Source organism: Luteimonas viscosa (assembly GCF_008244685.1).
Taxonomy (GTDB): domain Bacteria; phylum Pseudomonadota; class Gammaproteobacteria; order Xanthomonadales; family Xanthomonadaceae; genus Luteimonas; species Luteimonas viscosa.
The window spans coordinates 284,428-340,787 of sequence record NZ_VTFT01000002.1 but is presented as its reverse complement, the minus strand read 5'-3'; the positions used below and the strand labels follow the sequence as shown (position 1 = coordinate 340,787).

General features: G+C 69.4%; 52 protein-coding genes and 1 pseudogene (2 of these 53 only partly in view). 27 read left to right on the top strand and 26 right to left on the bottom strand.

The window, feature by feature from the left end:
- The 4 genes from FZO89_RS16150 to FZO89_RS16135 all read right to left on the bottom strand — a co-directional run.
- A protein-coding gene (locus FZO89_RS16150; RefSeq protein ID WP_149104450.1) for an APC family permease crosses the window boundary here: on the bottom strand, nt 1-40 show its beginning. It extends 1,322 nt beyond the left edge of the window; only the first 40 of its 1,362 coding nucleotides appear in the window; it begins with the start codon at nt 38-40; its stop codon lies beyond the left edge, outside the window.
- Nucleotides 41-281: 241 nt separating this feature from the next.
- Nucleotides 282-959 carry a YiaD family glycine zipper/OmpA-like lipoprotein gene (locus FZO89_RS16145; RefSeq protein WP_149104449.1) on the bottom strand — a complete coding sequence of 226 codons (678 nt, stop codon included), beginning with the start codon at nt 957-959 and terminating at the stop codon, nt 282-284.
- A 122-nt stretch (nt 960-1,081) separates the two neighbouring features.
- Nucleotides 1,082-2,581: a WS/DGAT/MGAT family O-acyltransferase gene (locus tag FZO89_RS16140; protein WP_149104448.1), complete on the bottom strand. Its 1,500-nt coding sequence runs from the start codon at nt 2,579-2,581 to the stop codon at nt 1,082-1,084.
- Nucleotides 2,582-2,629: 48 nt separating this feature from the next.
- Nucleotides 2,630-4,060 (bottom strand): cryptochrome/photolyase family protein, encoded by a 1,431-nt coding sequence (locus FZO89_RS16135; protein WP_149104447.1) that lies wholly within the window; start codon nt 4,058-4,060, stop codon nt 2,630-2,632.
- A 219-nt stretch (nt 4,061-4,279) separates the two neighbouring features.
- On the opposite strand from FZO89_RS16135, the gene FZO89_RS16130 reads away from it, so the two are divergent.
- Nucleotides 4,280-4,978, top strand: coding sequence for a hypothetical protein (locus tag FZO89_RS16130; protein ID WP_149104446.1), 699 nt, complete (start codon nt 4,280-4,282; stop codon nt 4,976-4,978).
- A 105-nt stretch (nt 4,979-5,083) separates the two neighbouring features.
- Here FZO89_RS16130 and alr read toward each other — a convergent pair whose 3' ends face one another.
- The gene (gene alr / locus FZO89_RS16125) at nt 5,084-6,319 is read right to left on the bottom strand and encodes an alanine racemase (protein ID WP_187471227.1); all 1,236 of its coding nucleotides are present in this window, start codon (nt 6,317-6,319) and stop codon (nt 5,084-5,086) included.
- 97 nt (nt 6,320-6,416) lie between these two features.
- Here alr and FZO89_RS16120 point away from each other — a divergent pair, with 97 nt between their 5' ends.
- Nucleotides 6,417-7,262, top strand: a complete 846-nt coding sequence (locus FZO89_RS16120; protein ID WP_149104444.1) for a hypothetical protein — start codon at nt 6,417-6,419, stop codon at nt 7,260-7,262.
- A 72-nt stretch (nt 7,263-7,334) separates the two neighbouring features.
- On the opposite strand, the gene FZO89_RS16115 is transcribed toward FZO89_RS16120, so the two are convergent.
- From FZO89_RS16115 to FZO89_RS16090, 6 genes are all read right to left on the bottom strand, one after another.
- A complete protein-coding gene (locus tag FZO89_RS16115; protein WP_149104443.1) occupies nt 7,335-8,735 on the bottom strand; it encodes a replicative DNA helicase in 1,401 nt (466 codons plus the stop codon).
- Between the two features lie 777 nt (nt 8,736-9,512).
- On the bottom strand, nt 9,513-9,965 hold the full coding sequence (gene rplI, locus FZO89_RS16110) for a 50S ribosomal protein L9 (protein WP_149104442.1): 453 nt from the start codon (nt 9,963-9,965) through the stop codon (nt 9,513-9,515).
- A 110-nt stretch (nt 9,966-10,075) separates the two neighbouring features.
- Entirely contained in the window at nt 10,076-10,306 is a 231-nt protein-coding gene (gene rpsR, locus FZO89_RS16105) for a 30S ribosomal protein S18 (RefSeq protein WP_149104441.1), read from the bottom strand.
- Nucleotides 10,307-10,317: 11 nt separating this feature from the next.
- Nucleotides 10,318-10,758 carry a 30S ribosomal protein S6 gene (rpsF, locus tag FZO89_RS16100; protein ID WP_149104440.1) on the bottom strand — a complete coding sequence of 147 codons (441 nt, stop codon included), beginning with the start codon at nt 10,756-10,758 and terminating at the stop codon, nt 10,318-10,320.
- 312 nt (nt 10,759-11,070) lie between these two features.
- On the bottom strand, nt 11,071-12,861 hold the full coding sequence (locus FZO89_RS16095) for a DUF885 domain-containing protein (protein ID WP_149104439.1): 1,791 nt from the start codon (nt 12,859-12,861) through the stop codon (nt 11,071-11,073).
- A 41-nt stretch (nt 12,862-12,902) separates the two neighbouring features.
- Nucleotides 12,903-13,244 (bottom strand): HesB/IscA family protein, encoded by a 342-nt coding sequence (locus FZO89_RS16090; RefSeq protein ID WP_149104438.1) that lies wholly within the window; start codon nt 13,242-13,244, stop codon nt 12,903-12,905.
- Between the two features lie 104 nt (nt 13,245-13,348).
- Here FZO89_RS16090 and asnS point away from each other — a divergent pair, with 104 nt between their 5' ends.
- From asnS to FZO89_RS16065, 5 genes are all read left to right on the top strand, one after another.
- The gene (gene asnS, locus FZO89_RS16085; protein ID WP_149104437.1) at nt 13,349-14,749 is read left to right on the top strand and encodes an asparagine--tRNA ligase; all 1,401 of its coding nucleotides are present in this window, start codon (nt 13,349-13,351) and stop codon (nt 14,747-14,749) included.
- Nucleotides 14,750-14,968: 219 nt separating this feature from the next.
- Complete coding sequence (locus FZO89_RS16080; protein WP_149104436.1) at nt 14,969-15,274, top strand: hypothetical protein; 306 nt, start codon at nt 14,969-14,971, stop codon at nt 15,272-15,274.
- Nucleotides 15,271-15,588 carry a hypothetical protein gene (locus FZO89_RS16075; protein ID WP_149104435.1) on the top strand — a complete coding sequence of 106 codons (318 nt, stop codon included), beginning with the start codon at nt 15,271-15,273 and terminating at the stop codon, nt 15,586-15,588. Before FZO89_RS16080 ends, FZO89_RS16075 begins: the two co-directional genes overlap by 4 nt.
- Before the next feature lie 414 nt (nt 15,589-16,002).
- A complete protein-coding gene (locus tag FZO89_RS16070; RefSeq protein ID WP_149104434.1) occupies nt 16,003-16,623 on the top strand; it encodes an FMN-binding negative transcriptional regulator in 621 nt (206 codons plus the stop codon).
- Between the two features lie 13 nt (nt 16,624-16,636).
- Nucleotides 16,637-17,422: an SDR family oxidoreductase gene (locus FZO89_RS16065; protein ID WP_149104433.1), complete on the top strand. Its 786-nt coding sequence runs from the start codon at nt 16,637-16,639 to the stop codon at nt 17,420-17,422.
- 4 nt (nt 17,423-17,426) lie between these two features.
- Here FZO89_RS16065 and FZO89_RS16060 read toward each other — a convergent pair whose 3' ends face one another.
- Entirely contained in the window at nt 17,427-17,867 is a 441-nt protein-coding gene (locus tag FZO89_RS16060) for a hypothetical protein (RefSeq protein ID WP_149104432.1), read from the bottom strand.
- A 99-nt stretch (nt 17,868-17,966) separates the two neighbouring features.
- Here FZO89_RS16060 and FZO89_RS16055 point away from each other — a divergent pair, with 99 nt between their 5' ends.
- Genes FZO89_RS16055 through FZO89_RS16045 form a run of 3 tightly spaced genes read left to right on the top strand, consistent with a single transcriptional unit; the run spans nt 17,967 to nt 20,516 of the window.
- Complete coding sequence (locus FZO89_RS16055; RefSeq protein ID WP_149104431.1) at nt 17,967-19,394, top strand: aldehyde dehydrogenase; 1,428 nt, start codon at nt 17,967-17,969, stop codon at nt 19,392-19,394.
- A 31-nt stretch (nt 19,395-19,425) separates the two neighbouring features.
- Nucleotides 19,426-20,088, top strand: a complete 663-nt coding sequence (gene can, locus FZO89_RS16050) for a carbonate dehydratase (RefSeq protein ID WP_149104430.1) — start codon at nt 19,426-19,428, stop codon at nt 20,086-20,088.
- Entirely contained in the window at nt 20,088-20,516 is a 429-nt protein-coding gene (locus FZO89_RS16045) for a RidA family protein (protein ID WP_149104429.1), read from the top strand. The genes can and FZO89_RS16045 overlap by 1 nt, the downstream gene beginning before the upstream one ends.
- On the opposite strand, the gene FZO89_RS16040 is transcribed toward FZO89_RS16045, so the two are convergent.
- On the bottom strand, nt 20,488-22,134 hold the full coding sequence (locus tag FZO89_RS16040) for a cation:proton antiporter (protein ID WP_149104428.1): 1,647 nt from the start codon (nt 22,132-22,134) through the stop codon (nt 20,488-20,490). The two genes, FZO89_RS16045 and FZO89_RS16040, sit on opposite strands and share 29 nt — an antisense overlap.
- A 133-nt stretch (nt 22,135-22,267) precedes the next feature.
- Here FZO89_RS16040 and FZO89_RS16035 point away from each other — a divergent pair, with 133 nt between their 5' ends.
- The 7 genes from FZO89_RS16035 (at nt 22,268) to FZO89_RS16005 (ending at nt 29,546) form a co-directional block, all read left to right on the top strand.
- Entirely contained in the window at nt 22,268-22,819 is a 552-nt protein-coding gene (locus FZO89_RS16035; RefSeq protein WP_149104427.1) for a 3-hydroxyanthranilate 3,4-dioxygenase, read from the top strand.
- A gap of 8 nt (nt 22,820-22,827) precedes the next feature.
- Nucleotides 22,828-23,853 carry an amidohydrolase family protein gene (locus FZO89_RS16030; RefSeq protein ID WP_149104426.1) on the top strand — a complete coding sequence of 342 codons (1,026 nt, stop codon included), beginning with the start codon at nt 22,828-22,830 and terminating at the stop codon, nt 23,851-23,853.
- 153 nt (nt 23,854-24,006) lie between these two features.
- The gene (kynU, locus tag FZO89_RS16025; protein ID WP_149104425.1) at nt 24,007-25,302 is read left to right on the top strand and encodes a kynureninase; all 1,296 of its coding nucleotides are present in this window, start codon (nt 24,007-24,009) and stop codon (nt 25,300-25,302) included.
- Nucleotides 25,299-26,657 (top strand): FAD-dependent oxidoreductase, encoded by a 1,359-nt coding sequence (locus FZO89_RS16020; protein WP_149104424.1) that lies wholly within the window; start codon nt 25,299-25,301, stop codon nt 26,655-26,657. The genes kynU and FZO89_RS16020 overlap by 4 nt, the downstream gene beginning before the upstream one ends.
- A 125-nt stretch (nt 26,658-26,782) precedes the next feature.
- On the top strand, nt 26,783-28,273 hold the full coding sequence (gene sbcB, locus FZO89_RS16015) for an exodeoxyribonuclease I (RefSeq protein WP_149104423.1): 1,491 nt from the start codon (nt 26,783-26,785) through the stop codon (nt 28,271-28,273).
- A gap of 43 nt (nt 28,274-28,316) precedes the next feature.
- Nucleotides 28,317-29,003, top strand: a complete 687-nt coding sequence (locus FZO89_RS16010; protein WP_149104422.1) for a DUF2461 domain-containing protein — start codon at nt 28,317-28,319, stop codon at nt 29,001-29,003.
- A gap of 3 nt (nt 29,004-29,006) precedes the next feature.
- Nucleotides 29,007-29,546 carry a DUF2939 domain-containing protein gene (locus FZO89_RS16005; protein ID WP_149104421.1) on the top strand — a complete coding sequence of 180 codons (540 nt, stop codon included), beginning with the start codon at nt 29,007-29,009 and terminating at the stop codon, nt 29,544-29,546.
- 241 nt (nt 29,547-29,787) lie between these two features.
- On the opposite strand, the gene FZO89_RS16000 is transcribed toward FZO89_RS16005, so the two are convergent.
- Entirely contained in the window at nt 29,788-30,693 is a 906-nt protein-coding gene (locus FZO89_RS16000) for a S41 family peptidase (protein ID WP_149104420.1), read from the bottom strand.
- Between the two features lie 49 nt (nt 30,694-30,742).
- Here FZO89_RS16000 and FZO89_RS15995 point away from each other — a divergent pair, with 49 nt between their 5' ends.
- Complete coding sequence (locus FZO89_RS15995) at nt 30,743-31,225, top strand: MarR family winged helix-turn-helix transcriptional regulator (protein WP_149104663.1); 483 nt, start codon at nt 30,743-30,745, stop codon at nt 31,223-31,225.
- A 111-nt stretch (nt 31,226-31,336) separates the two neighbouring features.
- Here FZO89_RS15995 and FZO89_RS15990 read toward each other — a convergent pair whose 3' ends face one another.
- The 5 genes from FZO89_RS15990 to FZO89_RS15970 all read right to left on the bottom strand — a co-directional run bounded on the left by FZO89_RS15990 (nt 31,337) and on the right by FZO89_RS15970 (nt 41,083).
- Complete coding sequence (locus tag FZO89_RS15990) at nt 31,337-32,110, bottom strand: glutathione S-transferase family protein (RefSeq protein ID WP_187471226.1); 774 nt, start codon at nt 32,108-32,110, stop codon at nt 31,337-31,339.
- Nucleotides 32,111-32,530: 420 nt separating this feature from the next.
- On the bottom strand, nt 32,531-33,445 hold the full coding sequence (locus tag FZO89_RS15985) for a 5'-nucleotidase (protein WP_149104418.1): 915 nt from the start codon (nt 33,443-33,445) through the stop codon (nt 32,531-32,533).
- Nucleotides 33,446-33,631: 186 nt separating this feature from the next.
- The gene (locus FZO89_RS15980; protein ID WP_149104417.1) at nt 33,632-34,402 is read right to left on the bottom strand and encodes an NAD kinase; all 771 of its coding nucleotides are present in this window, start codon (nt 34,400-34,402) and stop codon (nt 33,632-33,634) included.
- A 368-nt stretch (nt 34,403-34,770) separates the two neighbouring features.
- Nucleotides 34,771-39,771 (bottom strand): NAD-glutamate dehydrogenase, encoded by a 5,001-nt coding sequence (locus FZO89_RS15975; protein ID WP_149104416.1) that lies wholly within the window; start codon nt 39,769-39,771, stop codon nt 34,771-34,773.
- Nucleotides 39,772-39,934: 163 nt separating this feature from the next.
- The gene (locus tag FZO89_RS15970) at nt 39,935-41,083 is read right to left on the bottom strand and encodes an acyl-CoA dehydrogenase family protein (RefSeq protein ID WP_149104415.1); all 1,149 of its coding nucleotides are present in this window, start codon (nt 41,081-41,083) and stop codon (nt 39,935-39,937) included.
- Between the two features lie 169 nt (nt 41,084-41,252).
- Here FZO89_RS15970 and FZO89_RS15965 point away from each other — a divergent pair.
- From FZO89_RS15965 to metH, 3 genes and pseudogenes are all read left to right on the top strand, one after another.
- Nucleotides 41,253-42,179, top strand: a pseudogene (locus tag FZO89_RS15965) (ArsR/SmtB family transcription factor); the annotation flags it as partial.
- Between the two features lie 70 nt (nt 42,180-42,249).
- Complete coding sequence (locus FZO89_RS15960; protein WP_149104413.1) at nt 42,250-43,344, top strand: homocysteine S-methyltransferase family protein; 1,095 nt, start codon at nt 42,250-42,252, stop codon at nt 43,342-43,344.
- 97 nt (nt 43,345-43,441) lie between these two features.
- The gene (metH, locus tag FZO89_RS15955) at nt 43,442-46,177 is read left to right on the top strand and encodes a methionine synthase (protein WP_149104412.1); all 2,736 of its coding nucleotides are present in this window, start codon (nt 43,442-43,444) and stop codon (nt 46,175-46,177) included.
- Between the two features lie 81 nt (nt 46,178-46,258).
- Here the strand turns inward: metH and FZO89_RS15950 are convergent, their stop codons facing one another.
- The 6 genes from FZO89_RS15950 to FZO89_RS15925 form a co-directional block, all read right to left on the bottom strand.
- Nucleotides 46,259-46,867, bottom strand: a complete 609-nt coding sequence (locus FZO89_RS15950) for a DUF2058 domain-containing protein (RefSeq protein ID WP_149104411.1) — start codon at nt 46,865-46,867, stop codon at nt 46,259-46,261.
- Between the two features lie 13 nt (nt 46,868-46,880).
- On the bottom strand, nt 46,881-47,096 hold the full coding sequence (locus FZO89_RS15945) for a SlyX family protein (RefSeq protein ID WP_149104410.1): 216 nt from the start codon (nt 47,094-47,096) through the stop codon (nt 46,881-46,883).
- Nucleotides 47,096-48,448, bottom strand: a complete 1,353-nt coding sequence (locus FZO89_RS15940) for a UDP-glucose dehydrogenase family protein (RefSeq protein ID WP_149104409.1) — start codon at nt 48,446-48,448, stop codon at nt 47,096-47,098. The genes FZO89_RS15945 and FZO89_RS15940 overlap by 1 nt, the downstream gene beginning before the upstream one ends.
- A 21-nt stretch (nt 48,449-48,469) precedes the next feature.
- Nucleotides 48,470-49,237, bottom strand: coding sequence for a BamJ family beta-barrel-assembly machinery protein (gene bamJ / locus FZO89_RS15935; protein WP_149104408.1), 768 nt, complete (start codon nt 49,235-49,237; stop codon nt 48,470-48,472).
- Between the two features lie 82 nt (nt 49,238-49,319).
- Nucleotides 49,320-50,255, bottom strand: a complete 936-nt coding sequence (locus FZO89_RS15930) for an FKBP-type peptidyl-prolyl cis-trans isomerase (protein WP_149104407.1) — start codon at nt 50,253-50,255, stop codon at nt 49,320-49,322.
- A gap of 114 nt (nt 50,256-50,369) precedes the next feature.
- Nucleotides 50,370-50,927 carry a glutathione peroxidase gene (locus FZO89_RS15925; RefSeq protein WP_149104406.1) on the bottom strand — a complete coding sequence of 186 codons (558 nt, stop codon included), beginning with the start codon at nt 50,925-50,927 and terminating at the stop codon, nt 50,370-50,372.
- Between the two features lie 141 nt (nt 50,928-51,068).
- On the opposite strand from FZO89_RS15925, the gene FZO89_RS15920 reads away from it, so the two are divergent.
- The 6 genes from FZO89_RS15920 (at nt 51,069) to FZO89_RS15895 (ending at nt 55,875) form a co-directional block, all read left to right on the top strand.
- A complete protein-coding gene (locus tag FZO89_RS15920) occupies nt 51,069-51,539 on the top strand; it encodes a hypothetical protein (protein WP_149104405.1) in 471 nt (156 codons plus the stop codon).
- Nucleotides 51,540-51,543: 4 nt separating this feature from the next.
- A complete protein-coding gene (locus FZO89_RS15915) occupies nt 51,544-51,915 on the top strand; it encodes a GntR family transcriptional regulator (RefSeq protein ID WP_149104404.1) in 372 nt (123 codons plus the stop codon).
- Nucleotides 51,916-51,920: 5 nt separating this feature from the next.
- The gene (locus FZO89_RS15910; RefSeq protein ID WP_425480488.1) at nt 51,921-52,790 is read left to right on the top strand and encodes an ABC transporter ATP-binding protein; all 870 of its coding nucleotides are present in this window, start codon (nt 51,921-51,923) and stop codon (nt 52,788-52,790) included.
- On the top strand, nt 52,787-53,854 hold the full coding sequence (locus FZO89_RS15905) for a hypothetical protein (protein WP_262378743.1): 1,068 nt from the start codon (nt 52,787-52,789) through the stop codon (nt 53,852-53,854). Before FZO89_RS15910 ends, FZO89_RS15905 begins: the two co-directional genes overlap by 4 nt.
- Before the next feature lie 316 nt (nt 53,855-54,170).
- On the top strand, nt 54,171-54,956 hold the full coding sequence (locus FZO89_RS18595) for a DUF2884 family protein (protein WP_187471225.1): 786 nt from the start codon (nt 54,171-54,173) through the stop codon (nt 54,954-54,956).
- An 85-nt stretch (nt 54,957-55,041) separates the two neighbouring features.
- Complete coding sequence (locus tag FZO89_RS15895) at nt 55,042-55,875, top strand: DUF4097 family beta strand repeat-containing protein (protein WP_149104402.1); 834 nt, start codon at nt 55,042-55,044, stop codon at nt 55,873-55,875.
- Between the two features lie 64 nt (nt 55,876-55,939).
- On the opposite strand, the gene FZO89_RS15890 is transcribed toward FZO89_RS15895, so the two are convergent.
- Nucleotides 55,940-56,360 carry the 3' portion of a class II fumarate hydratase gene (locus FZO89_RS15890; protein WP_149104401.1) on the bottom strand. It continues 1,004 nt past the right edge of the window, so 421 of the gene's 1,425 nt are visible here — the last part of the coding sequence; the start codon falls outside the window, past its right edge; it ends in the stop codon at nt 55,940-55,942.

Sequence of the window (56,360 nt, the reverse complement as noted above, 5' to 3'; positions counted from 1 at the left end):
CCGGGTCGCTGCTGGGCGTGGTCTGGGGTGCGGGATCCATGCGGTGCGTGGCGTCACGCGGGCGGGCGACGCATCGTGTTCGCCCGGATTGGAACAACCGCGACATTCGCATCGCGTGAACGGACGCCGCGGCGGGTATCGACGCGGACGGCCGCGCGCACACCCGGCGGCACCATTGCCGCCTGCCAGCCGCATCGCGAAAAAAGGGCCGCTTGCGCGGCCCTTCGTTGTTTCCCTCAGGACGCCAGCGATCGCGCGCCCGTACTCGTACCCTTCTTCGCTCAGGTCTGCAGCGGCACGATCCGGACCTCGACGCGACGGTTCAGTGCGCGGCCCTGCTCGGTGCTGTTGTCGGCCACCGGGTAGCGGTAGCCGAAGCCGGCGACCTCGAAGCGCTCGCGCTGCAGGCCCTGGCCGATCAGGTAGGTGGCCACGTTCTGGGCGCGCTGCTCGGAGATGCGCTGGTTGACCGCCTCGCCGCCGACGTTGTCGGTGTGGCCGCTGACCTCGACGATGGTCTGGTTGTACTCGCGCAGGGTGGCGGCCACGTTGTTGAGCGCCGGGTAGAACTGCGGCTTGAGCTCGGTACGGTTGAAGTCGAAGGTCACGCCGTCGGGCAGGTTGAGCTTGATGGTGTCGCCGTCGCGGACCACGTCGATGCCGGTGCCGGCGGTCTGGCGACGCAGCTCGGCTTCCTGGCGATCCTGGTAGGCGCCGACCGCGCCACCGGCCAGGCCGCCGACGCCGGCGCCGACGAGGGCGCGCTGGCGACGCTCGGTCGCGTCGCTGCCGCTGAGCAGGCCCGCGACCGCGCCGATGCCGGCGCCGATCAGGGCGTTGTTGCGGGTACGGTTGGGGTCGTCCGGAGCATTGGTCTGGCCGGTGTAGCTGGCACAGCTGGTGAGCAGCATCGAGCCGGCGAGGACAGCCGAGACGGCGATCGCGTTCTTGTGGCGCATGGTGCGGTCTCCTGGGCGCGGGACAGGTCACCCGCGCGGATGAATGGGCCGACAGCTAACCACGCGTTGCGCCAACGGCGGGTGACGGATCGGCGCGAGCGCCACCGGGCGTCCGGCTTCGTTCAGGATCCCGCCACACCAGCTTCCAGCAGGCCGTCAGCATCGACCGACACCAGCGCCCGCTCCCAGTCCCCCATCATCGCCAGATACAACAGCTTCTCGAATTCGGGCCGGAAACGGCGGATCACCGCGTCCGGGTCCGGCACCAGCCGGCCATCGGCGATCAGCCCGAAGTGGACGCGGCCGTCGTAGCTGAAGATCGAGATGCCGAGCCCGATCGAGCCCGTCTGCGGCACCCAGAACATCAGCTCGGCCACGCGGCTGCCGGCCATGTACAGCGGCTGCTGCGGGCCGGGAACGTTGGTCGCCACCGCGGTGGCCTTGCGGCTGAGCAGGTCCAGCGCCGGCCCCTGCAGCGCCTGCGGCGCCATGCCCAGCGCCGCCAGCAATCCGTAGGCCACCACCGCCTGGCGAGAGCCCTTCAGCCGGTCCATGCATTCGGCCACGCATTCCAGGCGGCGCACCGGGTTGTCCTCGCCGACGGGCAGGTCGAGGAACACCAGGCCGAAATGGTTGCCCAGCTTCTTCGCGTGCTCGAGCGGACGCAGGTTGACCGGTACGGTCGCGCGCAGGCGCATGCCATCCACCGCCTCGCCGCGCGCGAGCATGTAGCTGCGCAGCGCGCCGGCCGCGGCGGCCATCAGCACGTCGTTGACGGTGCAGTCGCAGGCGCGGCCGACCGCCTTGACCTCGTCGAGATCCAGCGGTTCGGCCCAGGCCACGCGCTTGCTCACGCCGAGCGAGCCACGCAGGATCGACGGCGGGTCGTCAGGCAGCGCCAGCGCCTGCAGCAGCTCGCGCGCGATCTCGCCGCCCTCGCGTGCGAGCATCGCGGCAAGGCCCGGGTCCTGCACCATCTCCATGCCCTTGCCGAGCATCCTGCCGCCAAGCCGGCGATATCGCTCGACCGCGCCGACGCGCCGTTCGACCCGCGCGCCGTCCTGCCGCAGCCAGGCGCGGGCAAGCGCCTTGTCCGGGGCCGGATCGCGTGCGGTGTCGGTCAGCGACAGCAGCACCTGCACCAGTGCGATGCCGTCGGCATAACTGTGGTGGATGCGCGCGACCAGGGCCGAGCCGCCGCGGTAGCGCTCCACCAGGTGGAACTGCCACAGCGGGCGCGACGCATCGAGCGGCGTCGACGCCAGCTGGCTGACGAAGCGCTCGAGCGCGCGCTTCTCGGCCGCCTCGCCGCGCGCGCCGTGCCGCTTCTCGCGACCCGGCAGCGCCGACAGCCGCACGTGCCAGTCGAGGTCGAAGTGTTCGTCGTCCTGCCAGGCCGCCCCCGCCGCGCCATCGACGGCCTTCTGCCGGAAGCGCGCGTAAGCCAGGAAACGGGTCCGGATCACCTTGCGCAACTGCGCGACCGACAGCGGCTCGGCCAGCATCAGCACGCCGGTGATCATCATCGGGTTGGTGGGACGCTCCATGCGCAGCCACGCCGTGTCGACCTTCGACATCGGCTCGCGGGGCGCCACGCGGCGCCGTGGGTGTGTTGCGGCCATGCGCCCTCCCGTGCGTCGGGCGAGTGAATCACGGCGCCGTCGGAAGCGTCAATTCGCCGCGGATTCGCGCAGCGCGCGGTAGGCCGCCAGCGCCGCATCGCGGCCGGCGGCAAGGTCCGCGATGGGCCTTGCCGGATAACCAGGCGCGCGCCGTCGCGCGCCGGCCGGATCGGTCCAGGGCGCATGCCGCAGCGGAACCGGCAGGTCCGCCAGCTCCGGCACCCAGCGCGCCACGTAGCGTCCGTCTGGATCGAACCTGGTGGCCTGGGTCACCGGATTGAACACGCGGAAGTACGGCGCGGCATCCGCGCCTGTCCCCGCCACCCATTGCCAGCCCAGGGTGTTGCTGGCGAGGTCGGCATCGACAAGCGTGTCCCAGAACCAGCGCGCGCCCTCGCGCCAGTGCTGGCGCATGTGCTTGCACAGGTAGCTGGCGACGATCATGCGCACGCGGTTGTGCATCCAGCCGGTGTGCCACAACTCGCGCAGGCCGGCATCGACGATCGGCACCCCGGTGCGGCCGGTGCGCCAGGCCTCGAGTGCGCGGCGATCCGCTTTCGCCCAGGCGAACCCGTCGAAGCGCGGGTTGAAGTTGGCGTCGGTGCTGGCGGGAAAATGGTGCAGCAGGTGGTGGGCGAACTCGCGCCAGCCGAGCTCGCGCACGAAGGCATCGATGTCGGCGCCGGTTTCGGCGCGACGCTCCGCTTCAAGCGCCGCTACGATCCGCCAGGGCGCGATCTCGCCGAAGTGCAGGTGCGGCGACAGCCGCGAGGTGCCGACGCGATCCGGACGGTCGCGCCCGTCGCGGTAGCCGCGCAGTGCGCCATCGACGAACACCTCCAGCGCCTCCTGCGCACCAGCTTCGCCGGGCGTCCAGTGCTGCCAGAACGGCGCATCCCAGCCGCGCGCGGGCAGCAACTTGAGGGTGCCGAGCGGGATGCCGTGCGGATCGCCTTCCAGATCCGGCAGCGCGGCGGGCGCATCCGACGGCGGATGCGTGCGCCAGTCGGCCAGTGCCGTGCGCCAGAACGGCGTGAACACGCGGTACGGGCCGTCCTGCTTCGTCGACAGCTGCCACGGCTCGAACAGCAACGCGCCGTTGAAGCTTTCCGCGTGCAGCCCCTGCTCGCGCAGCGCGCGCTTGATCGCGGTGTCGCGGCGCTCGATCTCCGGCTCGTAGCGGCGCGTCCAGTACACCGCTTCCGCGTCGAGGGTGGCGGCCAGCGCCTGCAGCACCGGCAGGGTGGGGCCACGGAAGATCCGCAGGCGCGAACCGCGCGCGCGCAGGTCCGCGTCCAGCGCTTCGAGCGAACGCTGCCGCCAGGCGTTCGAAGCGGCGCCCGGCGCCCAGCCGCCCTCCTCCTCCGGCGCATGGATGTAGACGCAGACGGGCAACTGCCGCGCCGACAACGCCGCCTGCAGCGCCGGCTGGTCGGCCAGGCGGAGATCGTTGCGGAACCAGACGAGGGCATTGGCCATGGCGCAGTATCAGGCGCCCGGGTCGAGCCGGCGTCAATCGGACGCAGGCGCGCCCTGCCGGTCCGGACCAATCATTCCGGCGCCATGGGCGGGAAGGAGCGCTCGCGCCGGTCGAGGAATGGCGAACCCGCCCGGGAAAAACGGGCGGCGCGTCTGGCCAAGGCGGCCCGGGAGGCGCTACGCTGGACGCTCGACTGATCTCAGGAGGAGATCGAAGCCATGAACGGACTCTGGACCGCGCGGATCGCCGCGTCCTGCATCGCCACCCTGCTTTCGGCCCCGCTGGGCGCGCAGGATTCGCCCGGGACCGCGTTCGCCGACGGTGCGGCGGTGGATCTCGCGGCGGGCTCCTGGGACGGCCGCTACCATTTTCCCGGGGTGTACTGCGCCACGTTCCCGATTGCCGAGCGCGCCACCCGCCGCATCAGTGCGCTGTTCAGTGGCAGCGCGGTTTCCCTGGTCCGGGTGGAGTACGGGGCGCCGATCGAGGTCTACCTCGTGTCGTCGACCATGCCCGCCTCGCTGACGGCGGGAGATGAGCACGCGGCACAGCTGGCCAGCGCGCGCGCGTTCGCCGCTTCGTTGCCGCACCTGTACCGGGTCGAAGAGTCGGCGTCGCCGATGGGACCCATGCTGCGCAAGTCGATGACCAACGTCACCCACCCGGCCTCCGACCAGGACCCGTTCCCCCTCGCGATGCGGTTCGTCGATGCGCCGGGCGAAGTCCGGACGGTGGCCGAGTCGCGGCTATTCGCCCGCAGTCCCGATCGATTCGAGGTGGTCGCGGTCGCGGGCCTGCGCGCGGGCGCTACGCCGCGGGAGATCGAACTTGTGCGCGAACTCGTGTCCACCTTCGCCGACGACCTCACCGCATCGCTCCAGGACTGCACCGCGACGATGCCGCGCCGGACCCGATAACCAGGCCCGGCGCGTCCGGGCAGCAAGCGCGCGGGCAGGTTGGCGCGATTGCTCGGGGAGGATTGACGCCGGCCCCGGTCGTCCCGGTCGCTCCGCTTGCGGCTGTCAGCCGATTCCGGTCGGCCGGCCCGCGCGCTCGCCCCCGCGGTACTGGCGCGGGATGCGTTCGTTGAGCTGCACCAGGATCTCGTAGGGGATGGTGCCGGCGGTGCGCGCCACCTCCTCGATCGTGATCGACTCTCCATCCTGCCTGCCGACCAGCACCACCTCGTCCTCGTTGAACGCGCTGTTGTCGCCGATGTCGACCATGAACTGGTCCATGCACACCCGCCCGACCAGCGGATGGCGGCGCCCGCGGATCAGCACCTGCCCGCGCGACGACACGGCGCGCGGCCAGCCGTCGCCGTAGCCGATCGGCACCGTGACCACGCGCGTGTCGTGCAGCGCCGTCCAGGTCGCCCCATAGCCGACCGTGGCGCCTGCGCGCACAACCTTGAAGTACACCACCTGCGACAGCAGCGACAACGCCGACCGCACCGGGATCGCCGGCCGCGACGCCGGATCCGGCAGCACGCCGTAGAGCAGGATGCCCGGACGCACCATGTCCAGATGCGTGTCCGGGAAATGCAGCACGCCGCCGGAATTGGCAAGGTGACGCACGGGCATCGGCGTGCCGAGACGGTCGAAATGCGCGCAGGCCTCGAGGAAGCGCTCGAGCTGCAGCGCGGTCATCGGCGATTCCGGATCGTCGGCACAGGCCAGGTGCGAATACACGCCGCGGATCTCGCACCAGCGCGAGCGCACCGCCGCTTCGACGAAGGGGCCGGCCGAATAGCCGTGCACGCCGATGCGCTCCATGCCGGTGTCGACCTTCAGGTGGATCGCGGCCTTGCGCCCGGCGGCCTCCGCGGCTGCCTCGACCTGGCGCAGCTTGGACAGCGACGACACGGTGATGTCGAGGTCGTGGGAAAGGAACTGGCCGACCTGGTGGCCGAAGATCCCGCCCATCACCAGGATCGGCACTGTCACGCCCGCCCGACGCAGCGCCACGCCCTCCTCCACGAAGGCCACGCCCATCCGCCCGGCGCCGACGGCCTGCAGGTGGCGCGCCACCGGCACCAGCCCGTGGCCGTAGGCATTGGCCTTGACGATCGGCATCACCGCCACGCCGACGTGGGCCTGGATGTTGCGCAGGTTGCCTGCGATCGCGTCGAGGTCGACCACGATGCGGGTGGGGCGCTCGCTCGCCGCGGGAGATGACCTTCCCATCCCCGCCCCGGCAAGAGGTTCGCCGCCGCGATGCGAAGGATCGTCCCCGGGCGTGGCGGAAGCTGTCGACATGCGTGCATGATAGCCGCCGCCACATGCGCGACGGGCCGCGCAAGGCACCTTTTCGCGTTTGCCGATGCCAGGCAGACGACGCATCCGGGAAGACAGCATGAAGCAGAGCAGCATCCGCATCGAAGCCTCCGCGGCCAGGGTCCTGCTGTTCGAGGAGGTCTACCCCGCCCGCGCCGCGCAGGAGCAGGCGGAGAAGAGCAAGCTCAATGCCTTCGGGGCGCTGGCGCGGCTCAACCCGCTGAACCGGCCGAAGCCCGACACCGTGCTGCTGTCGAAATGGGAACTGCGCTACGAGCCTTTCTGGCATGTCGTGGCGCGACGCGATGTCGACTTCACCCACGATGCGACCTACGTGTTGCCGGTTGCCAACCCGCACGCCCAGCGCCTGGACATCGGCGGACAGGTCTATCCGGTGCTCTCGCGCGAGAAGAAGCCGCACATCGAACTGCCCGCGCGCGAACGCTGCCTTCGGCGCGTCGACACTGCCGTCTTCCAGGACGGCATGAAGCGGGAAGTCAAATCCACCGTCCTGCAGCGCTACGTCGACAAGTACCAGGCGACCGAACAGGAACAGCTCGATCGCGACGGCCTGCTGCAGCCGCTGCTCTCGTCCTCGGCGGCGGCGCAGATCGCCCTGTCCCGGCTCGGTTCGGAGGCGATCGACGCCTCGGAGATGCACGACGACACCGTCACCATCGAGAAGCTGCACCTGTACTACCGCCCGGTGTTCGCCTTCGAATACACCTGGGGTGGCGCCGGCAAGGTCGGTGTGGTCGAGGTGGACGGCCTGACCGGCGACGTGGTCGAACTCGGGCAGTGGTTCCGCGAGAAGCTCGGCGGCATGGTGACGCGCGACCTGCTGGTCGACATCGGCGCCGACGCCATCTCGATGGCGATCCCCGGCGGCTCGATCGCGGTCAAGGTGATCAACAGACTGGTATGAGCCGCCCGCCGGGGACGCGGCGGCGAGGTCCGCCACAAGCGGTCGACCGCCGCGCCGGCCTGGGCCGGCGGCCTATTCGAAGCTGCCGATCGAGTCGTGCGCGAGGTTGTCGAAGCGGGTGTATTCGCCGAAGAACTTGAGCTTGAGCGAACCGGTGGGGCCGTTACGCTGCTTGCCGATGATCACCTCGGCCAGGCCCTTGTCGGGCGAGTTTTCCTTGTTGTAGTACTCGTCGCGGTAGATGAAGATGATCACGTCCGCGTCCTGCTCGATCGCGCCCGACTCGCGCAGGTCGGCCATCACCGGACGCTTGTCGGTACGCGTTTCCAGCGAGCGGTTGAGCTGCGAGAGCGCGATCACCGGCACGTTGAGTTCCTTCGCCAGGCCCTTGAGCGAGCGCGAGATCTCGGAGATCTCGGTGGCGCGGTTCTCGCTGTTGCCCGGCACCGCCATCAGCTGCAGGTAGTCGATCACGATCAGGCCCAGGTCGTGCTCGCGCTTGAGCCGGCGCGCCTTGGCGCGCAGCACGTCGGGCGACAGCGCCGGGGTGTCGTCGATGAAGATCTTGGCGTCCTTGATCAGGCGGATCGCGCTGGTCACGCGGCTCCAGTCCTCGTCCTCGAGCTGCCCGGTGCGCAGGCGCGTGGCGTTGACCCGGCCGACCGAGGAGATCAGGCGCAGCGCGAGCTGGCTGGCCGACATTTCCATCGAGAACACCGCGACCGCCTTCTTGGTCTTCATCGCCGCGTATTCGGCCATGTTCAGCGCCAGCGTGGTCTTGCCCATCGACGGACGCGCGGCGAGGATCAGCAGGTCGGTGGGCTGCAGCCCCGCCGTCATCTCGTCGAACTCCTTGTAGCCGGTGGGCATGCCGGTGATGCCGCCACCATTGGCGAAACGTGTCTGCAGGACGTCGAACGCCTCCTGCATCGCCTTGTTGACCGGGGTGAAGTCCTGCCGCCCGCGCGCACCGGCCTCCGCGATCGCGAACACCTCCTGCTCGGCCTTCGCCAGCAGTTCGCTGCTGTCGCGGCCCTCGGGCTGGAAGCCATCGTTGACGATGCCGGTGCCGACCTCGATCAGCTGGCGCAGGATCGCCTTGTCGCGCACGATCTCGGCATAGGCCTTGATGTTCGCGGCCGAGGGCGTGGTACTGACCAGCTCCACCAGGTAGGCGCCGCCGGCGACCTGTTCGGCCAGCCCCTGCGACTCGAACCATTCGCCCAGCGTCACCGCGTCGAACGGCTTGTTCTTCTCGGCCAGTTCGCGGATCGCGCGGTAGATCAGCTGGTGGTCGCGACGGTAGAAGTCGTTGTCGGCGATCAGGTCGGCGATGCGGTCGTAGGCATCCGGCGCCAACATCAACCCGCCCAGCACCGCCTGTTCCGCCTCGACCGACTGCGGCGGCAGGCGCAACTGCTCGATCCTGGGTTCGTTGCGGGCTTCCGGACGGAAACCGGGTCTTGCGGACATCAGGGGGGTCACTCCCGGGGCCGGACCGTCTTGGCGGTCCTGTTGTTGTTCTCGAACGACCATCGTAACGGGGGCGGCTGTGGGTTCGCGATGGAACAAGCTGTGGATAAGGCAGCTTCTACCGCAGGCGCGTCGCAGCAGAGGAGATCGCGGGATGCAGACGTTCGGAGAGTACGACCGCCCATGGGGGACCAAGCTTGGCCGGGTCTGGGTGCAGGCTGGCCGCACGACCTTCAATTACCCGCCCCGATGGCGCCTCTTCCTAAGCGCGGCCTTTGCAAATGGGGCGTTGCGCACGCGCCCGACGGGTCTGGACAGTGTCTCCCAAGAGCGGCGTCTGTCACCGATCGTGGCGTCGAATGCGGGTGCCCTTGGGTACGAATGTCCCCCGGCGACGGCCTCCGGCCCTCGCCTCCTCCTTGATTTCGTACCCAAGGGCACCCGCATCCGCCGTATCGGGATGGTTGGCGGTTCACGGACAGCAGCACAAAAACGCGTGGCGCCAGCCGCGCGCAACCGGAAGGCCGAGCCCCGGCGTGGCCGGCAGGCCTTCGCGGCGAAATCAAGGAGGAGGCATCCGCTGCAAGCGGATGCCGGGGGACATTCGCCGCGAAGGCCTGCCGGTCGCGGCGGGGCCCGTCAGTTCCCCACGAAGTGGGAGATGCAGTTGTGCAAACCCGCCCCTTCCCACTCTGGGAGTGCTTGACACGCCCAAGTGCAATGCAACAAAAAACAGGCGCCTTGCGGCGCCTGTCGGTTTTGCGTGCAACGCAGCGATCAGGCCGCTTCGGGCTCGACCACCACCTTGACCGTGGCTTCGGCGTCGGCGTGCAGGTGCACGACGACCTCGAATTCGCCGGTGTTGCGCAGCGGGCCTTCGCCCATCACCACTTCCGACTTGTTGACCGGCATGCCGGCCTTGGTCAGCGCTTCGGCGATGTCGCGCGGCCCGACCGAGCCGTACAGCTTGCCTTCGGTGGAAGCGTTGGCGTACAGGGTCACGCTGGCGCCTTCCAGCTTCGCCAGGCGCGACTGCGCCTCGTCTGCGACGGCCTGGGCCTTGGCCTCGTAGTCGGCGCGCTTGGCCTCGAACTCGGCGAGGTTGGCGGCGGTGGCCGGCACGGCCTTGCCCTGGGGCACCAGGAAGTTGCGGCCGTAGCCGGGCTTGACGCTGACCTTGTCGCCGAGGGCGCCGAGGTTGGTGACGCGTTGCAGCAGGATCAGTTCCATGGGGTTTCTCCGTATTCGTTAGCGACGATCGTCCGCCGCAACGCTTGCTGTCCGAATCGGACGGATCGGGAGCCCGGCGGGAGCGCGTTGCCGCGCCCCTGCGCGGTGGCTCAGATGTTGTGGTTGTCGGTGTACGGGATCAGCGCGAGGAAACGCGCGCGCTTGACCGCGAGCGCCAGCTGGCGCTGGTAGCGCGACTTGGTGCCGGTGATGCGGCTCGGCACGATCTTGCCGTTCTCGGTGAGGTTCTGGCGCAGGGTGTTGAGATCCTTGTAGTCGATCTCCTTGACACCCTCGGCGGTGAACTTGCAGAACTTGCGGCGGCGGAAGAACTTGGACATGTGCGTGCTCCTCAGGCGGCTTGGGCGGGCGCGGCCTTGTCGCCGTCGCTGTCGCTGTCTGTGTCGGTGGACGGGGACTCGTCGTCATCGCGGCGGCGGCGGTCGCCGCGCTCGGGCTTGTCGCCCTTCTCGTCCTTGTTCTTCATGATCAGCGACTGCTCGGTGTCGGCCTCGTCGCGGCGCATGACCAGGTGGCGCAGCACGGCGTCGTTGAAGCGGAAGCCCTCGACGAGCTCATTGAGCACGTTCTGGCCGGCCTCGATGTTGAACAGCACGTAGTGGGCCTTGACCAGGTTGTTGATCGGATAGGCCAGCTGGCGGCGGCCCCAGTCCTCGAGGCGGTGGATCTTGCCCTCGCCGGCCTCGATCAGCGACTTGTAGCGCTCGATCATCGCCGGCACCTGCTCGCTCTGGTCCGGATGGACCAGGAACACGATTTCGTAGTGACGCATGGTTTTTTCCTTTCGGGTATCGGGCGCCCTCGCGGACATCCCCGGACAGCTCCCCGACGCCCGCAGCGGCCGCGGTGGAGCAAGGTCTCCCACGGCCGGGCCGCAGGGAGCCGCGTATTATGGCGGATCAATGACTTGCGGGCAAGACGGCGCCCACGCAGAGCCGGTAGCGTGCCCATGCCGGCAGCAGGCCGGGCCGGGGCTGGCGGAGCGCCAGTGCCCGGATGCCCCGGGCGGAACGTGGCGGGGCCCCGCGCGGCCGGCACGTCCCTGCGGAGGAACCACCGCTCGCCCGGGGCGCCGGGCCCGCCGCTAGCGTGCGGGATCGCCCTGGGCGCGCCGGGCCGTCCAGGCGTCGATATGCCGCTCCAGCGTCGCCAGCGGCACCGAGCCGGTGGCCAGCACGGCGTCGTTGAAGTCGCGCAGGTCGAACCTCGGCCCAAGCGCGGCTTCCGCCCGCGCACGCAGCTCCGAGATCTTCAGCTGCCCGATCTTGTAGGCCAGCGCCTGCCCCGGCCAGCTGATGTAGCGGTCGATCTCGTTGACCACGTCCTGCTCGGTCTTGGGCGCGTTGGCCATGAAGTAGTCGATCGCCTGCTGCCGGCTCCAGCCCTTGCCGTGCATGCCGGTGTCGACCACCAGCCGCACCGCACGCCACATGTCGTAGGCCAGCTGGCCCATGCGGTCGTAGGGATCGTCGTAAAGCCCCATGTCGTAGCCCAGGCGCTCGGCGTAAAGCCCCCAGCCCTCGCCGTAGGCGACGAAATAGCCGGTGCGCCGGAACAGCGGCATGTCCGGCAGCTCCAGCGCACGCGCGAACTGGAAGTGGTGACCCGGCACGGCCTCGTGCAGCGACAGCGCCATCATCTCCCACTTCGGCCGCACTTCCGGCCGGTAGAGGTTGACGTAGTAGTAGCCGGGACGGCTGCCGTCGACCGCCCCGCCCTGGTAGTAGGCGGTGGTGGTGTCGGGGGCGATGCTGTCGGGGATCGGCCGGACGCCGTAGGGCAGTCGCGGGATGGTGCGGGCGATCTTCACCAGCTCCGGGTCGATGCGCTTGGAGATGGCGCGGTAGGCCTCGAGCAGGGCTTCGGGCGAGTCGTGGAAGAACTCCGGATCGGTGCGCAGGTGCTCGAAGAACGCGGCCAGGTCGCCGTCGAAGCCCACCTCCTCGCGCACCTGCTCCATCTCCGCGCGGATCCGCGCCACTTCCCGCAGGCCGATGGCATGGATCTCGTCGGTGGACAGGTCGGTGGTGGTGAAGGTCGAGGCCAGGAAGTCGTAGTACGCGCGTCCGTCGGGCAGGTCGGTGACGGCGATCGATCCGCGCGCATGCGGCAGGTAGTCGCGCGCGAAGAACTCGCCGAAGCGGCGATAGGCCGGGACGATGTCGGCGGCGATCACGCGCCGCGCCTCGTCCTGCAGCGCGCTGCGTTCGGCGGACGGGATGGCCTCGGGAATCCGGAGGAACGGCTGGTAGAACTGGCTCGCCTCCGGGTCCTCGACCACCTGCGCGGCGATCTGCGCCGGAATCCGCTCCATCAGCACGCGCGGCGGCACCAGGCCCGCCGCGACGCCCTCGCGCATCAGCGCCATGTCCTGGTCGAGCATCGCCGGCACCGCGCGCATGCGGGCGAGCCAGTCGCGGTAGTCCTTCGCGTCGCGGAACGGCAGGACCTCGACGATCTCCGCCGCGGTCTGCGGCCCGCCACGCTGGCTGACCGGGCGCAGGTGCTCGCGGAACCGCTGCCGCTCGACCGCCTTCTCCAGGCGCCAGCGCATCACGTCGTGGTCGAGCCGGGCCGCTTCGGGCAACGCCTCGCGGTCGATCGCGAGCAGGGCCTGCAGCGCGTCGCGATCGGCCTGCTGGCGTGCGGCGATGGCCGCCGGCGACATGTCGGTCCAGCGGTCGTTGTAACGGCGGTCGCCACTGTAGGTGGCCGATTCCGGGCTTTCGCGCAGCCCGCGCTCCCATTCGGCGTCGAAGAAGGCCTGCAGGACCTCGCCCGCGCCGGCCGGAGGCGCCGCCAGGCCCGGCAACGTGGCGACGACGAACAGCAGCAGGACCGCTGTTGTGCGGAACGGGACGGTTCGGAACATCATCGGCGCGGGCTCCCGGGGGCGTTGCGGGAGTGTAGGGCCTGTCAGGCGGCCTTGTCGGCGTCGGTGGTGAAGCTCTCGCCGCAGCCGCATTCGGCGGCCGCCTTCGGATTGGCGAACACGAACTCGTGATTCAGGCCCTTGCGCACGAAGTCGATGGTAGTGCCGTCGACCAGCGGCTGGCTGGTCGCATCGACGTAGATGCGCACCCCCTGGAACTCGCTGACGCTGTCGCCGGCACGCTCGTCCCGCGCCAGCTCCACTTCGTAGCCCCAACCCGAGCAACCCGTGCGCCTGACCCCGAAGCGCAGGCCCAGCGCGCCCGGCTCGCCGGCAAGGAACTGGCGGACTCGATCGTAGGCGGCGGGGGTGAGCTGGATGGCCATGGCGTGGATTCTAGCGCGGGGAACCTGAAACGCGGCTGGGAGCGCGTGTGGCCGCGCTAAACTGTGCGTTCCGGAGATTGGCCCCTTTCCCCAGGATTCAAGGCATGACGGTTTCCAGCGTCGAACACGCGCTCGCGGGCAGGATCCCCGCCGGCGGCGAAGTCACGGTCCGCGGCTGGGTGCGCACCCGGCGCGATTCCAAGGCCGGGCTGTCGTTCGTGAACGTCAGCGACGGGTCCTGCTTCGCGCCGATCCAGGTGGTGGCGCCGAGCACCCTGGACAACTACGAATCCGAGGTGAAGCGGCTGACCGCCGGCTGCTCGGTCATCGCCAGCGGCACGCTGGTGGCTTCGCAGGGCCAGGGCCAGAGCTTCGAGATCCAGGCCTCGAACATCGAAGTGGTCGGCTGGGTCGACGATCCCGAGACCTACCCGATCCAGCCCAAGGCGCACTCGCTCGAGTTCCTGCGCGAGGTCGCGCACCTGCGCCCGCGCACCAACCTCTTCGGCGCGGTGACGCGCATCCGCCACTGCCTGGCGCAGGCCGCGCACCGCTACTTCCACGAGAACGGCTACTACTGGATCAACACGCCGATCGTGACCACGTCCGACGCCGAGGGCGCGGGGCAGATGTTCCGGGTGTCGACGCTCGACCTGGCCAACCTGCCGCGCGGCAAGGACGGCGCGGTGGACTTCGGCCGCGACTTCTTCGGCAAGGAAGTGTTCCTGTCCGTCTCCGGACAGCTCAACGTCGAGGCCTTCTGCCTGGCGATGAGCAAGGTCTACACCTTCGGCCCGACCTTCCGTGCCGAGAACAGCAACACCACGCGCCACCTGGCCGAGTTCTGGATGATCGAGCCGGAAATCGCGTTCGCCGACCTGGCCGAGAACGCGCGCGTGGCCGAGGAGTTCCTGAAATACCTGTTCCGCGCGGTGCTCGACGAACGCGCCGACGACATGGCCTTCATCGCCGAACGCGTGCAGAAGGACGCGATCACCCGGCTGGAGGCCTTCGTCAACGCGCCGTTCGAGCGGATCGAGTACAACGATGCGGTGTCGCTGCTGCAGAAGTCGGGGCAGAAGTTCGACTTCCCGGTCGAATGGGGCCTGGACCTGCAGACCGAGCACGAGCGCTGGCTCACCGAGCAGCACGTCGGCCGCCCGGTGGTGGTGACCAACTATCCCGAGCACATCAAGGCGTTCTACATGCGCCTGAACGACGATGGCAGGACCGTCGCGGCGATGGACGTGCTGGCGCCGGGCATCGGCGAGATCATCGGCGGCTCGCAGCGCGAGGAACGGCTGGACGTGCTGGACGCGCGCATGGACCAGTTCGGCCTCGACCGCGAGCATTACGCCTGGTACCGCGACTTCCGCCGCTACGGCACGGTGCCGCATGCCGGCTTCGGTCTCGGCTTCGAGCGGCTGATCGTCTACGTGTGCGGGCTTTCGAACATTCGCGACGCGATTCCCTACCCGCGCGCGCCGGGGAATGCGGAGTATTGATGGAGCCGGAATTGGGGATTCGGGAGTCGGGATTGGAAGAACCAGCCGCTAAGACCGGGATTGCAACCGACCGTCATCCTCTCTACACATTTTCCGATAGACGGCAGAACCACCATCACGAATATCCGCGTTATTGCTGACCAGCAACCATCACGGGCGAGTCACTATTCACCGCCGCTGCCCAATCCCGAATCCCCAATCCCGAATCCCTTCGCCTGAATGATCCTCTTCCTCGCCCTGTGCTTCGTCGGCATCGCCATCGGTGGCCTCACCGCCTTCGTGATCTTCTGGCCGCTGTCGCTGGTGCACCTGCGCGACCGGCATCCGCAGGTGCACGCGTCGCTCGGCGAGGGTGCGTTCCTCAATCCCAGCGCGCTGGGATGGCTGCTGGGCGGGCGCTACCGCTCGGTGCGCGACGCGCAGTTCACCGGCCTGGCGACGCCGGCGCGGGTGTCCGCCTTCGTGATCCTCGGCGCGCTCGGGTTTTCGGCCCTGCTGTGGCTGTGGTCCGTGGTGTTGCGGTGAGCGGGCAGCAGTCCCACGTGTTCGAGGAATGGTGGCTGGCTTCGCTCGGGCGCACCATCGTCTGGGCGCGCCTGCGCGTGCGCGAGGCCGGGACCGCCGAGGTCTTCGACAGCGATGGCGCCACCCTGGTCTACGACAGCGAGGACACCGCACGCGCGATGCTGCTCGATGCCGAGTTCGTCGCCTTCGACGGCCTCGACGAAGAGGATGCGCTGGAGCGCGGATTTTCGCTGGCGGAACTCGCGCCACCGGGGACCGGCAGCGATGAAGCGCTGCGCCCGCGCATGGTGCAACTGCTGGGTGGGCGCGCCTGAGGCCGGCCTGCTCGAACCGGATGCGGCATCTCCCGAGCCGAGCGTCGCGCCGCGCCATCCGCCAGGACGCAGGACTTCACCCCCGCCACCTCGGCCGCCAGGTGTTGCTGCCGCCCGCCACGCCCGCACGTCCGCCACACCCCATTACACCCGCGCCACCCGCCACACCTTCGACCTTTCCATCCCGGGCGTAGCGAGGGAGCTGCCCGTGCCGCCAGCGATGGGCAGACGGTTACCCTTGCACGGATGCAGAAGCGCCGGTTCCCCGCCTGCACAGGCTGACGGCAGCGGATCGGCCTGCGCCCCGCCTCGCCAGCGCCATTGCTCCGGCCCCGCGCCGCCGGCCCTGCGCAACGGCATACGCCACGTGGAGTGGCCCGGGTAGCCACCGCCGCGATGCAATAAGATCCTGACATGTACACGCCACGCGCCTTCGCCGAAACCGACCTCGCCCACCTGGACGCCCTGCTCGCCGCCGACCCGTTCGTCACGCTGGTGACCACCGGCGAGGACGGCCATCCATTCGCCTCGCACCTGCCCGTGCTCTATCGCCGCGAGGGCGAGCGGGTGACGATCGAGGGCCACTGGGCCAGGCCGAACCCGCAGAACCACCACGTCGGTCCTGCGCTGATGATCGTGCATGGGCCGCATGCCTACGTCTCGCCAAGCTGGTACCCGGACAAGGAAGCCGCGGCGCGCGTGCCGACCTGGAACTACGCGGTCGCGCATCTGTCCGGCACCGTCGAACGCTTCGAGGACGAGTCCGCACTGGGCGACCTGGTGTCGCGGCTGAGCGACCGCTTCGAGGCGAGTGTCGGCCAGTCGTGGCGGTTCGAACCGGAGCGCGACGACCACCGCCGGCAGCTGCGCGGGATCGTCGGCTTCCGCTTCGTCCCCGGGCGGATCGAACTGAAGTTCAAGCTCAGCCAGAACCATCCCGTCGCCAATCGCGAAGTCGTCGCCACCAGGCTCGGCGAAATGGTCGCCCCCGGCGCCCGCGCCGTCGCGGCGATGATGCGCGCCCGCGCGGACTGAACAAGGAGTCACCATGGACCTCGACCTCTCCGGTCGCCACGCCCTGGTCTGCGGCGCGTCCGAAGGCATCGGCCGCGCGACGGCGTACGAACTGGCGCTGCTCGGCGCCACTGTCACCGTGCTCGCGCGCCGGCAGGATGCGCTGGAGGCGGTGGCTTCCGCCCTGCCCTGCGCGAACGGCCAGCGCCATCGCGCGCTCGTCGCGGACGTGTCGCAGCGCGATGCACTGCGCGCGAAGGTGGAAGCGCTGGTGGCCGATGCGCCGGTGCAGATCCTCGTCAACAACACCGGCGGCCCGCCCGGCGGCCCTGCGTTCGCCGCGGACGAAGCCGCATTCCTGGATGCCTTCGGCAAGCACCTGCTCGCCAACCACGCGCTGGCGCAGGCGGTCGTCCCCGGCATGCGCGACGCGCGCTGGGGCCGGATCGTCAACGTGGTCTCGACCTCGGTGTACGAGCCGATCGCCGGGCTCGGCGTGTCGAACACGATCCGCGGCGCGGTCGCCAGCTGGGCCAAGACGCTCTCGCGCGAACTGGGCCCGCACGGCATCACCGTCAACAACGTGCTGCCCGGCTACACCGATACCGCGCGCATCGAGCAGATCCTGCGCGACCGGACCGCCGCGAGCGGCAAGTCGCGCGAGGACGTCGCCGCCGCGATGCTCGCCAGCGTGCCCGCCGGCCGCTTCGCGCAGCCGGAGGAAACAGGCGGCGTGATCGCCTTCCTGTGCTCGCCCGCCGCCGGCTACGTCAACGGCGTCTCGCTGGCGGTCGACGGCGGGCGGATGCAGTCGATCTGACCGGTCAGGTCGCTTTCCGCAGGCATCCGCTGATGGCGTAGTGCCCGGTGGCCGCGATCGCGGCGTCGCCGCGCACGATGCTCACCTGCACCTGCGACCCGGGATCGGCGTGGAACTTCACCGGCCCGGACGTCTTGCGATCGAGTGGCGTGAACCCGGGCAGGATCGGCAGCGTGTAGTCGATGCGCGCCGTGCCCTGCCACACGCCGACATTGAAGTCGCTGTATTCGGACTCGGTCCGCAGGCGTACGCTCGCCGAGACGTACTGGACGACGTAGCGATATCCCCGCGGCACGGGCACGTAGGCGATGCCGTTCATCATGCCGGCCGGAATCTGTACGAGTCCGGATTGCTGCAGCGGTCGGGCGCAGGCCTGTACCTGGGCGCAAGCGAGGGCGCCCGCGGCCAGCAGCAGCGCCATTCCCAGTCCTCGGATGGATTGCATGGTTCGATTCCCGTCTCGATCCGGATCGGATCCCCGGATGAATCGGGAAACCGCGGCGCGGACTGACATCCGTCCGCGCCGCGCCGGTTAAGATGGGCCATGCAGCAACTGTCCCACTGGATCGACGGCCTGCCGCAGGCGCCCTCGGGCGGCGAGTGGCTGGAGGTCCACGACCCGGCCTCCGGCCGCCCGCACGCACGGGTGGCGTCCGGCACCGCGCAGGACGTGGAAACCGCGGTCGCGGCCGCTTCGGCCGCCTTCCCGCTCTGGTCGGGCCTGGCCAACGACGAGCGCGCGCGCTGGCTGGAGCGGCTGGCCGATGCGCTCGAGGCGAAGCTCGACCTGTTCGCGCAATCCGAAGCGCGCGACGGCGGCAAGCCGATCCGGCTCGCGCGCGAGGTCGAGATCCCGCGCGCGATCGCGAACCTGCGCTTCTTCGCCCACGCGGCCACCCAGTTCGCGAGCGAATCGCACCACGGGCAGGCGGGCCTGAACTACACCCTGCGCCAAGCGCTGGGCGTGGTCGGCACGATCTCGCCATGGAACCTGCCGCTGTACCTGTTCACCTGGAAGATCGCGCCGGCGCTGGCCGCGGGCAATACGGTGGTCGCCAAGCCGTCCGAGGTCACACCACTGACGGCGACGATGTTGGGCGAGCTCGCGGCAGAGATCGGCTTCCCTGCCGGCGTGCTGAACATCGTCCATGGCATGGGCCCGGAGGTGGGCGAGGCGATCGTGACCCATCCGGCGATACGGGCGATCTCGTTCACCGGCAGCACCGTGGTGGGAAAGCGCATCGCAGGACTCGCCGCGCCGCTGCTGAAGAAGGTGTCGCTGGAGCTCGGCGGCAAGAACGCGACGCTCGTGTTCGCCGACAGCGACTGGCAGGCGCAGCTCGACACGCTGGTGCGCTCGGCGTTCCAGAACAGCGGCCAGATCTGCCTGTGCGGCTCGCGTATCCTGGTGGAGCGCACGATCCTCGTCGAGTTCCGCGAGGCCTTCGTCGATCGCGTGCGCACGCTGCGCATCGGCGACCCGATCGATACCGACACCGAGCTCGGCCCGCTGGCCTCGCAGACGCATTTCGACAAGGTGATGGCCGCGCTGCAGCGTGCGCGCGACGAGGGTGGGCAGGTGCTGTGCGGCGGCAATGCGCTCGACCGGCCCGGCTGGTTCGTCGAGCCGACGCTGCTGGAAGGCCTGGGCCCGGACTGCGCCAGCAACCGCGAGGAGATCTTCGGGCCGGTCGCCACCCTGCAGCCGTTCGACGACGAGGACCACGCGCTGCGCCTGGCCAACGCCGTCGACTACGGGCTCGCCGCATCGGTCTGGACCCGCGACCTCGACCGCGCGCACCGCCTCGCCGCGGCCCTGCGCGTGGGCATCGTCTGGATCAACAGCTGGCTGATGCGCGACCTGCGCACGCCGTTCGGCGGCGTGGGCCAGTCCGGTCTCGGCCGCGAGGGCGGGTTCGAGGCGATGCGTTTCTTCACCGAACCGAAGAACGTCGGCATCGCTTTGCGATAATGCCGCCGACGACGCCACACGGACACCGCCGATGAGCCGACTGCGAGAGCTGCTGGACAAGAACGAAGCCTGGGCGGCGCGGATCGAGGCCGAGGACCCGACCTTCTTCCAGCGCCTGTCGGGCCTGCAGACCCCCAAGTTCCTGTGGATCGGCTGCTCCGACTCGCGCGTGCCCGCCAACCAGATCGTCGACATGGCGCCGGGCGAAGTGTTCGTCCACCGCAACATCGCCAACGTGGTGGTGCACACCGACCTCAACTGCCTGTCGGTGATCCAGTTCGCGGTCGACGTGCTCAAGGTCGAGCACATCCTCGTCGTCGGCCACTACGGCTGCGGCGGCGTGCTGGCGGCGCTCAAGGGCATGCGCCTGGGCCTGGCCGACAACTGGATCCGGCACGTCAAGGACGTGGCGAACAAGCACGACGGCGTGCTCGCGGACATCGCGCACGAAGGCCTGCGCCACGACCGGCTGTGCGAGCTGAACGTGCTCGAGCAGGTCGGCAACGTCTGCGAGACCACGATCCTGCGCGATGCCTGGTCGCGCGGGCAGAACGTGCACGTCTACGGCTGGGTGTACACGCTACGCGACGGGCGGGTGCACGACCTGGGCCTCGACATCGACAGCGAACAGGCGCTGGCCGACCAGTACGCGCCGGCGCTGGCGCGCATCCGGATCGACCGGGAGGACCGCTGATGCCGGGCGCCGGCATCCGCGCGGCGGCCGCGCCGAAGCCGGTCGGCCGCTACCCGCACGCGCGCCGCGTGGGTGAGCTGCTGTTCCTGTCGGGCATCGGACCGCGCGATCCCGCTACCGACCAGGTGCCCGGCAACGTGCATGATGGCGACGGCAGCCTGGTGACACACGACATCGACGCGCAGACGCGCGCCGTGTTCGCCAACGTCCGCGCCGTACTGGAAGCCAGCGGCGCGCGCTGGGAAGACCTGGTCGACGTGACCGTCTACCTCACCGACATGGCGGGCGACTTCGCCGGTTACAACGCGGTCTGGGCCGAGTATTTCCCCGACGTCGACACCGCGCCCTGCCGCACCACGCTGGGCATCGCCGCGCTGCCCACGCCGATCGCGATCGAGCTCAAGTGCGTGGCGCGGCTTCGGGACTGAGCAGGTCGCGCAGCGTGTCGGCCGCCTGCTCGGCGGCATCGTCGAAGGGATCCAGCACCACGTCCACCTGCAGCCGGCGCAGGTGTTCGGCCGCGCCCGCCATCCGCGCCGCGGCCACGAAGCGTCCATCGAAACCGGCCTCGCGCACCGCGCGTCGCAGGTGGGTCACGCTGTGGGCATCGGCCAGCGTCGCCACCACCAGCTCTGCGCCCGCCAGTGGCAGGGAGTGCGCGAACTCGGCGTCCTCGGCATCGCCGAAATGCACGTCCAGCCCCAGCGCACGCGCTTCGGCCACGGCGACCGGGTCGAAATCCACCCCCAGCGCCGTCACGCCATCGCGCGCCAGGGCGGACATCAGCCGCGCGCCGTAGCGGCCGACGCCGAACACCACCACCTGCACCGGCGTGCCGGACGCGTCCTCGCCCCGCTCCCGCCACGGGTCGCGACGCTCGAACACGCCCAGCCAGCGCTGCACGCGTTCGAACAGCGGATGCGAGTACAGGATCATGTACGACGACAGCGCGATGGTCACCAGTCCCACCAGGGTCACCAGGCTGAGCGCGGGCGATCCCACGTGCCCCAGCGCGACGCCCATCGCGATGAAGATCACCGAGAACTCGCTGATCTGCGCCACGGTCAGGCCGGCCATGAATCCGGTGCGACGGCGATAGCCCATGAAGCCCATGATCGCCATCACGATCAGCGGGTTGCCCACCAGCACGAACACCGACAGCGCCAACGCCGCCGGCAACTGGCTGCCGAGGTCGGAGAACACCAGCCCCGATCCCAGGTGGACGAAGAAGAACAGCAGCAGGAAGTCGCGCAGCCCGCTCAGGCGCGCGCCCACAGCTTCCCGGAAAGGCGTGCCCGCCAGCGCGAAACCGGCGACGAACGCACCCACCTCCTTGCTCAGTCCGAGGTGCTCGCCGAACGCGGCCAGCGCGACGCCCCACGCCACCGAGAACACCACCATCAGCTCCGGCGTGCTCGCCATCCACGGCAGTACCCAGCGCAGGCCGTAGCGGATCAGCAGGAACACCGCCACGACCCCCGCCAGCAGCTGGCCGGTCCATGCCAGCCAGTCCATGCCGCCACCGTCAGCGCCCGCCGCTTCGCCCACCCCGAGCGCGCCGATGATCATCATCGCCACCACCACCGCGATGTCCTGCACGATCAGGAAGCCGGTCGCGATGCGACCGTGCAGCGAATCGAGCTCGCGCTTGTCGCCGAGCAGCTTGATGATGATGATGGTGCTGGAAAACGTCAGCGCCACCGCGACGTAGATCGCCGTCAGCCGGTCCATGCCCAACGCCAGCGCGATCAGGAACCCGAACGCGATGGTGAACGCGAGTTGCCCGAGGCCGGTCGCCAGCGCCACCGGCCCCAGCTGCCTCACCAGCGCCGGGTCGAGTTTGAGTCCCACCAGGAACAGCAGCACGGTGATGCCCAGTTGCGACAGCAGCTCGATCGCATCGCTGTGGCCGACCCAGCCCAGCGCCGCCGGGCCGACCAGGATGCCGACCACGATGAAGGCGACTATGGTCGGCTGCCGCAGCCGCGCGGCCAGCAGGCCCACGCCAGCCGCCAACGCAAGGATCAGGGCGAAATCGGAGAACATGCGGCGGGCACCCGTTCAAGCTGGTGGCGACAAGCTTAACCGCGGCGACCTGGCCGCACTCATCCGGCCCCGGCCGACGGATGTGTAACATGCACGCATCGCCCGCGGGCAGCCCCTTATCGAGGAGTCGGACATGCCGATCCCCGCCCCCATCGACTTCAAGCGCTGGATCGAGGACAACCGCCACCTGCTCAAGCCGCCGGTGGGCAACAAGTGCATCTACGACGGCGAGTTCATCGTCATGGTCGTCGGCGGTCCAAACGCGCGTACCGACTACCACTGGGAGGAAGGCGCCGAGTGGTTTTACCAGCTCGAAGGCGAGATGACCCTGCGCATCCAGGAGGATGGCAAGGTGCGCGACATCCCGATCCGCGCCGGCGAAACCTTCCTGCTGCCGCCGAAGGTGCCGCATTCGCCGCAGCGCGCCGCCGGCTCCATCGGCCTGGTGATCGAGCGCAGGCGCCTGCCGCACGAGGACGACGGCCTGCTGTGGTTCTGCGAGAACTGCAACCAGAAGGTGTACGAGGAATACTTCCACCTCGAGGACATCGAGCAGGATTTCTTCCGCGTGTTCGAAACCTTCTATCGCAGCGACGAACTGCGCACCTGCAAGGCCTGCGGCCATCTCAACCCCCGTCCGACGCGGTACGAGATGCAGGCCGACTCGCAGGCCGACATCACCTGATCCGATCCATGCTCAAGATCGACATCCACGCCCATTACCTGCCGCGAGACTGGCCCGACCTCGCACGCCGGTACGGCGACGCGCGGTTCCCGGTGATCCATCACACCGAAGACGGCCGCCATCGCATCTACAAGGACGGCAGGTTCTTCCGCGAGATCTGGTCGAAGACCTGGGATCCGCAGGAGCGTATCGACGATTTCGCGCGGTTCGGCGTGCAGGTGCAGGTGATCAGCACGGTGCCGGTGATGTTCAGCTACTGGGCCAGGCCGGCGCATGCGCTGGAGCTGCACCAGGCGCTCAACGACCACATGGCGGCGACCTGTCGCGATTTTCCGCGCCACTACGCGGGCATCGGCACGGTGCCATTGCAGTCGCCGCGGCTGGCGGTGCAGGAGCTGGAGCGGTGCATGGACCAGCTCGGGCTGCAGGGCGTGCAGATCGGCTCGCACGTGCAGGTCTCGCCCGACACGCACTGGAACCTCGACGCGCCCGAGCTGTTCCCGTTCTTCGAGGCGGCCGCGGACCTCGGCGCCGCGATCCTCGTGCACCCCTGGGACATGATGGGCACCGACACCATGCCCAAGTACTGGCTGCCGTGGCTGGTGGGCATGCCGGCCGAACAGTCGCGCGCGGCATGCTCGCTGGTGTTCGGCGGCGTGCTGGAGCGGCTGCCGAAGCTGAAAGTGTGCATGGCCCACGGCGGCGGCAGCTTCCCCTACACCATCGGCCGCATCGAGCACGGCTTCAACATGCGGCCCGACCTCGTCGCCACCGACAATCCGCACAACCCGCGCGATTACCTGCAGCGGCTGTATTTCGATTCCTGGGTGGCCGACCCGCGCGCGCTGCGCTATCTGCTCGACACCTGCGGCACGGAGCGGGTGATGCTCGGTACCGACTATCCGTTCCCGCTGGGCGAACAGACCCCCGGCGCCGGCATCGAGCAGATCGAGCTGGACGAGGCCGAACGCGCCCGGCTCTACCACGGCACCGCGCTGGAATGGCTGGGCCTGCCGCTCTCCCGCTTCGCGTAGGAGCGCCTCCCGGCCCGAAGTCCGGTGCCCGGCTTCCGGTCCGGGCGCGCGGAAGCGCTTCGTTGCGACATCGGGACCCCGCGCGGTGCGCCCGGTCGCAGGCGGGTGTCCGGGCGGCGTGTTCGCGCCTGAAGGCGCTCATACAATGACGCCATGACCGCCGACCTGTACTCCGCCGACCACGCCCGCGCGCTGGATTCCGCCGATCCGCTCGCCGGATTCCGTGCCGAGTTCCTGCTTCCGCGCCACGATGGGCACGAACAGGCCTACTTCTGCGGCAACTCGCTCGGGCTGCAACCCAAAGGCGCGCGCGCCCACGTCGAGGAAGTGCTCGACAAGTGGGCGGCCGAAGCGGTCGAGGGCCATTTCACCGGTCAGGCGCAGTGGATGCCCTACCACGAACTGGTGCGCGATCCGCTGGCGGACGTGGTCGGCGCGCAACCTTCGGAAGTGGTGGCGATGAATTCGCTGACCGCCAACCTGCACCTGATGATGGTGAGCTTCTACCAGCCGACGATCGAGCGCACCGCGATCCTGGTCGAGGCCGGCAGCTTTCCGTCCGACCGCTATGCGGTCGAGTCGCAGTTGAAGTACCGGGGGCTGCCCCCCGGGCACACGCTGATCGAGGTGGAACCGGACAACGCCGACGGCACGTTCTCGATGGAGGCGATCGAGCGCGCGATCCGTGCCGACGGCAAGCGCCTGGCGCTGGTGCTGTGGCCGGGCGTGCAGTACCGCACGGGACAGGCCTTCGACCTGAAGGAGATCGCTCGCATCGGGCACGAGGTCGGTGCGATCGTCGGCTTCGACCTTGCGCACGCGGTCGGCAACCTGCCGCTGCAACTGCACGACAGCGGTGCCGACTTCGCGGTGTGGTGCCACTACAAGTACATGAACGCGGGGCCCGGCGCAGTCGCCGGCTGCTTCGTGCACGAGCGCCACGCGCGCACGCATCGCCCGCGTTTCGCCGGCTGGTGGGGCCACGAGCAGGCCAGCCGGTTCCGCATGGGGCCGGAGTTCGTGCCCACGCCCGGGGCCGACGGCTGGCAGCTCAGCAACCCGCCGATCCTCGCGCTCGCCCCGCTGCGGGCTTCTCTGGACCTGTTCGCGCGCGCCGGCATGGATGCGCTGCGTGCGAAGTCCGAAAGCCTCACCGGTTATCTCGAAGCGCTGATCGACCTGCGCCTGCGCGACACGCTGCAGATCATCACCCCGCGCGACCCGTCGCAGCGCGGCTGCCAGCTCTCGCTGCGCGTCACCGGAGGGTGCGGTCTGTCGGGCCGGGATGCCGGCCGCGCGCTGTTCGAAACCCTCGGCGGGCAGGGTATCGTCGGCGACTGGCGGGAGCCGGACGTGATCCGAATCTCGCCGGCCCCGCTCTACAACACGCACGCCGACGTGCTGCGCTTCGCGCGTGCGGTGGAGCAGTGGAGGAGCGCAGGCGCATGAGCGACGGTCGTACCATCACCATCATCGGCGCCGGACTCGCCGGCAGCCTGCTCGCGACCCTGCTCGCCCGGCGTGGCTGGCCGGTGGAGGTGTTCGAGCGGCGCGGCGATCCGCGCGTGCACGGGTACGCCGGCGGTCGCTCGATCAACCTGGCGCTGGCCGAGCGCGGCCTGCACGCCCTGCGGCAGGCGGAGGCCGACCCCGGCGTGATGCGCCAGGCGGTGATGATGCGCGGGCGCATGGTGCACCCGCTGCATGGCGAGCCCGAGCTGCAACGCTACGGCCGCGACGACAGCGAGGTGATCTGGTCGATCAACCGCGGCGAGCTCAACATCGTGCTGATCGAGGCGGCGGAGGCCGCGGGCGCGACCCTGCATTTCGATCGCCGGCTGGAGGAGGTCGACTTCGCCGCCGGCACGATGCGCGTGCTCGGCGACGGCCATGACCAGCGTCGCGGCTTCGATACCCTGGTCGGCGCCGACGGCGCGGGCTCCACCCTGCGCGCGCAGATGATGCGGGTGAACGACCTTGGCGAACGGACCGAGTGGCTCGACCACGGCTACAAGGAACTCGAGATCCCGCCCGGCGCCAACGGCAGCTTCCGCATCGAACCCAATGCGTTGCACATCTGGCCTCGCGGCCACTACATGTGCATCGCCCTGCCGAACGACGAGCGCACCTTCACCGTCACCCTGTTCATGCCGCACGAAGGCGCGTACCCCAGCTTCGCCACCGTGCCCGATGGCGATGCCGCGCGCATCCTGTTCAAGGAGCAGTTCGCCGACGCGGTGCCGCTGATCCCCCGGCTGGAGGACGATTTCGAGGCCAATCCCACCGGGACGCTCGGTACGCTCTATCTCGATCGCTGGCACCTCGATGGCAAGGCGGTGCTGGTCGGCGACGCCGCGCACGCGATGGTGCCTTTCCACGGCCAGGGCATGAACTGTGCGTTCGAGGACTGCGTTGCGCTTGCCGACCAGCTGCGGCCGGACGCGGATTTCGCCACCGCCTACGCCGCCTTCGCCGCCGAGCGCATGCCCAACGCCGCCGCCATCCAGCACATGGCGCTGGAGAACTACATCGAGATGCGAGACCGCGTCGACGATCGCGACTACCGCCTGCAGCGTGCCCTGGAACTGCTGCTGCAGGAACGCCACCCGGGCCGCTTCGTCCCGCATTACGCGATGGTCAGTTTCATGCGCATTCCCTACGCGACCGCCCTGGCGCGAGGCGAGGTGCAGCGCGACATCCTGCAGCGCGCCACCGACGGCATCGAGACGCTCGATGCGGTCGACTGGGCCGCGCTCGATGCCGAGATCGCCGCGCGCCTGGCCCCGTTGCCACCGGTCCCGTAGGCCGCCTCGGGCGCGCCCTCGCGCCGTGCTGGCGTCACCCGGGCCGGTTGGGCCGCGGACGCCCATTTCCCGCCGGTGGCGGACGGGAGGCTGGTGGCCGCCGACGCCGCTCTTACAATGGGGGCATGGGCGCCAGCTTCCTGTTCTACGACCTCGAAACCTTCGGCGCGGATCCGCGTCGCTCGCGCATCGCCCAGTTCGCCGCGATCCGCACCGACGAGGCGCTCGAGGAGATCGACGAGCCGGTCGACTTCCTGGTGCGCCCGGCCGACGACCTGCTGCCCTCGCCGGATGCGTCGATGGTCACCGGCCTGTCGCCGCAGCATGCGCTGGCGAAGGGCGTGCCGGAGGCAGAGGCGTTCTCGCGCATCTTCGACGAGATGTCGCGGCCGCAGACCTGCACGCTCGGCTACAACTCGCTGCGTTTCGACGACGAGTTCGTCCGCTTCGGCCTGTACCGCAACTTCTTCGACGCCTACGAACGCGAATGGCGCGGCGGCAATTCACGCTGGGACCTGCTCGACGTGATGCGGCTGGCGCATGCGCTGCGCCCGGACGGGATCGCCTGGCCCGCGCGCGAGGACGGCAAGGGGACCTCGTTCAAGCTCGAACACCTCGCCGCCGCGAACGGCGTGCGCGTGGGCGATGCGCACGAGGCGCTCTCCGACGTGCGCGCGCTGATCGGCCTCGCGAGGCGCTTCCGTCAGAGCCAGCCGCGGTTGTGGACCTATGCCCTGCAACTGCGCGACAAGCGCTTCGCCGCCGGCCTGGTCGATACGGTGGCGATGACGCCGTTGCTGCACGTGTCGCAGCGCTACCCTGCCAGCCGCCTCTGTGCGGCGCCGGTACTGCCGCTTGCGCGTCATCCGCGGTTCGACACGCGGGTGATCGTGTTCGACCTCGACAGCGAGCCCGACGCCCTGCTCGACCTGGACGCGGAGACCATCGCCGCGCGACTGTACCTGCGCGCGGATGCGCTGCCGGAAGGCGAAAGCCGGGTCGCGCTCAAGGAAGTCCACCTCAACCGCTGCCCGGCGCTGGTGCGCTGGGACCACCTGCGCGAAGAGGACCTGGCACGGCTGGCGATCGAACCCGCGCGGATCGAACAGCGCGCCTCGCGACTGCGCGCCGCCGGGCCCGCGCTCGCGGAGAAGCTGCGCCGGGTATACGCGGTCGAGCGCGAACTCCCCCCCGGCGACGCCGACGGTGCGCTCTACGACGGCTTCCTGCCCGATGGCGACAAGCGGCTGTTCGCGCAGGTCCGCTCCACATCGCCCGCGCAACTGGGCGCGCGGCAATTCGGCTTCCGTGACCCGCGCCTGGTCGAACTGCTGTTCCGTTACCGCGCACGCAACTGGCCCGACAGCCTGGACCAGGGCGAACGCGCGCGCTGGGACGACTACCGCCGCGCACGACTCGCCGAAGGCAGCGGCCTGTCCGAGCTGGGGTTCACGCAGTATTTCCAGCGGATCGCGACACTGCGGGCCGAACATGCGGCCGACGCCAGCCGCCTGCAACTGCTCGACCAGCTCCAGGACTGGGGCACCGGACTCGCCCACGGCCTGGGCGGCATCGCGCCGGATGCCGGCACCGAAGAGCCCCGTCCTCCCGCCTGACCGCAGGCGCCGCCGCCGACCACCAACCCCCTTCTATCACTGCATGACCACGTACTTCACCGAAAAGAGCCTGAAATTCCTGCGCGCCCTCGCCCGCCACAACGAGCGCGCGTGGTTCCAGGACCATCGCGACGACTACGAGAACCACGTGCGCGAGCCGTTCCGGCGACTGCTGGACGACCTGCAGGCGCCGCTGGCCAGGGTGAGCACGCATTACCGCGCCGATCCCGCGAAAGTCGGCGGTTCGCTGTTCCGCATCCACCGCGACACGCGCTTCGCCAACGACAAGACGCCGTACAAGGGCTGGCAGGGCGCGCGCCTGTTCCACGAGCGCAGCCGGCAGGTGCCGGCGCCCTCGTTCTACCTGCACCTGCAGCCGGGCAACTGTTTCATGGGCGGCGGCATCTGGCACCCGGAGCTGCCGGTGCAGCGCCGGATCCGCCAGTTCATCTTCGACAATCCGGGCGGCTGGAAGGCCGCGGCGCACGCGCCTGCGTTCCGGCGACGGTTCGACCTCGACGCCGAGGACATGCTGGTGCGACCCCCGCGCGGCTTCCCCGCAGACTTCGAGTACATCGACGACCTGCGCCACCGCAACTTCGTCGCCTGGCGCGCGATCGAGGACAACGTGATGGTCGGCCCGAGGCTGCTCGCGACCCTGGAGAAGGACCTGCAGGCGCTGGCGCCGTTCATGGACTATCTTTGCGCGGCGCTCGACCTGGAGTTCTGAGCCATGCGCAAGTGGATCGCCCTCGCCGTGCTGATGCTCGCCGCCGTGCTGGCGTATGCCGCGGCGGGCCCGTACCTGACGATCCACGCGATCGGCAAGGCGGTGCGCGAGGAGAACGCAGGGGCGCTGGCAAAGCACGTCGACTTCCCGCCGCTGCGCGCGAGCCTCAAGGCGCAGCTCGGCGACCGGCTGGTGCGCGGCGTGGGCATCGACGCGCAATCCGGGCTGCTCGGCGCGCTCGGCATGACCGTGGCCAACGAACTGGCCGGCGGCGCGGTCGAGCTGATGGTCACGCCCTACGGCCTGGGCGCACTGATGGAGGGCCGCAAGGTGTGGAACCGCGCCAGCGGCACGCCGCCGCCGCGCAGGGGCGAGCGCGAAGCACTCCGGCCCGACCCTCTGCGGGACGCCGAACGTCGCTACGAGTCGACCTCACGCTTCACAGCCACCATCCATACTGGTGATGGCGCGCCAGTGGTGTTCGTCTTGACCCGCAACGGGGTGCGCTGGAAGCTCTCGGACATCCGCCTGCCGCCGCCCTGATCCCGCACGCCCGGCGCCCCCGATCCCGTACGCGTTTCTCGCGGATTCCGGGCTTGAAGCTCACCGGCCAGGGTGCGGTTCCGGACAATGCGCGGGTGAACCGGTCGGCCCCATGGGCAATGACCGGAGCGCGCACGGCCGCGTCGTTTCCGCGTCCATCGACGGGTCCGGGTGCGGACTCCCGCCAGGCCGGCCCGTTGCCGCTGCATGACCCACGGCATCGCCGGTTCGCGTGCGATCATCATTGCTTCGCCGCGGCGAGCGTCATGCGGGCAATGAAGAGGGGATCGTCCCCACCGGGGACATCCGGACGGACGCCGAGCTTCTCCCAGCTTGCCCCGCTGACCCTGTTGACAGGCCGGGCGTAGGGAATCGAGATGCGGTAGCCGCCTGATAGCTGCACGGGCTCGCCGAGCAGGCTGGCCGCGCCGCCGGTCCGGCTTCCCACGACTTTCGCCCGGCCCAGCACCTGCAGAGAATAGGCGACGAACTCCGCCGCCGAACCCGTCCTGCGATCCACCAGCACCACCAGCGGACGCGTGAACGCCTCGAGTTCGCGCCGAGGAAGCGGGCTGTCGCTGACTGTGCCGCGTTGCTCGATGCGCTGGACCTGCGAGACCTCGTCGGCAAGGAACGTGCGAACGAGCTGTTCCGCCGTGCCCGCGTCGCCTCCACCGTTCTGGCGCAGGTCCAGGATCAGCCCGCCGCTGTCCGCAAGCAGGGAGAACGCAGCCTGGATCTTGGCGCCCGCCACGTCCCACGGGTAGAACGTCGACAGTCGCAGGTAGCCGACGTTTCCCTCGAGGACCCGCACTTCGCGCACGCCCGCGTTCGCCTTCCCGGCATCGGCGCGCCATGCCATCAGCCAGTCCTGCGGATCGCCGGCCTGGCCGGGGGCTTCGACATGGAAGTGCCCGTCATACGCATCCAGATCGGCGTTGAGTTGTTCGACGAACGATGCAGGGACCTCGCAAGTATCGACATAGCGCCCGCTGTCCGCCCACTGGGACAGGGCCTGCGCGATATGGCGGCCCCGCCCCGGGTCCACGTACGTCTCCTGGACCGCTGCGGCGGCGTCGCGCAGGACGCTCTCCTGCGACGGGCAGCCGGCCGCGAGCACGGCCCCCAGAACGATCGCGAATACCATGGCCACCTCCGGCTTGATAATATGTAAGCGCTTATATATCATCGCGACGATGGATCGACAAGCGACATTGGGCACCCTGCTGCGTGCCCTGCTCGATCAACTCGACCCCGCGGTCGAGCGAGCCTATGCCGACCTTGGCCTTCATTTCCGCCCGCGCTTCACGCCGGTCGTACGGGTGCTGCGCGACGCCGGTCCGGTCCGGATCAAGGAAGTCGCCGAGCGCTGCGGATTGAGCCATTCCGCCCTCAGCCAGACGGTTTCGGCGATGGTGGCGGAAGGCTGGATCAAGGTGGCCCAGGGCGCGGATGCCCGCGAAAGGGTCCTGCGGCTGACGGCAAAGGCAAACAGGGCACTGCCGCTGCTGGAAGCACAGTGGCAGGCCACTGCGCAGGCCGCACGGAGCCTCAGCGGAGATGTCGGCGTATCGCTCGAGGACACGCTCGCAACCGCGCTGCGGGCATTGCAGCAACGGTCCTTCGATGAACGGATCCGCGAAGCCGTCGGTGCGCGGATTCCGCGCAGGGTCGACTAGGCGCGGCCGCGACGCATCCAGACGTCTGCCGGAACCGGGACCAGGCGCCGGACGTCGCACAGGTGCACCGTGGCGATGGCTGCCTCGGGTCTCCGCCAGCGGCGCCGTGATTCATCGGTCCACATCGGCAACCGGGGACGGCAGCGCCCTGTGTCGATGGTAGAGCGTATCGCGCCAGGCGATCACCGATGCCGATTCCTCCGCGAGTCCGGGCCAGGTCCAGACAATGCGGGTCGCCGGTCCCAGGGCGATGAATGAAGAATCCACGGGTTGGACGAACTGAAACGCGCTCGCGGCGGCGATGTCGGCAAAGCTGAAGCGATCGTCCACCAGGAACATGCGCCCGCGCAGCGCGGCCTCCAGTTGCCGGATCACCGAGCGCGCGGTTTCGAGCGCAGCGGCGGGCTCATAAGTCGCTGCGTACTTCTTTTCGAGCCGACGCACCGCCAGCGACCCGACAGCGGCGACGACGGGATGGAGCCAGTCCGGTGTCCGGACAGGAGCGGCCTCCAGTATCGACGCGCTTCCGGTCTTCAAGCCTGCAAGCACACGCGCCCTGCCAAGCTGCATCAGGGGTTCGATGCGCGAGCACCACGCCAGCACTTCGTCGGCGGTGGCGGCAGGCAAGAGCCTGGGCATGGAGCCCTTGCTGTCGGCGTAATGCGCGATCGCAACGGAATCCCTGAGCCTCACCGGGCCATCAACCAGGAGCGGGACCGAGACGGCGCCCGTGGCCTTGCGCGCGGCCGCCCTGAGCCTCAGGTCGCCCAGCAACGGGGTGTGTTCGACGAGCGAGTAGCGCAGGCGATGGTGGTCCATTGCCCAGCGGGCACGCTCCGACCATGGCGCGAAGTGCTCGGAGTACAGCATGGGGATCGTATGCATGCCATTCCATGAAAATGCGGTTCCGGCAATGCCCTGCCTGCCTCGGCGGCATCTGCCTCGAGTCGGCAGGGGCGTGGCCCGGGTTCGTGAACACCATCGCATCGGGACGCGGGGCGACCGGGGAAACGCCGCCCCGTCCTCGATGACGAATGAACGGCGGGGCGGTCCTGCGATTGCCGCCATGCGGAGCGGCACCGGACGACGACGTCATCCACCGGCAGTCTGCGGCCGATTGCTGGCGACGAGGCAGGACGCGCATGTTTCGCCGTTCCCGATGCCATTCAACCAGATTCGCCGCGTCCGCGATGTGCGTCGTCGGGCATCCCGGTTGGCCAGCACGTGGTTCGGCCGATACCGCCGCTACGCACCAGCGGACCCCGGCTCCGGGCCACGGAAGGTCCCGGGTCCCGCGCGATCCCGCTAGTCGTTCGATACCCCGTGTGGCACGTGGCCCGCGAGTACGTGCTGGCGGGCGCTGTCGATGTTGTGCGCCGAATCGTCGAAGAAGATGTCGGCGCCGAAGGCCTCGAGGAACGGTCCCTTGGCGCGGCCGCCGAGGAACAGGGCCTCGTCCAGGCGCACGCCCCATTCGCGCAGGGTGCGGATCACGCGTTCGTGCGCGGGCGCGGAGCGCGCGGTGACCAGGGCGGTGCGGATCGGGGCAGCTTCGCCAACGGGAAACGCGGCCTGGAGGTCATGAAGGGCCGAGAGGAAGGCGCGGAAGGGGCCGCCGGAGAGCGGTTCGCGGGCGCGCTCGATCTCGTGGCGGTGGAAGGCGTCGATGCCACCCTCGCGCGAGACGCGCTCGCCTTCGTCGCCGAAGATCACCGCATCGCCGTCGAAGGCGATGCGGATCTGCTCGCTGGCCATGGTGCCGGGCTTGGCGCGGTCCGGAAGGATGGTGGCGGCGGCGACGCCGTTGGCCAGTGCCTGGCGCACGGACTCGGGGTTGGCGGACAGGAACAGCTGCGCGCCGAACGGGCGGATGTACGGCCAGGTGGGTTCGCCCGAAGTGAAGGTGGCGCGCGAGATCGGCAGCTTGTGGTGCTGGATCGAGTTGAAGATGCGCAGACCGGTATCGGCGGAGTTTCGCGAGAGCAGGATCACCTCGACCCGCGGCGCTTCGGCGGGCGCGGCGATGTTGAGCGCCAGCAGCTTGCGCACCAGCGAGAAGGCGATGCCGGGTTCCAGCACATCGTCCTCGTGGGTGCGCTGGTACTCGGAATAGGGCTCGATGCCCTCGCGTTCGAACAGCGCGTGGCTGTCCTCGAGGTCGAACAGCGCGCGCGAGGAAATCGCGATGGTGAGGACCGCGACGGGTTCTTTGCCGGACATGCGGGGATTATGCATTCGTTGGCGTGTACCCGGGGTGCGATGGCTTCGGCCTGCCCCCCATCCGCCTCCGGCACCTTCCACCCGTGAAGGGCGCAATGCCCCGCCGATCGGGGGAAGGGAAAGGCGAGCCCCTGTCCGCCTTCGGTACCTGCCCCGCGAGCGGGGAAGGGAAAAGCCGGGCGGGCCTCAGGCCTCGAACTGCTCGCTGAGGATGCGTTCCTCGAGGTTGTGCTCGGGATCGAACAGCATGGTGACCGTGCGCTCGCGCGACTCGCGGATCATCACTTCGACCACGTCGCGCACCTCGTGCGAGTCGGCGGTGGCGCTGACCGGTCGCTTGAACGGATCGAGCACCCGGAAGCGCACTTCAGTGTCCCCCTTGAGCAGGGCGCCGCGCCAGCGCCGGGGGCGGAACGCGGCGATCGGCGTCAGCGCGACCACGTTCGCGCCCAGCGGCAGGATCGGGCCATGCGCGGAGTAGTTGTAGGCGGTGCTGCCTGCGGCGGTGGCCACCATCACGCCATCGGCGATCAGCTCGTCCAGGCGCGGCTTGCCGTTGAGCTCGATCGACAGGTGCGCGGCCTGACGGGTCTGCCGCAGCAGCGAGACTTCGTTGTAGGCCAGCGAACCCACGGTGGCACCGGATTCGGTCTGCGCGATCATCTCCAGCGGATGCAGCACCGCCGGCTCGGCCGCGTGGATCCGCTCGAGCAGGTCGTCCTCGCGATGCTGGTTCATCAGGAAGCCGACCGTGCCCAGCTTCATGCCGAACACCGGCCGGGCGAGGCTGCCGTAGCGGTGCAGGGTCTGCAGCATGAATCCGTCGCCACCCAGTGCGCACAGCACGTCCGCCTCCTCGGGCTGGCACTGGCCGTGGCGCGTGGTCAGCGCGGCAAGCGCCTCCTGGGCGTCGTCGATCTGGCTGGCGAGGAAGGCGATGCGTGGCGTGGTGCTCATCCGCTGATCCTGCTCGGTCGACGTTGGAGCATAACCCGAGCGCCGTCGTCACCGCGTGGCAGCAGGCTCCCTGGACCGCCGTGCAGCGCATCGTCCGCGATCGTCGACTACCGCTTCCATGCGCGATGCAGGGTGGCGTCGCGTCCGGAATGACGGGCACGGGGGTGCAGTTGCGACGAGGATCCCAGCGCACACGGTCGCCGCTCCCTGCGCGTGGGGATCCGGGGTCGTCCGTTTCCGCGCGGGACCCGGGTCGTCCGTTCCCGCGCGGGAGCCGGCCGGGCAGCCCTCGGCCGCGGCCGAAGGCCTGGCGACGGGAGCCGCATCGGACGTTGCCGGCCGCGACATGGCCGCGGCCGGCGTGGACGTCAGCCGCGCTGCGCCAGCTGCGACAGGCGCTGCACCGCGACCGATACGGTCGGATAGTCCAGGATCTTCTGCGCCGCGAGTTCGGTCAGCATCGCCAGGGTGAAACGCAGCGTGGAATCGTCGCGCTCCAGCCAGTGGCGCACCTTGTCCTCCGCGCTGTCGCCCGGCATCGCCAGCACCTGGCCGACGATGATCCGCTGTTGCGCGGCGAGTTCCTCGCGCAGCACGCCGCGCGCGACCGCGTGCCAGCGGCCGTCGACCTGCAACGCGTCGATCTGTTCGGCCAGCCACGGCACGCGCAACGCCTCGCCGACGCGGAAATACAGCCTGGCCACGTCCACCGGGCGCCGCTTGCGCTCGCTCGCCAGCTCGATGATGTCGGCGCTGGTTTCCAGATACGGCAGCGCGGCGAGCTGGCCGGCCAAGTCCGCCGGCACGCCCTGGCCGAGCCAGTCTGCCAGGCTGGCCTCGTACGCGGGGCGCTGCGAATCGGGCAGGATGTTCTCGCCCGCGCGGATGTCGCGGAAACCATCGTGGTAGCGATTCACCGCGGTGGTGATGTCCGGGATCGCGCCGGGGCGCGACAGCAGCCAGCGCGTGAACGAGCGCTGCAGGTTCCAGATCACCAGCAACGCGTCGATCTGCACCGATTCGGGGACCTTGCCGTCGAGCGCGTCGATCTCCACCCACAGCGCGCGCGCCTCCAGCGTCTCGCGGGTGATGGTGAAGGCCTTGGCGACGTCGCCGATGCTGCGGCCGCTGTCTTCCTGCATGCGCAGCAGGAAGGTGGCGCCCATGCGGTTGATCATGGTGTTGGTCACCGCCGTGGCGATGATCTCGCGCTTGAGCCGGTGCTGCTCCATCGCCTGCGCGTACTTCTTCTGCAGCGGCTTCGGGAAGTAGCGCTGCAGTTCCTTGGACAGGTACGGGTCCTCCGGCACGTCGGAGCGCAGCAGCTCGTCGAACGCGACCAGCTTGGAGTACGACAGCAGCACCGCCAGCTCGGGCCGGGTGAGGCCCTGGCCGCGGGCCTTGCGCTCGGCGATCTCGGCATCCGAGGGCAGGTACTCGATCTGGCGGTCGAGGAGCCCGCGCTGCTCGAGCGTGCGGATGAAGTGCTGCTTGGAGCCCAGGCGGGAGACGCTCATCCGCTCCATCAGGCTGATCGCCTGGTTCTGGCGGTAGTTGTCCCACAGCACCAGCTGCGCGACCTCGTCGGTCATCGAGGCGAGCAGCCTGTTGCGCGCCTCCATCTTCAGTTTGCCGTCCTGCACCTGGGCGTTGAGCAGGATCTTGATGTTGACCTCGTGGTCGGAGGTGTCGACGCCCGCGGAGTTGTCGATGAAGTCGGTGTTGAGGAGCACGCCGTGCTGGGCCGCCTCGATCCGCCCGAGCTGGGTCAGGCCGAGGTTGCCGCCCTCGCCCACCATCCGGCAGCGCAGGTCGCGGCCGTCGACCCGGATCGCGTTGTTGGCGCGGTCGCCGACGTCGGCATGCTGTTCGCGGCTGGACTTGACATAGGTGCCGATGCCGCCGTTCCACAACAGGTCCACCGGGGCGCGCAGGATCGCCGACAGCAGCTCGTTGGGCGCCATCGCCGTGGTGCCCTCGGGCAGGCCGAGCGCGTCGCATGCCTCGGGCGAAAGCGGAATCGACTTGAGCGTACGCGGGTACACCCCGCCCCCCTTCGAGATCAGGGCGGTGTCGTAGTCAGCCCAGCTCGAACGCGGCAGCTGGAACATCCGCTCGCGCTCTGCGTAGGAACGGGCGGCATCGGGCTGCGGATCGATGAAGATGTGGCGGTGGTCGAACGCGGCCACCAGGCGGATGTGCCTGGACAGCAGCATGCCGTTGCCGAACACGTCGCCGGACATGTCGCCGATGCCCACGCAGGTGAAGTCCTGCGCCTGCGAATCGTGGCCCAGGGCGCGGAAGTGGCGCTTGACCGACTCCCAGGCGCCGCGCGCGGTGATGCCCATGCCCTTGTGGTCGTAGCCGACCGAGCCGCCGGAGGCGAACGCGTCCGCCAGCCAGAAGCCGTAGTCGGCGGAGATGCCGTTGGCGATGTCGGAGAACGTGGCGGTGCCCTTGTCGGCGGCGACCACCAGGTACGGGTCGTCCTGGTCGTGGCGCACGACGTCGGCCGGCGGCACGATGCGGCCGTCGACGATGTTGTCGGTGACGTCGAGCAGGCCGCTGATGAACAGCCGGTAGCAGGCCACGCCCTCGGCGAACAGCGCGTCGCGGTCGCCGCCGGCCGGCGGACGCTTGACGATGAAGCCGCCCTTCGAGCCCACCGGGACGATCACCGTGTTCTTCACCATCTGCGCCTTGACCAGGCCCAGCACCTCGGTGCGGAAGTCCTCGCGCCGGTCGGACCAGCGCAGGCCGCCGCGCGCGACCGCGCCGAAGCGCAGGTGGATGCCTTCGACCCGCGGGCCGTAGACGAAGATCTCGCGGTACGGGCGCGGCTTCGGCAATTCCGGCACCCGGGCCGAATCGAACTTGAACGCGATCGTCTCCTTGAAGCCGCCGTCGGCGCCGCGCTGGTAGTAGCTGGTGCGCAGGGTCGCATCGATCACGCCCATGAAGCTGCGCAGGATGCGGTCCTCGTCGAGGCTCGAGACGTTGTCGAGCAGTGCCTTGAGCGCCTTGCGCGTGGTCTCGTAGCGCACGTCGCGTTCGTCGCGACGGGCGTCGATCACCGGCTGCAGCAGCGCCATCGCCGACCTGTCGCCGGCGGTGAGTGCCTGCAGTTGCCCTGCGAAAGCGTCGATCTCCCGTTCGAGCTCCTCCCTGCGGCGGTCGCCGGGATCGAAGCGTGCCTCGAACAGCTCCACCAGCAGGCGGGCGATCAGCGGGTTGCCCGCGAACGTTTCCTCGACGTAGCTCTGCGAGAACGGCACCCCGACCTGCTGCAGGTAGCGTGCGTAGCCACGCAGCAGCGCGACCTGGCGCCAGCGCAGCGACGCGCCGAGGATCAGCCGGTTGAGGCCGTCGTTCTCGGCATCGCCACGCCACAGGCGCTCGAAGGCTTCGCCGAAACCGGCGCCGGCGCGCTCGACATCGAGCCCGACCACGCCCGATTCGACCTCGAAGTCCTGGATGTACACCGGCGCGCCGTCGACCTCGATCCGGTAGGGATGCTCGGTGATCACCCGCAAGCCGAGATTCTCCATCATCGGCAGCGCGTCCGACAACGGGATGTCGCCGCGCTGGCGATAAAGCTTGAAGCGCAGTGCACCTTCTCCCGGAAGCGCATGCGGCGACTGCTGCAGGCTCAGCTGCAGGTCGTCGACATCGCGCAGCGCGGCCAGGCGCTCGACGTCGGTCGCCGCGATCGCCGGGGTCGCGTTCTCGATGTAGCCCGCCGGCAGGGCGCGGCCGTAGCGGCCTGCGAGCGCCAGGCCGTGCTCCTCGCCGTGGCGCGCCACCAGCTCGTCGCGCAGGTCGTCCTGCCAGTTGCGGACGATGACCGCCAGCTCGCGCTCGAGCTGGGCCTGGTCCACCTCGAACTTCTCGCCGCCGCGCGGACGCACGATCAGGTGCACCTGCGCCAGCGGCGACTCGCCGATCAGCACGCTGGCGTCGACGTGGTCGGCATGCAGCGTCCGCCGCAGCATCGCCTCCACCCGCCTGCGCACCTCGGTGTTGAAGCGGTCGCGCGGGATGTAGACCAGCACCGAATAGAAGCGGCCGTAGCGGTCGCGGCGCAGGAACAGCCTGCTGCGCACGCGCTCCTGCAGGCCGAGCACGCCGGTCCCGAGGCGGTAGAGTTCCTCGGCGCTGGACTGGAACAGTTCGTCGCGCGGCAGGGTTTCGAGGATGTGCTTGAGCGCCTTGCCGCTATGGCCGGTCGGCTTGAGCCCCGATTCGCTCATCACGTGTTCGTAGCGCTCGCGCACCAGCGGGATGTCCCAGGGGCGGCGCTTGTAGGCGCCCGAGGTGTACAGCCCGAGGAAACGCTGCTCCGACACCGCGCGCCCCTTGTTGTCGAAGCCGAGCACGCCGATGTAGTCCATGTAGCCGGGGCGGTGCACGGTCGAACGCGCATTGGTCTTGGTCAGCACCAGCGATTCGGCCAGCCCGTCGTGGCTCATCCGGTGCGCGGCCAGCGACTTCAGCGGCCGCCCCTTGCCCGTGCCGTTGCCGCGCAGCAATCCCAGTCCGCTGCCCTCGACCGGTGCCAGCAGTTCCTCGCCGCCCTGCCTGCGCACCTGGTATTCGCGGTAGCCGAAGAAGGTGAAATGGTCGTTCGCGGCCCAGCGCAGGAATTCCTGCGCCTCGCGACGTTCGGCATCGGTCACCGGCAGGCGACGGCTGGCGAGATCGGCGGCGACCTGCTGCATCTTCTCGCGCATCGCGCTCCAGTCGGCGACGATCGCGCGCACGTCCGCCAGCACCTGGCCGATCGCGGACTCGATCGCGGCCATGCCCTCGGCGGTCTGGCGGTCGATCTCCAGGTGCATCACCGATTCGGTCTCGCCCTCGCCCACCGCCACCAGCCGGCCGGCGCGGTCGCGCGCGACCTGGATGACCGGATGGCCGAGCACGTGCAGGCCGATGCCCCGCTCGGCCAGCGCCATCGTCGCCGAGTCCACGAGGAAGGGCATGTCGTCGTTGACGACCTGCAGCACGGTGTGCGGCGATTCCCAGCCGTGGGACTTGCGGTTCGGGTTAAACAGGCGCACCAGCGCGGTACCGGGCTTGCGCCTGCGCATGAACTCGAGCAGGTCGGTCGCCAGCGCCGCCCAGCCCTCGGCGTCGTGCATCGGCAGCTCGTCCTCGGTCATGCGCCGGTAGAACGCGCTGGCGAAGGCGCCGGCATCGTCCTGCGCGGCCTTGCCGCTGCGCCTGCGGATCGCGGCGAAGATGGGTTCGAGCACGCTGGGGGTCACGGCCGCAGCGGACGTGGCGCGCCTGCGCGAGGCAGGCTGTCCGGCGGCGGTCTTGGCGGCGGGCTTGGCGGTCTTGGCCTTGCCGGGTTTCGCGGGTGTCATGGGGAACGGGCTCCGGATGGAGTAAGGCCCGCGTTCTCACGCGGGCCAGGATGGCGGGCGTCCGCCGCGGGGCGTACGCAGGAGTGGGAACGGGGAGAAGGGGCGCCTCCCGCATCGGGATCGACGGCGCACCTGCACGGTCGGCGGGCAGACACGGGCAGCCTCAGCGCAAGCCGGTCTCGCTGCGGGCGATCACCAGCCGCTGGATCTCGCTGGTGCCCTCGTAGATCTCGGTGATCTTGGCGTCGCGGAAATAGCGCTCGATCGGCATTTCCTTCGAGTAGCCCATGCCGCCGTGGATCTGCACCGCCTGGTGGGCGATCCACATCGCCGCCTCGGACGCGGTGAGCTTGGCGATTGCGGCCTCGGCCGAGTACTTGCGGCCCTGGCCCTTGAGCCAGGCCGCACGCAGCGTCAGCAGCAAGGAGGCGTCGAGCTTGCACTTCATGTCGGCGATCTTGGCCTGGGTCATCTGGAATGCGCCGATCGGCTGGCCGAAGGCCTTGCGCTCCTTCACGTAGGCCAGCGTCGCCTCGTAGGCGGCGCGGGCGATGCCGATGGCCTGCGAGGCGATGCCGATGCGGCCGGCATCGAGCACGCCCATGGCGATCCTGAAGCCCTCGCCTTCCTTGCCCAGCACGTCCTCGGCGCGCGCCACGTAGTCGTTGAACTCGATCTCGCAGGTGGCCGAGGCGCGGATGCCGAGCTTGGGTTCGGTCTTGCCGCGATGGAAACCCTCGCGCGTGGTGTCGACCAGGAACGCGGTGACGCCGCGCGCGCCCTTGTCCGGCTCGGTCATCGCGAACAGCACGATGTACTTCGCCACCGGCCCGGAGGTGATCCAGCTCTTCTTGCCGTTGACGACGAAGTTGCCGTCGTCCTGCTTCATCGCGCGGCAACGCATGGCCGTGGCATCGGAGCCCGACTGCGGCTCGGTCAGCGCGAACGCGCCGATCTCCGCGCCCTCGGCGATCGCGCGCACGTATCGCTGTTTCTGCTCCTCGCTGCCGTGGGTCAGGATGCCGTTGCAGAACAGCGAGTTGTTGACCGACATGATGGTCGAATGCGCGGCGTCTCCGGCGGCGATCTCCACCATCGCCAGCACGTAGGCGACCGGATCCATGCCGGCGCCGCCGTATTCGACCGGCACCTCGATGCCCATCAGGCCGTTCTCGCCCAGCAGGCGGATGTTCTCGAGCGGAAATTCGCCGGTGCGGTCGTGGTGCTCGGCGCTGGGCGCGATCTTCTCCTGCGCGATGCGCCGCGCGACGTCCTGGATCATCAACTGCTCTTCGCTGAACCCGAACTCCACGGCGACCTCTATCGTTTCCGGAGAAACCTTATTGTAGCCCGCGACCTGTCGCGAACCCTACCGGACACCTTCATGTCGCGTCGTGCAAGCCGACCGTCGGAACAGGCATCGGGTTGACGCGCCGGCGCCGCGAGCCCAAAATATCTCTATATCGCGATATGGAGATATTATGGACCTCGAAGCCTGGTCCGCCCGGCTCAAGGTGCTGGCCGACCCGACGCGCGTACGCCTGCTGGCGCTGCTCGAAGGAGAGGAACTGACCGTCGCGGAGCTCTCCGCGATCACCCGCCTGGCCCAGCCGCGCGTCTCCACCCACCTGGCCAAGCTCAAGGAGGCGGGCCTGGTGCGCGACCGCCGGGCCGGGGTCTCGGCCTACTACCGCTTCGACGACGACTCCCTCGACCCGGCGCAGCGCGCCCTGTGGCAGGCCCTGTCCACCGGCAGCGACGATCCGCTGCTGCGGCAGGATGGGGAGCGCGTCGCCGGGGTGCTGGCGATGCGCGCGGCCGACCAGAACTGGGCGGATTCGGTCGCCGGCGACATGGAACGCCACTACTCGCCCGGCCGCACCTGGGAGGCGCTCGCGCGCAGCGCGCTGCCGCTGCTCGACACCGGCGACGTGCTCGACATCGCCTCGGGCGACGGCGTGCTGGCCGAACTGCTGGCGCCGCACGCGCACCGTTACGTCTGCGTGGACAGCAGCAAGCGCGTGGTGGCCGCCGCGGCCGAGCGCCTGCGCAAGTTCCGCAACGTCGAGGTGCGCGAGGGCGACATGCACGCGCTGCCGTTCGGCGACGGCGAGTTCGACCTGGTGGTGCTGATGCACGCGCTCACCTACGCCGACAAGCCGGCCCAGGCGGTGGCCGAGGCCGCGCGCGTGCTGCGCCCCGGCGGCCGGCTGCTGCTGTCGAGCCTGGCGCGGCACGAGCACCAGAACGTGGTCCAGGCCTATGGCCACGCCAACCTGGGCTTCGCCGACAAGGACCTGCGCCGCTTCGTCTCGCGCGCGGGACTGGAACTGGTCAACGCCGAGACCGTCACCCGCGAGAAGCGCCCGCCGCACTTCGAGGTGATCTCGATGATCGCCCGCAAGCCGTAGGGCGGGCCCTAGCCCGTCCCCTGCATGCGTATGCGCCCCAATCCCCTTCTCTTGTGAACCGGTCCCCATGAACACCCTGCCCTGGCTCCATCCCGAACGCGTCGCCCTGCTGGAGACGGCGCTGCGCGAACGCATCCTGGTGATCGACGGCGCCATGGGCACGATGATCCAGCGCCACGACCTGCAGGAGGCGGACTATCGCGGAGAGCGCTTCGCCGCCGGCTACGACTTCGCCCACCAGGCCGCGCACGCGGGCCACGGCGCGGCCTGCGGCCACGACCTCAAGGGCAACAACGACCTGCTGCTGCTGACCCGGCCCGACATCATCGCCGGTATCCACACCGCCTATCTCGAGGCAGGCGCCGACCTGGTCGAGACCAATACTTTCAACGCCACCTCGGTCAGCCAGGCCGACTACCACCTCGAGCACCTGGTGTACGAACTCAACCGCGAGGGTGCGCGCGTGGCCCGCGGATGCTGCGACGCGATCGAGGCCACCACGCCGCACAAGCCGCGCTTCGTCATCGGCGTGCTCGGGCCGACCAGCCGCACCGCCTCGATCAGCCCGGACGTGAACGACCCCGGCTTCCGCAACACCAGCTTCGACGAGTTGCGCGAAACCTATCGCGAAGCGATCGAGGGGCTGATCGACGGCGGCGCCGACACCCTGATGGTGGAGACCATCTTCGACACGCTCAACGCCAAGGCCGCGCTGTACGCGGTGGAGGAAGTGTTCGACGCGCGCGGCGGCCGGCTGCCGGTGATGATCTCCGGCACCATCACCGACGCGTCCGGGCGCACGCTGTCGGGGCAGACCGCGGAGGCGTTCTACGCCTCTGTCGCGCATGGGCGGCCGCTGTCGGTGGGCCTGAACTGCGCGCTGGGCGCGAAGGACCTGCGGCCGCACGTGGAGACGCTGGCGACCGTTGCCGACGGCTACGTCAGCGCGCATCCGAACGCGGGCCTGCCCAACGCCTTCGGTGGCTACGACGAGACCCCGGAAGAGATGGCCGAAGTGCTGAAGGAATTCGCGCAGGCCGGCCTGCTCAACCTGGTCGGCGGCTGCTGCGGCACCTCGCCCGACCACATCCGCGCGATCGCGGATGCGGTGGCCGGCGTCGCACCGCGCGCATTGCCAGCGCGACTGGCGGAGGCCGCGTGATCGGCTGCGCCCCCACCCGGCGCTTTGCGCCAGCTTCCACTCATGGAGGGCACGATGCCCCGCCGAGCGGTGGAAGGCACACAACCTGCCTGCCCACATGAACCCCATTGCGCGCCACACCCGACTCAGCGGCCTCGAGCCGCTGCTCATCACCCCGGACCTGCTGTTCGTCAACATCGGCGAGCGCACCAACGTCACCGGCAGCGCGCAGTTCCGCAAGATGATCAAGGACGACCGCTACGAGGACGCGGTCGAGGTCGCGCGCCAGCAGGTCGCGAGCGGTGCGCAGATCCTCGACGTCAACATGGACGAGGGCCTGATCGATTCCGAGAAGGCGATGACGCGCTTCCTCAACCTGATCATGTCCGAGCCGGACATCGCCCGGATCCCGATCATGGTCGACTCCTCGAAGTGGAGCGTGATCGAGGCGGGGCTGAAGTGCCTGCAGGGCAAGAGCGTGGTCAACTCGATCTCGCTCAAGGAAGGCGAGGACGCGTTCGTCGAGCAGGCGCGCAAGGTGCTGCGCTACGGCGCCGCCGCGGTGGTGATGGCGTTCGACGAGGTCGGCCAGGCCGACACCTGCGAGCGGAAGGTGGAGATCTGCACCCGCGCGTACCGGATCCTGGTCGACCGGGTCGGGTTCCCGCCCGAGGACATCATCTTCGACCCCAACATCTTCGCGGTCGCCACCGGCATCGAGGAGCACGACAACTACGCGGTCGACTTCATCGAGGCCACGCGGATCATCCGGCAGACCCTGCCCCACTGCCACGTCTCCGGCGGCGTGTCGAACGTCTCGTTCTCGTTCCGCGGCAACGAACCGGTGCGCCAGGCGATCCATGCCGTGTTCCTCTACCACGCCATCCAGGCCGGGATGGACATGGGCATCGTCAACGCCGGCGCGATGCCGATCTACGACGACCTGGACCCGGAACTGCGCGAACGCGTCGAGGACGTGATCCTCAACCGTCGCAGGGACGGCACCGAGCGGCTGCTGGAACTCGCGGAGAAGTTCAAGGGCCGCAAGGGCGAGGCGCGGGTCGAGGACCTGTCGTGGCGCGAGAAGCCGGTGCGCGAGCGCCTGGCGCACGCGCTGGTGCACGGCATCGACGCCTACGCCGAGGTCGATACCGAGGAAGCGCGGCAGCAGTCGTCGCGGCCGCTGGACGTGATCGAAGGCCCGCTGATGGACGGCATGAACATCGTCGGCGACCTGTTCGGCGCCGGCAAGATGTTCCTGCCGCAGGTGGTCAAGTCGGCGCGGGTGATGAAGAAGGCGGTGGCCTACCTGCTGCCCTTCATCGAGGCCGAGAAGCTGCGCACGGGCGATGTCGGCAAGAACAACGGCAAGATCGTGATGGCGACCGTCAAGGGCGACGTCCACGACATCGGCAAGAACATCGTCGGGGTGGTGCTGGCCTGCAACAACTTCGAGGTGATCGACCTCGGGGTGATGGTGCCGACCCAGACCATCCTCGACAGGGCACGCGAAGTCGGCGCCGACGTCATCGGCCTGTCCGGGCTGATCACCCCGTCGCTGGAGGAAATGAGCCACGTGGCGCGCGAAATGCAGCGGCAGGGCTTCACCATGCCGCTGATGATCGGCGGCGCGACCACCTCGCGCGCGCACACCGCGCTCAAGATCGACCCGCACTACAAGGCGCCCACGGTCTGGGTGAAGGACGCCTCGCGCGCGGTCGGCGTGGCGCAGTCGCTGATCAGCCCCGAGCTGCGGGAGAAGTTCGTCGCCGCAAACGACGCCGACTACGCCGAGATCCGCGAACGCCACCGCAACCGCGGCGACGCCAAGCGGCTGGTATCGCTGGCCAAGGCGCGCGGCCAGAAGTTCGATGGCGGCTGGGACACGTACGAACCGCCGGCGCCGAGGCAGCCCGGACTGCACGTGTTCGACGACTATCCGTTACAGGAACTGATCGCCTGCATGGACTGGACGCCGTTCTTCCAGGCCTGGGAACTGGCGGGCAAGTACCCGGCGATCCTCGAGGACGCCATCGTCGGCCCGCAGGCGTCCGAGCTGTACCGCGACGCGCGCGCCATGCTCGACCGGATCGTGCGCGAGAAGTGGCTGACCGCGAAGGGCGTGTTCGGGCTGTGGCCTGCAAACAGCATCGGCGACGACGTTGAAGTGACCCTGGCCGATCCCGCCGATCCGGGTCCCGCTTCCGAATCCCGAATCCCGAATTCCGAATCCCGTTGCCTGTTGCACTTCCTCCGCCAGCAGGTCGACAAGCCCGCCGACCGGCCGGACTTCTGCCTCGCGGACTTCATCGCGCCGAAGGATTCCGGCAGGCAGGACTGGATCGGCATGTTCGCCGTCACCGCGGGCATCGGCATCGACGCGCATGTCGCGCGCTTCGAGGCCGACCACGACGACTACAACGCGATCCTGCTCAAGGCGCTCGCCGACCGCCTCGCCGAGGCCTTCGCCGAGCGCCTGCACCAGCGCGTGCGCAAGGAGTACTGGGGCTATGCCGCCGACGAGGCGCTCGACAACGACGCGCTGATCGCCGAGAAGTACCGCGGCATCCGCCCCGCGCCCGGCTACCCCGCGTGCCCGGAACACAGCGAGAAGGGCACCCTGTTCCGCCTGCTCGACGCCGGGCGCAACGCCGAGATGTCGCTGACCGAGAGCTTCGCGATGCTGCCGACCGCGGCAGTATCGGGCTACTACTTCAGCCATCCGCAGAGCCAGTACTTCGTGGTCGGCCGGGTCTCGAAGGAACAGGCGCAGGACTACGCCAGGCGCAAGGGCGTGGAGCTGGCGCAGGCCGAGCGCTGGCTGGCCTCGAATCTCGACTACGACCCGGAATAGCACCCGTCCTGTATCCGCCACATCGCGTCGGGCCGCGGCAAGCCGGGCCCGACGACAGCGCGACGGCGCGACCCGCGTCGGCTACCAGACCAGGTCGTCCGGCACCTGGTATTGCGGGTCCGCGTAGGGATCGTCCGCCGCCGGCGCGTGGGGATCCACCCTCAATGCGACCGATGGCGCGAACAGCGCTTCGGCCTGCGCGAGGTCCGCGGCGGAGACCAGCAGGTAGCGTCCGTTGAGCTGCACCACGCCCAGTTCTCCGGCATTGAGCGCCCTGAGCTGCGCGGCATTGACATAGATGCGCTTGATCTTGCCGCCATAGGGGAAGTGGCGGGCGACATCCGCCTCGGGGTCGTTCAGGGTCCTGCCCTGCAGGAACGCTTCCAGCTTCGCGCGCGCCTCGCGGCGCTGGCGGGCTTCCTCCTGTCTTGCCCGTTCGGCCTGGATGCGCTCGTCCTTTTCCTTCTGCGCACGGATCGCGTAGGCCTTGGCGAGGTCGATGTCCTCGCGCGTGCGCGGCGGCTTGCCGCCCCTGCGCGGGCTGCCGGGACCGGCGGCGCCTGGTTTCGGCTTGCCCCGCCGATCGTGCGGCGGCACGTCGCGCGCCTGCGCCGGCTTCTGCGGACGCGCCGGCCTGGCCGCGGGCTTGAAACCGAGGCCCAGCAATTGGTCGCGCAATGAATCGCTCATGGCTGTGCGTAGATCAGTAATGGGGCGGCGGCGGTTCGAGCGCGGCATCGCCGGGACCGTCGCCACGTGCCAGTTTCAGGTCCTCGAGCATGCGCTTCAACAGGTCGGCGTTCCCTGCCGACTCCAGCCGCATCGCCGTCAGGGCGTCGTTCAGCTCGGAAATCACCTGCTCCTGGAACGCCAGGCGGGTTTCCAGTTCGACCAGGCGTCGTTCGAGCGCGTCGTCCATCAGGCCCGATCCTGCCGGATCGACCGGCCCCGGCCGATGGCCCAGTAGGCGATCCCCGCGGCTTCGATCTCCGCCGGCTCGTACAGGTTGCGGCCGTCGAACACGACCGCGTCGCGCAGGCTCCGCTTCAGGAACTCGAAATCCGGGCTGCGGAACTGCTTCCATTCCGTGATGACGGCCAGCGCATCCGCCCCCTGCAGGGCTTCGTCGTCGGTGTCGCAGAGCACGAGGTCCTCGCGCTCGCCGAAGATGCGGCGGGCTTCGTCACGCGCCTCGGGATCGAAGGCACGCACGCGCGCCCCCGCGTCCCACAGCTGCTGCAGCAGGCGCCGGCTCGAGGCCTCTCGCATGTCGTCGGTATTGGGCTTGAACGCCAGGCCCCAGAGCGCCACGGTCTTGCCGCGCAACACGCCGGCGGCGCCGTAATGACGCACGAACAGGTCGAACAGATGGGCCTTCTGGCGATCGTTCACCGCCTCGACCGCGTTGAGCAGGGTCGGCTCGAGCGAGTGCTGCGCGGCGGTGCGCGCCAGCGCCTGCACATCCTTCGGGAAGCACGAGCCGCCGTAGCCCGCGCCGGGATAGATGAAGTGCCAGCCGATGCGCGGATCCGAGCCGATGCCACGGCGCACCTGTTCGACGTCCGCGCCCACCTTCTCGGCGATGTTCGCGATCTCGTTCATGAAGCTGATCTTGGTCGCGAGCATCGCGTTGGCGGCGTACTTGGTCAGTTCGGCCGAACGCACGTCCATCGCCACGATCCGGTCGTGGTTGCGGTTGAAAGGCGCGTACAGCCTGCGCAGCTTCTCGATCGACGCGGGTTCACGGCTGCCGAGCACGATCCGGTCCGGGCGCATGCAGTCCTCGACCGCCGCGCCTTCCTTCAGGAACTCGGGGTTCGAGACGACGTCGAAGTCGATGTCGACACCGCGCGATTCCAGTTCCGCCGCGATGGTCGCGCGCACCTGGTCGGCGGTGCCGACCGGCACCGTCGACTTGTCGACCACGATCGCCGGAGCCCGCAGGTGGCGCCCGATCGTCCGCGCGACTGCCAGCACGTACTGCAGGTCGGCACTGCCGTCCTCGTCGGGCGGCGTGCCGACGGCGATGAACACGATCTCCGCCGAGGCCACCGCCGCCCCGGCATCGGTGGTGAACTTCAGGCGCCCGGCCGCGTGGTTGGCCTTGACCATCGGTTCCAGGCCGGGCTCGTAGATCGGGATCACGCCCCTCTGAAGACCGTCGATCTTGGCCTGGTCGATGTCCACGCACACCACGTCGTGCCCGACTTCCGCCAGGCAGGTACCGCTGACGAGGCCGACATAACCGGTGCCGAAGATGGCGACGTGCATTCCCTGCGGTCTCCCTCGGGCTTACTCGGCCGCGTTGACGATGTCGAGCAGTTCCACCTCGAACACCAGGGTGGCGTTCGGGCCGATCGGACCGCCCGGCGTGCCCTGCTCGCCATAGCCCAGCTTGCCGGGGATCCACAGCTTGTACTTGCTGCCCACCGGCATCAGCTGCAGGCCTTCCTGCCAGCCGGGCACGACCTGCGCCAGCGCGAACTCGACCGGTTCGCCGCGCGCATAGGAATCATCGAAGGTCTCGCCGTCGAGCAGCGTGCCCTTGTAATGCACCCGGACGGTGTCGCCAGCCTTCGGCTTCGTGCCCGAGCCCTCGCTCAACACCTGGTACTGCAGCCCGGACGCGGTGGTCTGCACGTCCGGCTTGCCGGCGTTCTCGGCGAGGAACTTCTCGCCCTCGGCCGCGTTCTTCTTGCCCGACTCCTGGATCTCGGCCATCTGCCTGGCCTGCATGCGCATGCTGAAGTCCTGCATGACCTGCATCGCCTCTTCCTGGGTCAGCACCGGCTCTTTGCCGTCGATCGTGCTCCTGACCGCCTTGAACACCGTATCCAGGTCGACCTCGTCCTTCGCCGCCTTGAGGCTGTCGCCGATCTGCATGCCGATCACGTAGCTGACCTGTTCCTTCTCCGTCTTCAGGCCACCCTTCGCCGCTACCGCGGGCGCGTCCTCGCCGCTGCCGTCGACCGGCTTGCCGGTTTCCTTGTCCAGGGGTTTGCAGGCCAGCAGCGCGACCGACAGCGCAACGCCGAGCACGACCAGGGAGGTGGAACGCATCGTAACTTTCATCGGGGACTCCAGACGGAACACAAAAGCAGGGGGACGAGGCCGGCGTCAGGGCGCCGGCGCGGGATTGGTGTCAGGGGATGCCGAGCAGTTCGACCTCGAACACCAGGGTGGCGTTCGGGCCGATGAGCGGCGGGCTGCCGGCCCGGCCGTAGGCGAGTTCGCCCGGGATCCAGAACTGGTACTTGCTGCCGACCGGCATCAGGGTCAGGCCCTCGGTCCAGCCGGCGATCACCTGGTTGAGACCGAACTCGGCCGGCTCGCCGCGCGCGATCGAACTGTCGAACTCGGTGCCGTCGAGCAGGGTGCCGCGGTAGTGCACGCGGACCTGGTCGCCCGGCTTCGGTCGCGGACCCGAACCGGCCCGCAGCACGCGATACTGCAGGCCCGACCCGGTGGCGAACACGCCCTTGGCGGTCCGGTTGCGGGCCAGGAATTCGGCGCCGGCCTGGCGGTTGGCCTCGGCCTTGCGCTCGGCATCGCGTTTGGAGCGCTGTTCCAGCGTCGCCCGCACTTCGGAGGCCTGTTCCGTGGACAGCAGTGGCGTCCCGCCCTCGATCACGGTGCGCACCGCCTGCACCAGCACCGGCACCTCGATGGTGTCGGCAAGCGGCGCCAGCGAGCGACCGACATTGAGGCCGGTCATCAGTCCGACCTTGGCCCGGTCGACCGGCGGCGGTTGCGCGCCCGGCGCCATGCCCGGGATCCTGCGCCCGCTGCGCGCCGCCACGCGCTGCATCAGTGCCTGCCCCACCTGGGCGACGTCGGCTTCGCCGATCAGCGGCTCGCCGCCGGCCAGCGCCTGGGCGACCGCGCGCTCGAAGCTCGCGTAGTCGATGTCGGGTCCCGCCGCTTCCAGCGAGCGGCCGACATCCATGCCGATCAGGTAGCTGACCTGCTCGCGCTCGCCCGCGAGGCTGGTGAGCGACTGCGCCGGCGCCGGCGCGACGTTCCCCGCGAGCAGCGCAGACAGCCCCAGCGCGGCGAAGCCACGCACGAAACGATTCATTGAAACGAGACTCCGGCACGCGCCGATGCAGGCGACGCAATGGCGCTATTGTCGCGAGCGGCGCCCGCGACGGCAATCACGGGGCGCCGCGGCGGCCCGGCGGCGTTCAGCACCTCAGGTCCCTGGCCGGGGCGCCTCGAGCGCGCGTTCGATCGCGGCGACGATCTCCGGGTCTTCCGGAATCGTGCGGCTGCCCCACGACGCGAGAACCTTGCCGTCGCGGCCGACCAGATACTTGTGGAAGTTCCAGGCCGGGGCTTCGCCGGTGGCCTTGGCCAGATCGCGATACAGCGGCGTGGCTTCGTCGCCGATGACGTGCACCGGCTGGAACATCGGGAACTTCACGCCGTAGGTCAGCGTGCAGAACTCCTGGATCTTCTTCTCGTCCTCGAACTCCTGCCCGCGGAAATCCGCGGACGGAAAGCCGAGCACGGCGAATCCACGCGCCTTGTAGCGCGAGTGCAGGGTTTCGAGCCCTTCGAACTGCGGCGCGAAGCCGCACTTGCTCGCCGTATTGACCACCAGCAGCACCTGGCCACCGTAGGTGCTGGCGAGGTCGACCGGCTGCTTTCCGGTCAGGGGCCGGTAGCTGCGCTCGAGCAGATCCGAGGCTCCCGCCACCGCCGATACGGCCAGTAAAGCTGCCGCTGCGAGATATCTCATTGTTTTCATGACGTTTTTCGGCCAGTCGTTTCGGAAGGTATTCGGACCATGACTTCAGTTGGGTCGATTCTGCACGGAAACCCCTTGCACCCGGCTGTCTTGGTGTTATAGTTGAATACAACACCTATCCACCAGAGCAGGACGTTCATCATGAACCGCAAGCTCCGCAACACGATACTGGCTTTCTCGGTGACCGGCATGGCGCTGGCCGTGGGCCTGCTTGCCGCGCATCCGGTCCTGCCCGACGAGGCCGGCGCGACCGCCCCCGTCGTCCAGGCAGCAGCTCCCACCGCCCCGCTCATCCCCCTCGCCGCGCTCGACGCCCCGGGCGATGCGGTGGCCGCCGAAGCGGCGTCCGCACCGCTCGGTACCCGGGTTCCCCGCTACACCCCGGCCCTGGTCGATGCCGAATCGCTGCAGCGCGCAGTGGCCATGACCGTGGGCTTCGTCGTCGCCATCGCCACCGGGTCGACCCCAGCCGATGCCGATGCCGGCGCCACCGCCTCCGGCGGCGAACAAGCGGCAGCCACGCGCACCCGCCGCAGCGGCAGCGTGCGCAGCGCGATCGCCGTCCCCTACTTCTCGTTCGCACGCGGGGCCGGCCGCGCCGGCCGGAGCTGATGCCATGACCAACATCCAGTGGAGCGATGGCGCTCCGATCTACCGCCAGCTGAAGGAACGCGTGATCGCGATGATGCTGGACGGGGTACTCAAACCGGGCGACGCGCTGCCGTCGGTGCGCCAGGTCGCCGCCGAATACCAACTCAATCCGATCACCGTCTCGCGCGCCTACCAGGAGCTGGCGGACGAGTCGCTGGTCGAAAAACGAAGGGGCCTTGGCATGTACGTCACCGAAGAAGCCGCGAAGAAACTCCTGCTCAACGAACGCGAACGCTTCCTGCACGAGGAATGGCCGCTGGTGCTCGAACGCATCCAGCGCCTGGGTCTCGCGCTGGGGGACCTGATGCGGGCACCGGCGAACGGAGGTACGCGATGAACGCGATGGCCGACAACCTGCAGGTGGTCGATGCGCGCGGCCTGCGCAAGGCGTACAGGAACAAGCTCGCGCTCGACGGCGCCAGCTTCCGCATCGAAGCCGGCCGCATCGTCGGCCTGATCGGGCCCAACGGCGCCGGCAAGACCACCGCGCTCAAGGCGATGCTGGGACTGATCCCGTTCGACGGCGAGCTGAGCGTGCTCGGCCGCGACCCGCGCACCCAGCGCGACGAACTGATGAAGGACGTGTGCTTCATCGCCGACGTGGCGGTTCTGCCGCGCTGGATCCGGGTGCGCGAGGCGATCGACTTCGTCGCCGGCGTGCATCCGCGCTTCGATCGCGCCAAGTGCGAGCGCTTCCTCGCCAACACCCAGCTCAAGCCGAAGCAGCGCGTGCGCGAGATGTCCAAGGGCATGATCGTGCAGCTGCACCTGGCGCTGGTGATGGCGATCGACGCGAAGCTGCTGGTGCTCGACGAACCCACCCTGGGCCTGGACATCCTCTACCGCAAGCAGTTCTACCAGCGCCTGCTGGAGGACTATTTCGACGAGCAGAAGACCATCGTCATCACCACCCACCAGGTCGAGGAGGTCGAGCACATCCTCACCGACGTCATGTTCATCCGCGACGGCAAGGTGGTGCTCGACGCGCCGATGGAGCACGTCGGCGAGCGCTTCACCGAGGTGCTGGTCAATGCCGACCAGGCCGATGCCGCGCGCCAGCTGGGGCCGATCGACGAGCGCTCGCTGCCGTTCGGCAAGACCGTGATGCTGTTCGACGGCGTGCCGCCGCCCACGCTCGCCGCCTTCGGCGAAACCCGTACACCCGGGCTCGCAGACCTGTTCGTGGCCACGATGAAAGGAACCTACGCATGAACGCCGTTGCCGACACCCTGCCCGATGCCCCGCGTCCGGCCGGCGCAGGGCACATCCATCCCACCCACCGCTTCCGCTGGCTGCTGCGGCGCGAGTTCTGGGAGCACAAGGGCGGCTTCCTGTGGGCGCCGCTGGTGGCAGGCGGCATCTCGCTGCTGCTCTCGGCGATGGGCATCGTGATGGCGATCGTGGCCGCGCGCGGCAAGGTCCCGGACGACGCTCAGATCTCGCTCGGCGACGGCACCCGGGTCCAGGTCAACGGCCTGGACCTAGGCATGCTGACCTCGCGCCTCGGCCACGAGGACCTGGCACGGCTGGGCGACGGCATCGACGTCACCCTGATCCTGGCCTCGAGCTGGCCGTTCATCGTGCTGGCGTTCGTGATGTTCTTCTACTGCCTCGGCGCGCTGTACGACGAGCGCAAGGACCGCAGCGTGCTGTTCTGGAAGTCGCTGCCGCTGTCGGATGGATCGACGGTGCTCTCGAAGGTGGCGAGCGCCACGCTTGTCGCGCCGCTGCTGGCGACGCTGGCCGCGATCGCCACCATGTTCGGATTCCTCGTGCTGATCAGCGTGGTGGCGATGGCCTATGGCGGCAACCCGATGACGCTGCTGTGGGGCCCGTCCAGCCCGCTGGTGCTGTCGGCGCAGTACATCGCGGCGATCCCGGTGTACGCACTGTGGGCGATGCCGACCATCGGCTGGCTGATGCTGTGCTCGGCATGGGCCAAGAGCAAGCCCTTCCTGTGGGCGATCACGATCCCGCTGTTCGCAGGCCTGTTCGTCGCCTGGCTGGAGTTCCTCGGCGTGTTCCACGACGTGACCTGGCCGTTCTTCAGGGACGTCGTGCTGCGCATGCTGACCAGCGTGTTTCCGATGACCTGGATGGACCTGCAGTACCTGGAACAGGTCGACTTCGAGGTCGCCGGCGCCGCCCGCAACCTGATGCATCCGGCGTCGGTATACCGGAACCTGGCCAATCCCGAGCTGTGGATCGGCGTGGTCGCCGGCGCGGCGATGATCTTCGGCGCCATCCGCCTCCGCCGCTGGCGGGATGAGGGGTGAGGCCGCGATGCTCGCGAAGCATCGCTTCGCATCGCGGCCGAACGCCCGGCGCGCTGCGCCGGGCCGGGTGAGGCCGGGCGCTTGCGAACTGGCCTATCGTCAGTTCGCGCCCGGGCGAACGCCCGGCCAGGGATGGCCGGGCCGGACCATCCGGAGCCCTGCAGCCCCGCCTTGGATGGCGCCGCGCGGACACCGAAGCCGGCGCTGCCGCGCGTTACCGAACGCTCCACCGCGGCGCCACGACGCAGCGTCGCGACAACCGCGTTAGCAGAATCGCCATAGCACCGCCCACCACGATTCCGAAGGGACAACGCCCATGAAAGCCCTCGCCACCCTCGCCCTGACCGCCTGCCTGCCCCTCCTCGTCGCCTGCCAGCGCGACGAGCCGCCGACCCCGGAATCCGGGTCCGAGGCGACGCCCGCGCCCACCACCGCCCTGGGCCGCACCGTCGCCCGGGCCATGGACGAGGCGCGCAAGGAACTGCGCGAGGGCGACATGAGCCTCAACGGCGACTACGACGTGCGCATCAACGGCAAGCGCATCCGCCACGACGCCAGCGACCTGCCGCCCGCCGAGATCACGCCCGAGGGCGAACTGCGCGTTTCGGGGTCGATGGTGGCGATGGATGACGACGCGCGTGCACTGGCCCGCGACTATCGCCTGGCCCTGATCGACATCGCCGAGGCCGGCATGGATCTCGGCGTGCGTGGCGCCGACCTCGGCATGAAGGCCGCCGGCGACGCGATCGGCAGCCTGCTGCGCGGCGATACCGAGGAAATGGAGAAGCGGGTCGAGGCCGAAGCGGAGCAGCTCGAAGTCGCCGCGATGGAATTGTGCGACCGGCTGCCCCGGCTGCTGGCGACGCAGCAGGCGCTGGCCGCGGCGGTGCCGGAGTTCGCGCCCTACGCGCGGATGGACGCCGGCGACATCGACGACTGCCGCAACGGCCACGCCGACGAGGGCGACCACGACGCGGCGGAAGACAACGCGGACAGGCGGCTCGACGCCGCCGCGGAAGCCGATGCCGCCGCCGAAGCCGATGCCACTGCCGAGGCGGACGCCGCGGCCGATGCCGCCTCCGCAGCAGACCCGGAACGGTGAACCCGTCCGGGCGCGGGGGTCGTCCGCTTCAACCATTCGCGCGTCCGGCGCATCCCAGTTCCTCCAACCCTCGGAAGGACAGCCCATGACCCGCCCCGCCACGCTCGCCCTGCTGCTGCTCGCCGCCGCCTCCGCGCCCGTGCTTGCCGACGACAAGTGCCGCCATTCCGCGCCCCGCAGCCTCGACCTGGACCTGGAAGGCGTCACCGCGGTGATGTTCCACGTGGGTCCGCACAACCTGCGCGTCGACGCCTCGGCGTCGGCGACGGGAGCCGTGCGTGGTCGCGCCTGCGCCTCGGATGCGGACCGCCTGGACGCGCTCACGCTGACCCAGGAGCGCAGCGGCGGGAAACTGATCGTGCGCCTGGAGCACGACAACGACTGGAGCGGCCTCACGCTCGGCAACCGCTACGCCTACATGACGCTCGAGGCGAGCGTGCCAGCCGAGCTCATGGTGCAACTGGACGTCGGCTCCGGGGACGGCCGGGTGGACGGCGCTTCCGCGGTCAGCGCCGACGTGGGATCCGGCGACGTCGAGGTGTTCCGCACCCGTGGCCGCGTGACGGCCCAGGTCGGATCGGGCGACATCCTGGTCGACGATGCCGGCGAACTGCGGGTCCTGTCGATCGGCTCGGGCGACGTGGAGGCGGAGGATCTGCGCGGCGACGTGGAGGTCGGCAGCATCGGTTCCGGCGATTTCAGCCTGGCGCGCGCCACCGGCAACGTGACCATCCGCTCGATCGGCTCGGGCGACGCCGAACTCACCGACGTGGGCGGCAGCGTCTCGCTCGGGTCCATCGGCTCGGGCGACCTCGACGTGACCGGCGTCGGCGGAGACCTGACCGTGTCTTCCGTCGGCAGCGGCGATGTCGACCACAGCGGGGTGACCGGAACCGTGTCGCTTCCACGCAAGCGCTGAAAGGTCGAAGCGCGCCGACGCAGCATGACCCGTCGGCCGGCGCCCGGTGGCGGCTTTCCCGGTCTCAGCCGCCGCTACCACCGGCGCCATGGATCCCGCCGCGGGTGAGCGCGGCCGGGTCGAGCAACCGCTTCAGCGCCTGTGCCGACAGTCCGCTGTCCTCCAGCGCCACGTCGAACACCGGTCGCTGCTCGCGGTAGGCGCGCTTGGCGATCGCCGCGGCCTTCTCGTAGCCGATCACCGGGTTCAGCGCCGTCACCAGGATCGGATTGCGGTGCAGCGCGGCGTCGATCCGGTCGCGGCGCAGGTTAAGTCCGGCGATCGCGTCGTCGGCGAGCAGCCTGAGGATGCGCGAAAGCAAGCCGATCGAGTCGAGCAGGTTCGCCGCGATCAGCGGCAGCGCGACGTTGAGCTGGAAGTTGCCGGTCTGGCCGGCGACCGTGATCGCGGCGTGGTGGCCGATCACCTGCGCGCCCACCATCACC

Coding starts and splice junctions, on each gene's coding strand:
- FZO89_RS15930 (WP_149104407.1), bottom strand. CDS start 50,255: ATGAATCGTTTCGTGCGTGGCTTCGCCGCGCTGGGGCTGTCTGCGCTG.
- FZO89_RS16010 (WP_149104422.1), top strand. CDS start 28,317: ATGACCACGTACTTCACCGAAAAGAGCCTGAAATTCCTGCGCGCCCTC.
- metH (WP_149104412.1), top strand. CDS start 43,442: ATGAACCCCATTGCGCGCCACACCCGACTCAGCGGCCTCGAGCCGCTG.
- FZO89_RS15985 (WP_149104418.1), bottom strand. CDS start 33,445: ATGTCCGGCAAAGAACCCGTCGCGGTCCTCACCATCGCGATTTCCTCG.
- FZO89_RS16140 (WP_149104448.1), bottom strand. CDS start 2,581: ATGGCCGCAACACACCCACGGCGCCGCGTGGCGCCCCGCGAGCCGATG.
- rpsF (WP_149104440.1), bottom strand. CDS start 10,758: ATGCGTCACTACGAAATCGTGTTCCTGGTCCATCCGGACCAGAGCGAG.
- asnS (WP_149104437.1), top strand. CDS start 13,349: ATGACGGTTTCCAGCGTCGAACACGCGCTCGCGGGCAGGATCCCCGCC.
- FZO89_RS15950 (WP_149104411.1), bottom strand. CDS start 46,867: ATGAGCGATTCATTGCGCGACCAATTGCTGGGCCTCGGTTTCAAGCCC.
- FZO89_RS16045 (WP_149104429.1), top strand. CDS start 20,088: ATGCCGGGCGCCGGCATCCGCGCGGCGGCCGCGCCGAAGCCGGTCGGC.
- FZO89_RS16065 (WP_149104433.1), top strand. CDS start 16,637: ATGGACCTCGACCTCTCCGGTCGCCACGCCCTGGTCTGCGGCGCGTCC.
- FZO89_RS15945 (WP_149104410.1), bottom strand. CDS start 47,096: ATGGACGACGCGCTCGAACGACGCCTGGTCGAACTGGAAACCCGCCTG.
- bamJ (WP_149104408.1), bottom strand. CDS start 49,237: ATGCGTTCCACCTCCCTGGTCGTGCTCGGCGTTGCGCTGTCGGTCGCG.
- FZO89_RS16145 (WP_149104449.1), bottom strand. CDS start 959: ATGCGCCACAAGAACGCGATCGCCGTCTCGGCTGTCCTCGCCGGCTCG.
- FZO89_RS16005 (WP_149104421.1), top strand. CDS start 29,007: ATGCGCAAGTGGATCGCCCTCGCCGTGCTGATGCTCGCCGCCGTGCTG.
- FZO89_RS16080 (WP_149104436.1), top strand. CDS start 14,969: ATGATCCTCTTCCTCGCCCTGTGCTTCGTCGGCATCGCCATCGGTGGC.
- FZO89_RS16055 (WP_149104431.1), top strand. CDS start 17,967: ATGCAGCAACTGTCCCACTGGATCGACGGCCTGCCGCAGGCGCCCTCG.
- FZO89_RS15895 (WP_149104402.1), top strand. CDS start 55,042: ATGACCCGCCCCGCCACGCTCGCCCTGCTGCTGCTCGCCGCCGCCTCC.
- FZO89_RS15980 (WP_149104417.1), bottom strand. CDS start 34,402: ATGAGCACCACGCCACGCATCGCCTTCCTCGCCAGCCAGATCGACGAC.
- rplI (WP_149104442.1), bottom strand. CDS start 9,965: ATGGAACTGATCCTGCTGCAACGCGTCACCAACCTCGGCGCCCTCGGC.
- FZO89_RS16070 (WP_149104434.1), top strand. CDS start 16,003: ATGTACACGCCACGCGCCTTCGCCGAAACCGACCTCGCCCACCTGGAC.
- FZO89_RS15915 (WP_149104404.1), top strand. CDS start 51,544: ATGACCAACATCCAGTGGAGCGATGGCGCTCCGATCTACCGCCAGCTG.
- FZO89_RS15925 (WP_149104406.1), bottom strand. CDS start 50,927: ATGAAAACAATGAGATATCTCGCAGCGGCAGCTTTACTGGCCGTATCG.
- FZO89_RS16030 (WP_149104426.1), top strand. CDS start 22,828: ATGCTCAAGATCGACATCCACGCCCATTACCTGCCGCGAGACTGGCCC.
- FZO89_RS15960 (WP_149104413.1), top strand. CDS start 42,250: ATGAACACCCTGCCCTGGCTCCATCCCGAACGCGTCGCCCTGCTGGAG.
- FZO89_RS16040 (WP_149104428.1), bottom strand. CDS start 22,134: ATGTTCTCCGATTTCGCCCTGATCCTTGCGTTGGCGGCTGGCGTGGGC.
- FZO89_RS15975 (WP_149104416.1), bottom strand. CDS start 39,771: ATGACACCCGCGAAACCCGGCAAGGCCAAGACCGCCAAGCCCGCCGCC.
- FZO89_RS16035 (WP_149104427.1), top strand. CDS start 22,268: ATGCCGATCCCCGCCCCCATCGACTTCAAGCGCTGGATCGAGGACAAC.
- FZO89_RS16020 (WP_149104424.1), top strand. CDS start 25,299: ATGAGCGACGGTCGTACCATCACCATCATCGGCGCCGGACTCGCCGGC.
- FZO89_RS15995 (WP_149104663.1), top strand. CDS start 30,743: ATGGATCGACAAGCGACATTGGGCACCCTGCTGCGTGCCCTGCTCGAT.
- FZO89_RS16060 (WP_149104432.1), bottom strand. CDS start 17,867: ATGCAATCCATCCGAGGACTGGGAATGGCGCTGCTGCTGGCCGCGGGC.
- FZO89_RS18595 (WP_187471225.1), top strand. CDS start 54,171: ATGAAAGCCCTCGCCACCCTCGCCCTGACCGCCTGCCTGCCCCTCCTC.
- FZO89_RS15910 (WP_425480488.1), top strand. CDS start 51,921: ATGGCCGACAACCTGCAGGTGGTCGATGCGCGCGGCCTGCGCAAGGCG.
- FZO89_RS16000 (WP_149104420.1), bottom strand. CDS start 30,693: ATGGTATTCGCGATCGTTCTGGGGGCCGTGCTCGCGGCCGGCTGCCCG.
- FZO89_RS16120 (WP_149104444.1), top strand. CDS start 6,417: ATGAAGCAGAGCAGCATCCGCATCGAAGCCTCCGCGGCCAGGGTCCTG.
- FZO89_RS16095 (WP_149104439.1), bottom strand. CDS start 12,861: ATGATGTTCCGAACCGTCCCGTTCCGCACAACAGCGGTCCTGCTGCTG.
- kynU (WP_149104425.1), top strand. CDS start 24,007: ATGACCGCCGACCTGTACTCCGCCGACCACGCCCGCGCGCTGGATTCC.
- FZO89_RS16135 (WP_149104447.1), bottom strand. CDS start 4,060: ATGGCCAATGCCCTCGTCTGGTTCCGCAACGATCTCCGCCTGGCCGAC.
- rpsR (WP_149104441.1), bottom strand. CDS start 10,306: ATGTCCAAGTTCTTCCGCCGCCGCAAGTTCTGCAAGTTCACCGCCGAG.
- can (WP_149104430.1), top strand. CDS start 19,426: ATGAGCCGACTGCGAGAGCTGCTGGACAAGAACGAAGCCTGGGCGGCG.
- FZO89_RS15990 (WP_187471226.1), bottom strand. CDS start 32,110: ATGCATACGATCCCCATGCTGTACTCCGAGCACTTCGCGCCATGGTCG.
- FZO89_RS15920 (WP_149104405.1), top strand. CDS start 51,069: ATGAACCGCAAGCTCCGCAACACGATACTGGCTTTCTCGGTGACCGGC.
- FZO89_RS15905 (WP_262378743.1), top strand. CDS start 52,787: ATGAACGCCGTTGCCGACACCCTGCCCGATGCCCCGCGTCCGGCCGGC.
- sbcB (WP_149104423.1), top strand. CDS start 26,783: ATGGGCGCCAGCTTCCTGTTCTACGACCTCGAAACCTTCGGCGCGGAT.
- alr (WP_187471227.1), bottom strand. CDS start 6,319: ATGTCGACAGCTTCCGCCACGCCCGGGGACGATCCTTCGCATCGCGGC.
- FZO89_RS15940 (WP_149104409.1), bottom strand. CDS start 48,448: ATGCACGTCGCCATCTTCGGCACCGGTTATGTCGGCCTCGTCAGCGGT.
- FZO89_RS16090 (WP_149104438.1), bottom strand. CDS start 13,244: ATGGCCATCCAGCTCACCCCCGCCGCCTACGATCGAGTCCGCCAGTTC.
- FZO89_RS16130 (WP_149104446.1), top strand. CDS start 4,280: ATGAACGGACTCTGGACCGCGCGGATCGCCGCGTCCTGCATCGCCACC.
- FZO89_RS16115 (WP_149104443.1), bottom strand. CDS start 8,735: ATGTCCGCAAGACCCGGTTTCCGTCCGGAAGCCCGCAACGAACCCAGG.